The following is a 57671-nucleotide window of genomic DNA, read 5'->3' as shown; positions in this document are numbered from 1 at the left end:
TGCCGACGGGCGGGCGGATCGTGGGCCTGGCAGGGATCCGGGACGCGTACGAGTCGGGCCGCGGGACGTTCAAGATCCGGGCGACGGCGACGGTGGAGGCGGTGACGGCGCGCCGCAAGGGCATCGTCGTGACGGAGCTGCCGTACAACGTCGGCCCGGAGAAGGTCATCTCGAAGATCAAGGACCTGGTCAACGCGAAGAAGCTGCAGGGCGTCGCGGACGTCAAGGACCTGACCGACCGCGTGCACGGGCTGCGGCTGGTGATCGAGGTGAAGAACGGCTTCGTGCCGGAGGCGCTCCTGGAGCAGCTGTACAAGCTGACGCCGATGGAGGAGACGTTCGGCATCAACAACGTGGCGCTGGTGGACGGCCAGCCGCTGACGCTGGGGCTGAAGGAGCTGCTGGAGGTGTACGTCGACCACCGGTTCACGGTGGTGCGGCGGCGCAGCGACTTCCGCCGGCGCAAGCGGCAGGAGCGGCTGCACCTGGTCGAGGGCCTGCTGGTGGCGCTGGTCGACATCGACGAGGTGATCGCGATCATCCGGTCGAGCGACAACGCGGGGCAGGCGAAGGAGCGTCTGATGGAGCGCTTCTCGCTGTCGGAGACGCAGACGGCGTACATCCTGGACACGCCGCTGCGCCGGCTGACGCGTTTCGACCGGGTGGAGCTGGAGCAGGAGCAGGCGAAGCTGCTGTCGGAGATCGCGGACCTGACGGAGATCCTGGAGTCGGACGCGAAGCTGCGCAGCGTGGTGTCGTCCGAACTGGGTGCGGTGGGCAAGCAGTTCGGGACGGAGCGGCGCACCGTGTTGCTGGAGGCGGGCGCGGTGCCGTCGGCGGCGCTGACGGTGCCGTTGGAGGTGGCGGACGATCCGTGCCGGGTGCTGCTGTCGTCGACGGGTCTGCTGGCGCGGACGGCGGACGGGGAGCCGTTCGAGCTGTCGGAGGCGCGGGCGAGGCACGACGTGATCGTGTCGGCGGTGCCGGCGACGGCGCGGGCGGACGTGGGTGTGGTGACGTCGGCGGGCCGGGTGCTGCGGCTGCCGGTGATCGATCTGCCGGCGCTGCCGCCGACGCCGTCGCCGACGCTGGCGGGCGGGGCGGCGGTCGGGGAGTTCCTGCGGCTGGAGGCGGGTGAGCGGGCGCTGGCGCTGACGACGCTGGACGAGTCGTCGCCGGGGCTGGCGCTGGGCACGGTGCAGGGCGTGGTGAAGCGGGTGGTGCCGGAGTGGCCCGCGAACAAGGACGAGTTCGAGGTGATCGCCCTCAAGGAGGGTGACGAGCTGGTGGGTGCGGTGGAGTTGCGCACCGGCGAGGAGGACCTGGTCTTCATCTCGTCGGACGCGCAGTTGCTGCGGTACCCGGCGGGTCAGGTGCGTCCGCAGGGGCGTCCGGCGGGTGGCATGGCGGGGATCAAGCTGGCGGACGGGGCGCGGGTGCTGTCGTTCACGGCGGTGGATCCGGCGGCGGACGCGGTGGTGGTGTCGGTGGCGGGTGCGTCGGGCACGTTGACGGGCGAGGAGCAGTCGACGTGGAAGGTGACGCCGTTCGAGCAGTACCCGCGCAAGGGCCGGGCGACGGGCGGTGTCCGCTGCCAGCGGTTCCTGCGCGGTGAGGACCTGCTGACGTTCGCGTGGGCGGGTGCGGTGCCGGCCCGGGCGGCGACGGCGAAGGGCGCGCCGGTGGAGCTGCCGGAGCGGGATCCGCGCCGGGACGGTTCGGGTACGCCGGTGACGACGCCGATCGCGGTGGTCGCGGGTCCGGCGTGACCGGCGCGGCCGGCGTGATCAGCGCGGCCGGTACGGCCGGGTGAGCGGAGGAGGGGTGCCCGTCGGGTGCCCCTCCTCCGCCGTTGGGGGCCGGTCGGCCGTGCCGCGACGCGAGGGGGCGGCCCGGAGGGCTGAGGGTAGCCTTGCCCGCGTGAGCACCTGTGCGACGCGGTCGCGTGAACTTTCGGAGCCGCTGGCCGCCACGGCGGCGGTGGCGACCACCTGGCTGCTGGTGGAGCAGAACGGGCCGTGGGGCGCGAAGGCGCTGGGCGAGAGCCACCTGGACGCGGAGACGGGGCACGCGCTGGAGGCCGCCGCGGCCGGGACGGGCGTGCGGGTGGCGCTGATCCGCCGGCCGGGCCGGCACGCGGACTGCCTGCCGACGGCGCGGCACGAGGTGATCGTGGCGCACACGGTGCCGGGCCGCGGCTGGGTGCGCCGGGCCGCGGTGGCCGATCCGGCGGAGCTGCTGGGCCTGGACTTCGCGGCGCTGGGCGTTGGCGACCACGCGGGTTTCGGCGCGGAGCACGTGGGCGGCCCGGTGGCGCTGGTGTGCACGAACGGGCGGCGCGACCGCTGCTGCGCGCTGCTGGGCCGGCCGTTGGCGGCGGACCTGGCGGCGGCCGGGCACAGCGAGGTGTGGGAGGTGACGCACCTGGGCGGCCACCGCTTCTCCCCCACGATGCTGGTGCTGCCGTCCGGCTACGCGTACGGGCGGCTGACGGCGGAGACGGCCAAGGAGGTACTGGCGGCGACGGCGGCCGGGCACATGGTGCCGGAGTGGTCGCGGGGCTGCTCGGGCTGGGACCGTCCGGGCCAGGCGGCGGACCACGCGGTGCGGCTGGCGATCGGCGAGACCCGGGTGGACGCGCTGACCGTGCTGCAGCGGCCGGACGGCGAGGGCCGCTGGCTGGTCACGGTGCTGCACGCGGACGGCCGGGCGTGGGAGGCGGACGTGCTGGAGGGCCGGAGCGAGCCGCCGCGTCCGGAGAGCTGCGGGAAGGCGGAGGGCACGCCGTCGCGGATGGACGTGCTGAGCGTCCGGGGCGTCTGAGACCGGGGCGCCCCGAGGCGGCGACCCGGGCAGCCGGAAGCGGCGGCCCCGCGCCCGTGGGGGTGAGCGCGGGACCGCCGGACCGGTCCGGGGTCAGCCGGTGGCCTGTTCGGGGTCAGCCGGTGGCCTTGCCGACGAACTCCGTGGTGTAGGTGCGGGAGAGGTCGATCGAGCCCTCCTTGCCCTTCACGTCCGGGTGGAACGCGGCGAGCACGGCGAGGACGGTCTTCGGCCCGTCGGCCGGCATCACCCCGTCGGTGGTGAACATCGGCAGCGTCGACTTGATCGCGGCCGCGTACTGCTCGGCGCCGCCCTGCGCGTAGTCGGCGGGCATCTGCGCGGCGATCTCCTCGGGGGTGTGCGTGGACATCCACCTGAGGGTCTTGACGAAGGCGTTGGTGAGCTTCTGGGTGGTGTCCTTGTTCTTCTCCACCCAGTCGGTGGCCATGTAGAGCGAGGACGACGGGTAGAGGCCGCCGAGCGCCTGGCGCGAGCCCTCGGGGGTGCGCATGTCGTAGAGGATCTTGCCGAGGCCCTTGTCGAGGACGTTGGCGACGGTCGGGTCGGTGGTCATCCCGGCGTCGATGCTGCCCTGCTGGAGCGCGGCGACGAAGGTCTGGCCGGCGCCGACGGCGATCGGGCTGAACTCGCTGACGGAGGCGCCGTTCTTGACCGCGAGGTACTTGGTGAGGAAGTCGGTCGAGGAGCCGATGCTGGTGACGCCGAGCTTCTTGCCCTTGAAGTCGGCACCGGACTTGATGGCGTCGGCCTGCTTGGCGGAGACGAGCTCGACCTCGCCGGGGGCCTGGGCGAACTGGACGACGGACTCGACGTTCTTGCCCTTGGCCTGGAGGTCGATGGTGTGGTCGTAGAAGCCGACGGCGCCCTGGACGTCGCCGGCGAGCAGGGCGGTGGTGGCGTTGACGCCGGCGGGCTCGGTCAGCAGCTCGACGTTGACGCCGGCGTCGGCGAAGTAGCCGAGCCGCTGGGTGAGCATCGCGGGGAGGTAGATGACCTTGTCCAGGCCGCCGACCATGATCTTGACCTTGGGTCCGTCCACCTGCCGGCCGGCCGGGGCGGCGGCGCCGTGGGCGGACGTGGCGGCGTCGTTGGCGCAGGCGGAGAGCGGGAGGAGGAGGGCGGCGGCGAGGGCGGCGGCAGCGGCTCTGCCGGTCGGGTTCGGGCGCATGGGTGGGGGTGCCTCTCTACTGCGGACGAGGGGGGTTCAGCGGCCGTCGCCCGCGTCTGCGGGCTTCCAGCGGAAGAGCTTCTTCTCGGCGAAGGTCAGCAGGCCTTCGGTCAGCAGCGCGACGACGGCGAGGATCGTCATCGCGGCGTACACACCGGCCGAGTTGAAGGTGCCCTGGGCGGCGGCGACGAGCAGGCCGAGGCCCTTGGTGGCACCGATGTACTCGCCGACGATGGCGCCGATCAGCGCGAAGCCGAAGCTGACGTGGAGGCTGGTGAAGATCCACGTGGTGGCGGCCGGGATGACGACCTGCAGGGTGACCTTGCGGTTGTCCGCGCCGAGGATCCGGGCGTTGTCGACGAGGTTGCGGTCCACCTCGCGGGCGCCCTGGAAGGCGTTGAAGAACACCGGGAAGAACACCAGCACCACGGCGGAGGCGACCTTGGAGGCCGGGCCGAGGCCGAACCAGATCAGGAAGATCGGTGCGAGGACGATGCGCGGGATCGCGTTGAGCACCTTGACGTAGGGTCCGAACACGTCGGCCAGGAAGCGGATCCGGCCGAGCGCGATGCCCAGCAGCACGCCGGCGACGACGCCGATCACCCAGCCGGAGAGGGCCTCGTAGAGGGTGTAGCCGATCTGCTCGCCGAGCGAGCCCTGGGCGGTGCCGTGGGTGATCCACTGCCGGATCTGGTCCCAGATCCGCGACGGCTGGGAGAAGTTGAACGGGTCGATGACCTCCGTCCGGGCGCACACCTCCCACAGGCCCAGGAAGGCGACGAGCACCGCGAACCGGGCGCCGTACACGCCCAGCTTCCGGTTGCGCGCGGCCCGTTCGCGGGCCTCGGTCCTCGTGGTGGGGACGGCCGGTGCACCCGGCACGGCCGACGCGGTCTCAAGCGGCACCACCCGCTCCTCTCTCCCGGGTGATGCGCACCTCTTCGCCGAGCGAGGCCCAGATCTCGCGGTACAGCTCGACGAACCTCGGTTCCAGGCGGACGGCCTCCACGGTGCGCGGTCGCGGCAGGTCGACGGTGAAGATCTCCTTGACGGTCGCCGGACCGGCGGTCATGACGACCACCCGGTCGGCGAGCGCGATGGCCTCGTCGAGGTCGTGGGTCACGAAGACGACGGACGAGCCGGTACCGGCCCACAGCTCCAGCAGCTGGTCGGACATGAGCGCGCGGGTCTGCACGTCCAGCGCCGAGAACGGCTCGTCCATCAGCAGGATGTCCGGGTCGTTGACGAAGGTCTGGGCGAGCGCGACGCGCTTGCGCATGCCGCCGGACAGCTGGTGCGGGTAGCGGTCCTCGAAGGCGCCGAGCCCGACCCGTCCGAGCCAGTCCCGGGCCCGTTCCCTGGCCTCGGCGGCGGGCACGCCCCGGAAGCGGGGGCCGGCCATGACGTTCGACAGGACGGTGCGCCAGGGGAAGACGGCGTCCTGCTGGAAGACGAACCCGACCCGGGGGTGGATCCCGCGGACCGGCTCCCCGTACACCCGGGCCTCGCCCTCGGTGGGCTCCTCCAGGCCGCTGACCAGCGTCAGCGTGGTGGACTTGCCGCAGCCGGTCGGGCCGACGACGGCGACGAACTCGCCCTGGGCGACGGTCAGATCGAGATCGCGGACGGCGGTGTGCAGCGCCCCCGAGGGGGTGCGGAACCGTTTGGTCGCGCCGGACAGCTCGATCGCCGGGGTCTTGCTCATGCCCCCGCCTCGCTTCGCTCGGCAGGTGCTTCGCAGGACCGGCACCTCTTGGTGATTCGCTCGCTGCGCTCGCTCATGTGTGACCTCCCGGGTCAGTGCTTGCCCCGAGAAGGTAGGAGCGGGCCCGGCCCCGGCGGGAGCCTTCTCCGCGTAGTGCGGCTTCTCCGCGTTGAGGGGTGTTCTGCTCGTTTTGCTTCCGCTACAACTGCGGGGACGCGGCTGACAGAAACACGCCGGAAACGTAGGGTGTCCCGACCCCCGTCCGCCCCCGGTACGACCCCACGCCGCCCCCACGCCCCCACGGCCGCCGAGAGGAGGCCCGGATGAAGCTCCCCCGCTGGCCCCGCCGGGTCTTCGCGCAGCTGCTGCTCAGCCAGACCGTCGTCACCGTCGGTGTCACCGCCGTGACCGCCGGGCTGTTCCTCGCCCCGGTCAGCAGCGAGCTCGACCACGACGCGATGCAGCGCGCCCTGTCCATCGCCCAGGCCACCGCCACCGACGAGGTGATCGCCCGGGCCGCCGCCGCCCGGGACTCCGCCACCGCCCAGCGCAACGCCGAGCAGATCCGCCTGGCCACCGGCGCGAGCTTCGTCGTGGTCACCGACCTGGACGGGATCCGGCTCTCGCACACCGACCCGGACCGGATCGGCCACCGGGTCAGCACCGACCCGGAGCCCGCGCTCAGCGGGCTCAGCGTCACCGCGATCCAGCAGGGCACGCTGGGCCGCACCGCGCGCGGCAAGGTGCCGCTGCGGCTCGCGGACGGGCGGATCGTCGGCGAGGTGTCGGTCGGCATCAGCGACGACTCGATCCGCCGCCGGCTGCTGAAGATGCTGACCGGGATCCTGCTGTGCGCGGGCGCCGGCCTGGCCGCGGGCACGGTCGCGACGCTGGTGCTGGCCCGCCGGCTCAAGCGCCGGACGCACAACATCGCGCTGGCCGACATCTCGGCGCTGCTGGTGGAGCGGGAGGCGATGCTGCACGGCATCCGCGAGGGCATGGTGGCGCTGGACGAACACGGCCGGATCCGGCTGGCGAACGACGAGGCGGTGCGGCTGCTGGGCCTGCCGCCGGACTGCACCGGCCGCCGCACCGACGAGGTGCTGCCGCCGGGGCGGCTGGCGGACGTGCTGGCCGGGCGGATCACCGGCCCGGACCTGCCCGCCGTCCGGGACGACCGGGTCCTCGTGGTGAACCGGACGGCGACCGCCGAGGGCGCGGTCGTGACGCTGCGCGACCGCACCGAGCTGGAGTCGCTGGTCCGGGAGCTGGACACGACCCGCAGCCTGACCGAGGCGCTGCGGGCGCAGGACCACGAGCACGCCAACCGGATGCACACACTGCTGGGCCTGCTGGAGCTGGGCCGGCACGAGCAGGCGGTGGCGTTCATCTCGGAGCAGTCCGGTTCGCACGCGGCGGTCGCGGCGCGGATCGCCGAGCAGGTGCAGGACCCGCACGTGGCGGCGTTGCTGGCGGGCAAGTCCGCGGTGGCGGGCGAGCGCGGGGTGCGGCTGGTGCTGGCCCCGGCGGCGCACCTGCCGGACGCGGTGGTGGACGCGCGGGCGCTAGTGACGGTGCTCGGCAACCTGGTCGACAACGCGGTGGACGCGCTGGCACCGGGCGGGGGCGGCCGGGTGGAGGTGACCCTGGCCGCGGCGGGCTCCACGCTGCTGCTCCAGGTCGCGGACAGCGGCCCGGGCGTGCCGGAGGAACTGCGCGAGCAGGTCTTCGAGGAGGGGTGGAGCAGCAAGGACGCGCCCGCGCACCGTCCGCGCGGGCTGGGGCTGGCGATGGTGCGGCGGCTGGTGGAGCGCACCGGCGGCCGGATCGTGCTCGACGCGGGGCCGCTGGGCGGCGCCCGGTTCACGGTCGAGCTGCCGGAGGCCCTGCTCACTGCTCGGCTCGTGGAGGCGTGATGATCGACGTACTCGTGGTGGACGACGACTTCCGGGTCGCGGACGTGCACGCCGCCTACGTGGCGAAGGTGCCGGGCTTCCGGGTGACGGGCACGGCGCACTCGGCCGGGGAGGCGCTGGCGGCGCTGGAGCGCCGTCCGGTGGACCTGCTGCTGCTCGACCACCACCTGCCGGACGAGACGGGCCTGGCCCTGGTGCGCCGGCTGCGGGAGCGGCAGGTGGCGTGCGACGTGATGATGGTGACGGCCGCCCGGGACGTGTCGACGGTGCACGCGGCGATGCAGCACGGGGCGCTGCAGTACCTGGTCAAGCCGTTCACGTTCGCCGGGCTGCGCGAGAAGCTCACGGCGTACGCGCAGCTGCGGCACGCGCTGGCCGGTCCGGCGGCGCGGGAGGCGGGCCAGGACGAGGTGGACCGGCTGTTCGCGACCCTGCGCAGCGCCGCGGCCCCGGCCGGGGCGCTGCCGAAGGGCCACTCGGCGCCGACGACGGACCTGGTGCTCGGGGTGCTGCGCCGGGCGGGCCGGCCGCTGTCCGCGCAGGAGGTCGCCGACGGGACGGGGCTGAGCCGCTCGACGGCGCAGCGCTACCTCAAGCAGCTGGAGCGGGACAGCCGGCTGCGGCTGACGCTGCGCTACGGCGACACCGGGCGGCCTGAGCACCGGTACGGGCTGGCGGCCCGGCCCTGAGCACGGGACCCCCGGCGGCCTCACCGCCGCCGGGGGTCCCAGGGGGTGCGGTTCAGGCCGCGCCGGCGCCGGTGAGGGCGCGCACCTCCAGCTCGGCGAAGCGGTCGGAGTCGGCAGGTTCGGGCGAGGTGAGCGTCCCGATCCAGCCGGCCAGGAAGCCGAGCGGGATGGAGACGATGCCGGGGTTCTCCAGCGGGAACCAGTGGAAGTCGACGCCGGGGAAGAGCGCGACCTTGGTACCGGAGACGACCGGCGAGAAGGTGACGAGCACGATGGCCGGGACGAGGCCGCCGTACACCGACCAGACGGCGCCGCGGGCGGTGAAGCGCCGCCAGAACAGCGTGTAGAGCAGGACCGGCAGGTTGGCGGAGGCGGCGACGGCGAAGGCCAGGCCGACCAGGAAGGCCACGTTGAGCTGCTGGGCGAAGAGGCTGATCGCGATGGCCGCCGCGCCGATCCCGACGGCGGCGATCCGGGCGACGACGATCTCCTGGCGGTCGCTCACGGGCTCCTCCGTGCGCGGCGCCCCGTCGTCCGTCCGCCGGCGCAGCGACCAGCCGCGGAAGGCGCCGGCCCAGATGTCGTGGGCGAAGGCGGCGGAGGAGGCCAGGGTGAGTCCGGCGACGACGGCGAGGATGGTGGCGAAGGCGATCGCGGAGATCACCGCGAACAGGACGACCCCGCCGGTGCTGCCGTTGCCGCCGCCGAGCACCAGGGCGAGCAGCGGAACGGCCGTGTTCCCGGCCGAGTTGGCGTGCCGCACCTCGGCCGAGCCGACCAGGGCGGTGGCCCCGAGGCCGAGCGCGATGGCCATCAGGTAGAAGCCGCCGACCAGGCCGATCGCCCACATCGTGGAGCGGCGGGCGGCCCGGGCGGTGGGCACGGTGTAGAAGCGGGACAGGATGTGCGGCAGGCCGGCGGTGCCGAGCACGAGGGCGAGGCCGAGGCTGAAGAAGTCGAGCCGGCTGGTGGAGGTCGCGCCGTACTTGAGCCCGGGTTCGAGGTAGCGCCGGCCGGCGCCGCTGTGCCGGGCGGCCTGGCGCATCAGCTCGAAGAGGTCGCCGTGGTAGTGGACCATCAGCAGCACGGTGAGCAGCACCGATCCGGCGATCAGCAGGAACGCCTTGACGATCTGGATCCAGGTGGTGGCCCGCATGCCGCCGACCGTCACGTAGACGATCATCAGGCCGCCGACCGCGACGATGGTCCAGGTCCGGGCGGAGGCGCTGTTGGTGCCGAGCAGCAGGGCGACGAGCGAGCCGGCGCCGACCATCTGCGCGACGAGGTACAGCAGGGTGACGACGACGCTGGCGCCGCCGGCCGCGGCCCGTACCTTGCGCCGGCGCAGCCGCAGCGCGAGCACGTCGGCGAGGGTGTAGCGGCCGGCGTTGCGCACGAGTTCGGCGACCAGCATCAGGACGACGAGCCAGGCGACCAGGAAGCCGATGCTGTAGAGCACGCCGTCGTAGCCGTAGAGGGCGATCAGTCCGGCGACGCCGAGGAAGGAGGCGGCGGAGAGGTAGTCGCCGGAGAGCGCGAAGCCGTTCTGCAGCGGGGTGAAGTCCCGTCCGCCGGCGTAGAAGTCCTCGGCCGCGCTGCCGCGGCGCCCGACCCAGAGGGTGATGCCGAGGGTGACCAGGACGATCACGGCGAAGAGCAGGATCGCGAGGTCGTGGTGGTCGCCGGTGGGGGCGACGGGCGGTGGGGTGGCGGTCGACGCCGCGGTGGTCATCGGAGCTGGTCCTGGGTGTCCCAGCGCAGGCCGAGGGCGGCGCGGTCGCGCTTGGTGCCGGCGTTGCGGGCGTAGAGCCAGGTGAGGAGGAAGGTGCTGGCGAACTGCAGCAGGCCGAGCAGCCAGGCGACGTTGAGCGGCCCGGCCACCGGGGTGCGCATCAGCTCGGGCGCGGCGGCCTGGGCGGCGACGTAGGCCAGGTACCAGGCGAGGAAGGCGCTGCTGACCGGGAAGACGAACGACCGGTAGCTGCGCCGGATGTCCTGGAAGGCCTCGCTGGCCTGGACCGTCCGGTACACCTCGGTGCTGTCCGCGCTGCCGGCCGGTGCGGCGGCGGGCACCGCGGCCGGCACGGGCACCGCGGCGGGAACGGCCGGTGCGGCGGGCACGGTCGGCGCGGCGGCCGGGACGGGCGGCACCGGCTGCGCCGGCACCGTGCGGTCCGTCCGGGGGGCGGCCGACCGGGTGCCCTGGTTGGGCCGACCGGCGGCGGGCGCGTTCGCGGTGGCCGGAGCGGCCCACCAGTCGAATCGCTGCCCCTGCCCGGGACTGCTCGTCTGCTGCTGTGGCACTGCTGCTCCTGAACCGGGCGGGCACTCTGACCCGAACCATCATGAGGGCCTCTGAGCAGCGGTTTTGACCATTGCAGATACGTTCACTCGATGAGGTGATCGATGATCCGACAGACACTCATCCGACTACTGATGCGTACCGGTGATTCCGTGCCGAAAGGCGTACGCGACGGCCTGTGCCCGGTCCCGCACGGCGGTCTTCGCGAAGAGGTTGTTGATGTGCGTCTTCACGGTGGCCGGGCTGACGAACAGCCGCTGGGCGATCTCACCGTTGGAGAGGCCTTCGGCGATCAGCGCGAGCACCTCGGCCTCCCGGGTGGTCAGTCCGTCGGGCAGTTCCGCGGCCCGGGCGGCGGGCGCGGGGGCCGGTTCGGGGGTCGCCGGGGAGGCTTTGCGGCCCTCCGATAGCCGCTCCAGCAGCCGGAGTTGGACCTGCGGCGAGAGCCCGGCCGCGCCCGAGCGCACGTCCGCGATGGCCCGGGCGATCTCCTCGCCGCCGGCGTCCTTGGTGAGGTAGCCGCGCGCGCCGGCCTGGAGCGCGGGGAACAGCGAGTCGTCGTCGGCGTAGGTGGTGAGGACGACGACCTCGGTCTCCGGGTGCGCCGCCCGGATCCGCCTGGTCGCCTCGACGCCGTCGACGCGCGGCATCCGCAGGTCCATCAGCACCACGTCCGGGTGATGCCGCTCCACCAGGGCGACGGCTTCCTCCCCGTCCGCCGCCGCGCCGACCACCTCGATCCCGGGCAGCAGGCCGAGCAGCATCACGATGCCCTCGCGCACCACCGTCTGGTCGTCCGCGACCAGGACCCTGGTCGTTCCCGCGCTCACGCCGGCACCCGCAGCAGCACGCGCCACCCTCCGTCCTCCGGGCCCGTCAGCAGGGTGCCGCCGAGCAGTTCCGCGCGTTCGCGCATCCCCAGCAGACCGTACCCGCTGCCGCTGGCGGCCAGTTCCCCCGGCGCCGCGCCGCGCGGGGACGCGGAGTTGCGCACCTCCAGCTCCACCGCGTCCGGCAGGTAGCGCAGTTCGACCTCGCACCGGGCCCCGGGCGCGTGCTTGCGCACGTTGGTCACCGCCTCCTGAGCGGTGCGCCGCACGGCGAGCGCGGCCTCGGCGGCCAGCGGCCGGGGCGTGCCGACGACGCCGAACACCGCCCGTTCGCGTCCGGTCAGTTCGACCAGGAAGTCCCCCACCGGGGTGAGTTCGCCGCGCAGCGCGGACAGCGCCTGCCGGGTCTCGGCCAGCCCGTCCTGCGCCATCCGCCGGGCGGCGACGACGCGTTCGCGGACCTGTTCGCGGTCGGTCCCGGCGTCCAGCATCAGCCGGGCCGCCTCCAGGTGGACGAGTTGGGCGGAGAGGCTGTGGGCGAGCACGTCGTGGATCTCCCGGGCGATCCTGGCCCGTTCGGCGAGCGCCGCGCTCTCGGCCTCGGCGGCCCGGGCGGCCCGCTCCTGCGCGAGCAGGCGGCGGGCGGTGCCGCGCGCCTCGATGTCCAGCCGCAGCAGGAAGCCGAGGAGCCCGAGCCCGCCGACCGACGTCACGACGCTGAGCCAACTCGCCCAGCTGGCCGCGGTGTACGAGCCCAGCGACGCCACCGCGACGAGGACCGCGGGCGCGGGCGGCAGCCGGACCAGCGCCATCACCGCCAGCCCGAGCCAGGTGACGTCCGCCAGCACGATGGCGTGGCCCCAGTTGGCCAGCCACCCGAGGCCGACCAGGGCGCCGGCCGCGGCGAGCGAGGGCACGAGCCGCTGCGCCCGGCTGGCGTTCAGGTAGACCGTGCTCAGCCCGACCATGGCCACCAGCCCGCCGGCCGCGGCCGCCGCCGCCCAGCCGGTGAAGCGGCCGTCGGCGAAGGTCCCCCAGGTGACGCTGACGAGGATCACGATCCGGCCGAGCACGGTGAGGACCCGCCGCGGGCCGCTCTCGGCCTCGCGCTCCAGTCCCTCGCGGGCCGGCCAGCGGGTCCAGTACCCGGTCACGGGGTCCTCCTCGGGGGTGTCGTACACGGCGGCGGCTCGAACGCGGCGGCGGGGCGGCGGCACGGTCAGCCGATCACGGCGGCCTGCCGGGGCAGCTCGGCGGTCCGCGCCCTCCAGTTCACCACGAGCGAGCGGACCAGCAGCATGACCGCGATGCCGAGCATCAGGGCGCTGCCCGCCTGGTGGACGTGCATCGCCGAGCCGATCCCGTACAGGCCGAGCCGGATGGCGATCATGCCCACCCACGCGGCGACCGTGGCCTTGGTGCCCTTGGCCCAGACCGAACCGTCCGCGGCCCGCCAGAGCCGGACGGTCCAGCCCCAGACGGAGCCCATGGCGAGCACCGCGACGAGGGAGGCGCCGAGCAGGACGGCGGAGAGCGCCGCGTGGTCGTGGTCGATCAGCTGCGGGTCGCGCAGCGCGAGCGCCCCGAGGATCAGCGGTAGCAGCCAGAACCGGCGCTCGGCGTCCAGGCGCTGCGCGCGCATCTGCCGCCGGACCACCAGGGCCAGTACCGCGATGATCACGACGATGTTGACGAGGGCGGTCATCGGATTCTCCGTCCCGACGGAAGCTGTGTGCTGACCTCACCGACGCTACGGATCGGGCGCCGCCCGGTGATCGGAGCCCGGGTGGACCGGGGGTGGAAGCACAAGCGCGAGGGCCCTCCACCCGTGGGTGGAGGGCCCTCGCGCGGGCGGTCGGGCAGGTCAGGCGTCGATGCGGGAGCGGTCCAGGGTCGCCGCCGAGTCCACGATGAACTCCTTGCGCGGGGCGACGTCGTTGCCCATCAGCAGGTCGAAGATCTTCTCCGCCTGCTCCAGGTCGCCCAGGTTGATCCGGCGCAGCGTGCGGTGGCGCGGGTCCATGGTGGTCTCGGCCAGCTGGTCGGCGTCCATCTCGCCGAGGCCCTTGTACCGCTGCACCGGCTCCTTCCAGCGCATCCCCTTGCGCTGGAACTCCAGCAGCGTGGAGCGCAGTTCGGCGTCGGAGTAGGTGTAGTGGTACTTCTCCTGGCCGCGCTTGGGGGCGGTGAGCTCGATGCGGTGCAGCGGCGGCACCGCGGCGAACACCCGGCCCTGCTCGACCATCGGCCGCATGTAGCGGTGGAAGAGGGTCAGCAGCAGGGTGCGGATGTGCGAGCCGTCGACGTCGGCGTCGGCCATGAAGATGACGCGGCCGTAGCGGGCCTGGTCGATGTCGAAGGTGCGGCCGGAGCCGGCCCCTATCACCTGGATGATCGCGGCGCACTCGGCGTTCTTGAGCATGTCGCTCACCGAGGCCTTCTGGACGTTGAGGATCTTGCCGCGGATCGGCAGCAGCGCCTGGAACTCGGAGTTGCGGGCGAGCTTGGCGGTGCCGAGCGCGGAGTCGCCCTCGACGATGAACAGCTCGCTGCGCTCGACGTCGTCGCTGCGGCAGTCGGCGAGCTTGGCCGGCAGCGAGCTGGTCTCCAGCGCGGTCTTGCGGCGCTGGGCCTCCTTGTGCTGGCGCGCGGCGACCCGGGTGCGGGCGGCGGCGACGACCTTCTCCAGGACGGCCCTGGCCTGGAGCTTGTCGTCCTTCTTCGCCGAGGTGAGGAAGGCCTTGAGCTCCTTGGCGAGGACGGCGGCGACGATCCGGTTGGCCGCCGAGGTGCCGAGGACCTCCTTGGTCTGGCCCTCGAACTGCGGCTCGGCGAGGCGGACGGTGACGACGGCGGTCAGGCCCTCGGTGGCGTCGTCCTTGGTGATGTCGTCCTCGGCCACGCGCAGCAGCTTGCTCGCGCGCAGCACCTCGTTGACGGTCTTGGCGAGCGAGCGCTCGAAACCGGTGACGTGGGTGCCGCCCTTGGGGGTGGCGATGATGTTGACGAACGAGCGCAGAGTGGTGTCGTAGCCGGCGCCCCAGCGCAGCGCGATGTCCACGCCGAGGTGGCGGGTGACCTCGGTGGGCGTCATGTGGCCGAGGTCGTCCAGGACGGGCACGGTCTCCTTGAAGGTGCCCTCGCCGCGCAGCCGCAGCACGTCGCAGACCGGCTTGTCGGGGGCCAGGAACTCGCAGAACTCGGCGATGCCGCCGTCGTAGCGGAAGACCGTTTCCTCGGCCTTCTCGCTCTCGGTGAGCCGCTCGTCACGCACGACGATGGTCAGGCCGGGGACGAGGAAGGCGGTCTGCCGGGCCCGGTTGTGCAGGTTCTCCAGGGAGAGGCGGGCGTCCTTGAGGAAGATCTGCCGGTCGGCCCAGTAGCGGATCCGGGTGCCGGTGCGGGTCCTGGGCACCTTGCGGGCCTTGGTCATGCCGTTGGCGGCCTCGAAGGGCGCGTCCGGGCCGGCCTCGGTGAAGATGCCGGGGGTGCCGCGGCGGAAGCTCATCGCGTGGGTGTGCCCGCTGCGGTCGACCTCGACGTCCAGGCGGGCCGAGAGGGCGTTGACGACGGAGGCGCCGACGCCGTGCAGACCGCCGGAGGCCGCGTAGGAGCCGCCGCCGAACTTGCCGCCGGCGTGCAGCTTGGTCATGACGACCTCGACGCCGGACAGCCCGGTCTTGGGCTCGACGTCGACCGGGATGCCGCGCCCGTTGTCGCGGACCTCGACCGAGGAGTCGGGGTGCAGGAGGACCTCGATGCGGTCGCAGTGGCCGCCCAGGGCCTCGTCGACCGAGTTGTCGATGATCTCCCACAGGCAGTGCATCAGGCCGCGGCTGTCGGTCGAGCCGATGTACATGCCGGGGCGCTTGCGGACCGCCTCCAGCCCCTCCAGGACGAGCAGGTGCCGAGCGGTGTAGTTGGAGCCGTCGTCACCGGCCAGCAGTGCGGACGGCACGGTCGTTTCGGCACTCACGCGGCACTCTCCTCGGTGAAGTTCTGTCTCATCGGTCACATCCGGAACGCGTCCGGACCGGCCGCCAGTGCAGCACGCCGCACCGACAGCCGTCGCCCGGCGTGTGCGCACCCCTCCGCTGGGTGCCCAGCACGGCGGGCCGGTCCCGCGCAGCTTGTACGCGCTGCGCGAACACGGGCCGGGCCGGAGTCCGGGGCTCCGGGGCGCCATCTCCTCCCGGTACCACCGGTCCTGGCGGTTCGTGGGGTCCGGCGCAGGCTCCGGAACTGCCGTTATGCAGGCTACCGGGGCCTGGGACGGGGCTTATGCTCCAACCCGGCAGAGGATTATGCTACGCGGACCTCGCACCCGGTCCCGATCGGGCGTTCGAGGCACGGGCGGATCCTGGGATCCGGTACGCATGAACCACCGGCCCCCGGGGCACGTCCTCATCAACACAGCAGAATCCTCAGAGAAGAAAAGCCACGAGCGGGAACGTTTTCGGCCTGGTTGGATGTTGACCCTGGTACGACAGCTCGTCGAGCTAGAGAAGAGGCGACGTGACTACTGTTCTGACACCTGCGAGCCCGCTCACCGCGGCTGACCGCTGCGACCGCTGCGGCGCCCAGGCCTACCTGCGCGTCGTACTCGCCAGCGGCGGAGAGCTGCTCTTCTGCGCCCACCACGGCCGGAAGTTCGAGCCGGAGCTCAAGAAGATCGCCGTTGAGATACAGGACGAGAGCGGTCGCCTGAGCGGCACCACCGCTGCGACGGCCACCGACGACGAGCGCTGATCCCGGGCGCCACCCAGCAGCCAGCGTCGAGCTGTGTGTCCGGTCGCGCACTGCGCGCGACCGGTGGGCCGGGCGATCGACCCCTCCGGGGGCCGGTCGCCCGGCTCTGCTGTTCCCCGAGGCACGCCACCCCTCCGACGGAACGTCAGAACGTGACCGTGCGGTCACGTTCCGCCGTCACAGTGCCGAGTGCACCGCGTCCGAGAGGGCGGCGATCCTCGTGTAGACCCCTGGGTGGTGCGCCTCCGCGCAACCCGTCCCCCAGGACACCAGGCCGGCCAGCCGCCCGCCGATGACCAGCGGGCCGCCGCTGTCCCCCTGGCAGGCGTCCTTGCCGCCCCGCTCCTCCTCGCCCGCGCACACCATCGTCCGGGCCTCGAACTTCCCTTCCGGCCCGCCCGGGTAGTCGCGCGCGCACACCTGGTCCGCGACGACCGGCACGTCCACCGTGCGCAGCGGGGCCGAGTAGTCGCCGCGCCCGGTGGTGTCGCCCCAGCCGTACACCTGTGCCCTGGTCCCGGCCGCGTACGGCTCGCTCTCGCCCTGGCCGAGCAGGTCGATCACCGGCCGCGAGCCCTGGGACTCACCGAGCGTGACCACGGCCACGTCGTTCATGTTGGCGGACCAGCTGTAGTCGGGGTGGATCCAGATCTTCTTGACCGGCACCTCGTACCCGGCGGTGCCGCGCATGTCGTCCCGGCCGACGATCACCTTGAGGCCGGGCCGGTCCACCCGGACGCCCTTGGGCTCGTCGAAGAAGCAGTGCGCGGCCGTCACGACCTTGGTCGGGGTGACCAGGGCTCCCCCGCAGAACTGCCCGGAACGCCCGGATCCGAACTGCTGGCGACTGGCCAGCGCCACCATCCACGGGTGGTCCGCGGTGCTCGTCACCCCGCCGCCGACCACCCGGCGCTGGGCCTCGGCGGGCGCGGCGGTGCCGAAGGCCACCAGCGGGACGGGTGCGGCCGCCAGCAGCGCCAGCACGGCGGCGCGCTTTCGGCGGCCCGGCCGGGCGGCGGCCGGGGTCGCCGGGGGCGGGGCGGCGGTCGTCAGGTCCGCGCGGTCCGGGTTGGGCAGCACCGTTTCTCCAGGTGGCTCGGCAGCAGGCAACCGGCACAGCGTAGGTGACCGGCTACACTGTGCGACCGCTTCCCGGCGGACGGCCACCCGGACGAGCGACAAGCGCCACTCGGACGGTGACGAACCCCCTCCGGACGGCCGAGAAGGCCCGGAGCCGTGGGGCTCCGGGCCTTCTCGTGAGTGCTCGCGCAGGCAGGGCCCGCGCGGTGTCGGATCAGTCCAGGTAGTCGCGCAGCACCTGGGACCGCGACGGGTGGCGCAGCTTCGACATGGTCTTCGACTCGATCTGGCGGATGCGCTCACGGGTGACCCCGTACACCTTGCCGATCTCGTCGAGGGTCTTCGGCTGACCGTCCGTCAGGCCGAAGCGCATCGACACGACGCCGGCCTCGCGCTCGGACAGGGTGTCCAGCACCGAGTGCAGCTGCTCCTGGAGCAGGGTGAAGGAGACCGCGTCGGCCGGCACGACCGCCTCGGAGTCCTCGATGAGGTCACCGAACTCGCTGTCGCCGTCCTCGCCGAGCGGGGTGTGCAGCGAGATCGGCTCGCGGCCGTACTTCTGGACCTCGATGACCTTCTCGGGGGTCATGTCGAGTTCCTTGGCCAGCTCCTCCGGGGTGGGCTCGCGGCCCAGGTCCTGGAGCATCTGGCGCTGGACGCGGGCCAGCTTGTTGATGACCTCGACCATGTGCACCGGGATGCGGATGGTGCGGGCCTGGTCGGCCATGGCGCGGGTGATCGCCTGGCGGATCCACCACGTGGCGTAGGTGGAGAACTTGTAGCCCTTGGTGTAGTCGAACTTCTCGACCGCACGGATCAGACCGAGGTTGCCCTCCTGGATCAGGTCCAGGAAGAGCATGCCGCGGCCGGTGTAGCGCTTGGCCAGCGAGACCACGAGGCGGAGGTTGGCCTCCAGCAGGTGGTTCTTGGCGCGGCGGCCGTCCTCGGCGATGATCTCCAGCTCGCGCTTGAGCTTGGGGGCGAGCTTGTCGGCGGCCGAGAGCTTGTCCTCGGCGAACAGGCCGGCCTCGATGCGCTTGGCGAGCTCGACCTCCTGCTCGGCGTTGAGCAGCGGGACCTTGCCGATCTGCTTCAGGTAGTCCTTGACCGGGTCGGCGGTGGCACCGGCGACGGCGACCTGCTGGGCCGGCGCGTCGTCCTCGTCGTCGTCGGAGAGGACGAAGCCCTCCGACTCCTCCTCGGGACCGGTGGCCTCGGCCTCGGCCTTGTCGCCGGGCAGCGCGACGTCCTCGAGCAGCTCCTCCTCGCCGAGCAGCTCCTCCTCGCCGCCCTTGGCGGTCTTGGCGGCGGTGGTCTTCTTGGCGGCGGTCTTCTTGGCCGGCGCGGCGGCCTTCTTGGCCACGGCCTTCTTGGCGACGGCCTTCTTCGCCGGAGCCGCCTTCACCTCGGTGACGACCGTGGTCGTCTCCTCGGCGGTGATCTCGGCGGACACGGTCGGCGCGGGCGCCGTGGCGGCCGCCACGGCCGGGGCCGCGACGGGGGCGCCGGGCGCGATGCGCACGGGCGGCTTGGTCGGGGCCGACGGGGCGGCCGGGGTCCGGGTGGTGACAGCCTTGGTGGCGGTGCGCTTCGTGGGGCTCTTGGCGGCAACGCTCTTGCGCTTGGCACCGGCCGGCTCGGCCGCGCTCACCATGAGGTCCACCCCCTCCTCAATCAGCACCTGATTGAGGCTGCGCATGACGTTCTTCCACTTGGTGACCGGGATCTGGTCCGCCTCGAACGCCTGGCGCACGTCGTCACCGGCGATCTGCCCCTGGGCCTTGCCCCGCTCGATGAGAGCCAGCAGAGCCGCGGACTCGGCGATCTCGGGGGGAAGCGAACGGGATGTGCTGGCCGACACGAACAACCTCTCGGACGATGAGTGGACTCGAACCCGTACCGGCCGCCCGAGCGGGCGGGGAAGGAGATCGCGCGTCGGACGCGCGGTGTCGATTCCGACCGACTCGGGCTTGAGGACTGGGTTTGCAGGACGGCAGCAGCGCCGCGGACCAACACAGCCACGTGGCGTGCTGGAGTATTCCGGAGCTGCTTCCGCTCAGGACACATCGCTGCTACTCGTCAAGTGTTACGCATGGCCTTCGTGTCGCGGGTCACACCGCTCGGGCGCCCGCGGCCCGGGGCCGGACTCCATCATCGCGCACTCGCGCCGGAATCTGCCGCCATGCACATGCCCACCCGGCCCGGAGGCCGTCCCGGCCCCCGCCGGGATGTCCCTCCGCGCCCGGCAGAACGGCCCTCCGGCTGCACCGGGCGGTGCGGCCGGAGGGCCGTGGGCGGGCGGACCGAACCAGACCGTTCAGTGCTCCCGGGGGGCCGGGACGGACGGCTCGATCTCGGGGTGGACGGTGAGCAGCGCCCGCATCGCGGCCTCGCCCGCCGTGCCGTCGCCGGTGCCGAGCGCGTCCACCAGCCGGGAGTGCAGGCTGACCGAGGCCTCGGAGGGGCGCTCGCAGGAGGTCGTCGGGCCGCCCGAGACCTGGAGCGCGCAGGAGATGATCCCCGAGAGGTGCTCCAGCATCCGGTTCCCGGCCATCTGCAGCACGAGGCCGTGCAGCTCGGCGTCGGCCCGGGTGTAGGTCGAGAGGTCGGCCTGGGCGGCGGCGTGGCCCATGATCTCGACCAGCTCGACCAGGCGCTGCTGGACGTCCTCGCGGCCGTGACCGGCGGCCAGCCGGGCGGCCAGGGGATCGATGGCCCAGCGCAGCTCGAAGAGCTCCCGGCGCTGCTCGTCCCGCTGGGGACCGAAGGCGCGCCACTCGATGATGTCCGGGTCGAGCAGGTTCCAGTCGCCGACCGGACGGACCCGGGTGCCGACGTTCGGCCGGGCGCTGACCAGACCCTTGGCCTCCAGCACGCGCAGCGACTCGCGGACGACCGTGCGGGAGACCTCGAAGCGCTGACCGATCTCCTCGGGCACCAGCGGGCGGTCGGCGCCGAGGTCACCGGAGACGATCATCTGGCCGAGCTGCTGGACCAGCTGGCCGTGCAGACCGCGGCCGCGGCTGCTGGTGGTCTTGCGGCCGACCCTGGCGAGCTCGGACTCGGCGCCCTCCCAGCGGGGCGCCGGCGGGGTCGGCCGGTCGGCGTACGAGAAGCGGTCCAGATCGCCGGGGCCGTGGATGGGCCCATCGGCGGAACGGGCGGGGGTCATGGTGGGGTGCGCAAGGGTACTCACAGGTCCTTTGTCGGCGATCGGCAGGCGCAGCTTGAGAATTCTCGTGAAAAGCACACGAAAGGGTGATCGGCCGTGACTGGATAATTGACTTCTTATCAGGAAGAACCGCGCATTACGGTCACTGCTGGTCGATCTTGGTGCTTCGGGTCGGCGGCCCGGGAATCAGAGCGCGCGGCGCCGGGTCTGGATCACCAGGGCCGCCACCAGCAGGACGGCCGCCGGGGCGGCCACCGCCGCGAGGAGCGCCGGGTCCGTCAGCGCGGTGCCTCCGGGTGCCACTCGCCGGTCTCCGCCGTAAACCCACCCGTACGCCCATTCGACGCCCGACTGGAACGGCAGCAGTTCGGCCGCCCGGGTGGGCCACGGCGTGCCGGTCTGCCGCAGCAGCAGGGCCACGCCCGACTCCAGCAGCGGCGGCAGCGCGCACAGCACGAGCACGCCGGCGACGGCGCTGCGGGTGAGCGAGGCCGTCAGGACGCCGGTCCAGCCCGCCACGACCGTCAGGAGGACGAAGGCCAGCAGGGCGCCCGGAACCCCGTGCCCGGCGACCAGGGCCACCGGCCCGAACGCTCCCGGCAGGTCGGCGAGCCCGGACAGCCCGGCCGAGGTCAGCGCCCCGGACACCCGCCCGGACAACGCGGACGGGTCCGCCCAGGCCGCCACCGTCACCCCGGCGGGCAGCGCGAGGTGCACGGCCACCGTGTCCACCACCAGGGTGGCCAGCGCCAGCAGCCCCGCCACCGGGCCGATCACCAGCAGCTTGGCCACCAGCAGCCGGACCCGGCGCGGATACGACACGCACGAGGCCGGCAGCCCCGGGAAGCGGACCTCGTGCCCGTACGCGAGGGCGCCCAGCAGTCCGGCCCCGAGCGCCGCGAAGGGCAGCGGGAGCAGCGGGAAGGCCGCGGTCAGCAGCCGCACCCCGGCCGGGCCGGGCAGCGGGCCCTCCGGCCGCTGGCCCGCCAGGACGGCGGCCACGACGGCGTCGCAGAGCAGCACGGCGGCGAGGAGCAGCCAGGTGGAACGGAGGCCGCGCAGCCGGCGCAGCTCGTAGGCCAGGACGCGCACGGTTCACTCGCTCCGGGGGTCGACGGGGGTGGCGGAGGTGGTCGTGGAGGTGGTGGGGGCGGTGGTGGAGGTGGTGGGGGTGACGGGAGCGGCCGGGGATGCCGCAGGCGTCACGCGGCCGAGCCGGACGGTGTCGTCCGACAGCAGGGCGGCGGCCGGAGCCGTGGGCCCGGCTCTGAAGAGGCGGTCCACCGCCACGGTCGTCGCGGCGCTGTCGGCGGAACGGAGATCGGGCTTGGGCACCCGGACGGGGCGGAGCACGGGCTCCGGTGCGGGCTCGGACTCGGCCCCGGACTCATCCGAGGCGTCGTGCGCGCGCGGGGGCTCGGCCGGCCGCTCGCGGGTGGCCCCGGTGACGGCGAGGGCGGAGAGGGCGGTCGCGACGGAGGCGCCGGAGGCGACCGGCAGGGCCCGGGTGGGCAAGGCGGCGTCGCCGTGGGGCCTCGGGGCGATCGGCTCGGCCGGTTCGGCCGGTTCTGGCGTTCCGGCCGGTTCTGGCGTTCCGGCCGGTCCGGCCGACGGCTGCGGCTGCGGCTGCGGCTGTGCGACGGGCTTGCGCTCATCGGCGGACTTCGGCTGGACGTGGATCTGGCCGGAGCGGCCGGAGGCGGTCGGCAGGACGGCCCTCGGGGCGGGCTGCTCGACCACGCGGTCCGCCAGTTCGTGCAGCAGGATGCCGTGCCGGTAGGCCAGTTCGCCGATCTCGGTGCGCCCGATGCCCGCCACGGCGAGACCGGCGCCGCCGTCCCGGCGCACCTGGGCGCCCTGGCCCACCAGGAGGTCGGCCAGCCGCGCCATCTGCGGTCCGCGGACGGCCACTTCGGGGCTGAGCCGGGTGCGGCGGAACTCGACCACCGGCTGGTCGGCCACCAGCCGGCCCCGGTCCAGCGTGATCACGCGGTCGGCCAGCCGGGACGCCTCCTGCGGGGTGCGGGTGGTCACCAGGACCGTCCCGCCCGCGACCGCGAACGAGCGCAGGAAGGAGTGGAACCACTCCACGTTGCGCGGGGACAGGCCCTCGGTCGGCGCGTCCAGGAGCAGCGCGCCGGGGTCGCCCAGCAGCGCGGCCGCGAGCGCCAGCCGCCGGTGCATGCCGGGCGAGAAGGTGCGCAGCCGCTGCCCGGCGACGGTGGCCAGCCGGGTCTGCTCCAGCAGTTCGTCGGCTCTGCGGGCGGGCACGCCGACGGCCGCGGCGAGCATCCGCAGCTGACCGCGCGCCGTGCGGCCCGGGTGCCCGGCCACGGCCGTGCTCCCCTCCCCCGGCCCCTGCAGCAGCACGCCGACCTCGCGCTCGGGGCGGCGCAGGCGGCGGTAGGTGCGGCCGTGGAAGAGCGTGACGCCCTGCCCGCGGTCGAGTTCGACCATCAGCCGCAGCGCGGTGGACTTGCCGGCGCCCTCGGGGCCGAGCAGCGTCGTCACGAGGCCGGGTCTGGCGTCGAAGGTCAGGTCCAGCAAGACCGGCGGAGCGCCCTTGCCGCGGACCTTGGTCAGTCCGGTGATCTGGATCATCGCTGCCTGCTCCCATGCCCTCGACCGGCCCCGCGCCAGCACATTAGGGGTCGGCGGAGGAGATTCCGGGCATTACGGGAGCGGCGCGGGCCCGCGGGCCACCCACCTCACCCGATCAGGGGACAATCCGATCCTGCGATTCCCCGGCCGACGGGCCGGGCGGGCTGGGACCGGACCGAGGCGGGCCGACGTACGGGGGCGCGCGACCTCAGGACTCCGGGCGGAGCATGGGCGGGTTGAGCACCGTCGCACCGCCCGCGGTGAACAGCTGCGCCGGGCGCCCACCCTGACGGGTCGTGGTGCCGCCGGAGGGCAGCAGGAAGCCGGGGGTGCCGGTGACCTTGCGGTGGAAGTTCCGCGGGTCCAGGACCACGCCCCAGACGGCCTCGTAGACCCTCCGCAGCTCGCCGACGGTGAACTCGGCCGGGCAGAAGGCGGTGGCGAGCGAGGAGTACTCGATCTTGGAGCGGGCGCGCTCGACCCCGTCGGCCAGGATCAGCCCGTGGTCGAAGGCGAGCGGCACCCCGTCGGCCGGGCTCTGCCCGAGCAGCTCGGCGACCGGCGCCCAGCGGGCGCTGCTGGCGTCCCCGCCGGCCCGCGGCGTCGGTAGGTCGGGAGCGAGGACGAGGTACGCGACGCTGACCACCCGCATGCGGGGGTCGCGCTGCGGGTGGCCGTAGGTGGCCAGCTGTTCCAGGTGGGCGCCGGCCGCGCCCGGGCCGACGGCGTCGTGTCCGGGCGCGGAGTGCGCCCGCAGCCCGGTCTCCTCGGCCAGCTCGCGGGAGGCCGCCTCGGCCAGGCCCTCGTCCGGCCGCACGAAGCCGCCGGGCAGCGCCCAGTACCCCTGGAACGGGGGCTCGCCCCGTCTCACCAGCAGGGCACACAGCTCATGGTCGCGCACCGTCAGCACCACCAGGTCAACGGTGACTGCGAACGGGGGGAAGGCCGACGGGTCATAGCGCGACATGGCGACGATCATAGTCGTCTCTCTGACGATAAGCACAGGCCCGTGTACAACCCGTGCCCATGGCCCGCGGGGCAGGCCCGGGCGGGGGTCAGCGCGCCACGAGCTGGAGGTCCGCGGGCGCCTCCTCGACCATGGCCACGCCGATGCGGCTCACCCGGACGGAGAAGCGCTCCCCGGACACCCGCAGGTTGGTCAGCTCCAGCTCGCCGAGCGGGGCCGTGCTCGCCGGGCGGACCTTGACCCGGCCGCCGGGGACGTCCGGGCGGACCCCGGCGAGGGCGAAGACCGCGTGGGCGGCCCCGGCGGCCGAGACCGCCGCCGGACGGCACGCGGCCGGGTGCGGGACGGGCGGGCAGCCGGGGATCCGCTGCTCGCCGGCGTACATCTCGGGCACACGGCCCTCGAAGTGGGTGGCCGCGGCGAGCAGGCCCTCCAGCAGGGTGCCGGCCTCGTTCTCGTGGCCGGCCCCGGCGAGCCCGGCGATCGCGAGGGCGGTCTCGTGCACCCGCACGGCGCCGCCCCGGTGGCCCAGCGGGTTGAAGCGCGGCGACTTGGCACTCAGGGTGCGCAGACCCCAGCCGCTGTCCAGTTCCGGGGCCACGAGGCGCTGGGCGAGCAGCCGCGTCTGCTCGCGGTCCAGCAGGCTCTCGTGGCGGCCGCCGTCGACCGCGAGGCCGGTGTCGAGCAGGTGGACGAAGGAGGAGGCGACGGCCGGGAGCGGCTGCCCGCCCGGGGCCAGGCCCGCGGCGGGGCGCCCGCCGGAGAGGTCGTCGATCCAGAACCGCTCGCGGAAGCGCCCGCGCAGCCCGGCGGCCCAGCCGCGCCACTCCTCGGCGCCGGGGCGGCCGAAGGCCTCCAGGAGCTCGGCGCCGTGCAGGGCGGCGCGGTGCGCCTGGGCCTGGACCTCGGCGCGGGCGGCCACCGGGTGGGCGGCGCGGTCCTCGGCCGGACGGCTCAGGTCGGTGACGAAGCCGTCGACCAGGCCGTCCCGGAGGGCGCCGAGGGCCCGTTCGGCGGCCGGGAGCAGGTCCGCGACCTCGGCCCTCGGCAGGCCCCAGCGCCAGGCCTCGGCCAGCACCGTGACGAACAGCAGGGTGGCCTCGGTCGCGGTGCAGGTGGGCGGGAGCTCGGGACCGCCGTGCCGCAGGGCACCGGGCAGCAGCCCCTCGGTGCGGCCGGGCGCCGGGGCGAGCTGCTGGCGCCGGGCCAGCGCCCGCAGGGTGCCGGCGGCGAGCCGGGTGCCGAGCGGGAGGGTCAGCCGGGCGGCCCACAGCGCGTCGGCCGGGGCGAGGCCGAAGCGCCAGGGCGCCCCGGAGGCCGGGTAGAGGTCGGTCGGTCGGTCCGGGTCGGCGAAGAGCAGGCCGCCGAGGGCGTCGAGGGAGCGGGTGACCAGCAGCGCCGCCCGGCCGTCGTCGGCGCGGACCTCCGGTTCGGACCAGGGCAGCGGGACGCCCGTGCCGCGACCGCCCGGCGGACGCGCACCGGGCACGGTGCTCTCCAGCTCGGCACGCAGCTCGACCGACCAGCGGGCGCCCGGCTGCACCTCCAGGTCCCAGCGGAGCACCCCGGCACCGGCGAGGACGGCGTGCGGGGACGGCTTCGCGGACACCACCGCGCTGTGCGCCGGGCCGGCCCAGCGCAGGCCCGCGGACTGCACCTGGCCCGGCAGGTCCGGTGAGCGGTGCCCGGCGGCGATCTCGCCGACCGGGCCGAGGTCGGTGCCGAGCGCGATCTCCAGCGGGAGCCGGGCGGGCCGGGCCCCGGTGTTGCGCACGATCACCGTCTCCACGCCGTCCGCCTGGCGCAGCCGCTCCACGGTGAGCGCCGGGTCCGGGTCGAGGTCGCCGGGAAGGCGGACGGCACCGAGGAACCGGGCCTCGGCGGCGCTCGTCTGGGTGCCCTGGAGGGGCAGCGGCTCCATGCCGCCGAGGCGCAGCTCCATCCGCGCGACGACCCGGACGCCGTTGCGGTAGAAGCCGTGGAGCCCGTGCCCGCGCAGCTGGCCGTCCGGCCCGGAGGCGGCCATCCCGGGGGCCTTGACGCAGAGCACCGCGTGGTGGACGGCGGCGGGCTGCGGCCGGGGCGGGCCGGCCGGGACCTGGTCGGGGCGGCCGACCGGTCGCGGCGCGCCGACCACGGTCTCGGCCGGCGCGGCCTGGGGCGGCCTCATGGCGGTCACCGGACTCTCCTCCCCTCGGCGGTCCGGTGGCCGGGTCAGGCCGGTGGGCCGCGAGCATGCTCGATCGCGTGCTGATGGTGCCGGGCCGGCGGGGTGTCCCGTCGGCGGTTCTGCCGTGTCTGGCCGTACCCGGTGGCGGGTCGTGCCATGCGGTGCGCGGTACCGGGCCGGTACCCGCGCTCCGGGTCGCCGCGCCGGGCACGTCGGTGTGCCCGGCCCGCCGTCGGGCCTCGCGCACCGGCAGGCCGGTGGCGCCCTCTCCCCGTGGCCCGTCGCCCCGGTCGGCCGCTCGCGCGCGGCGGCCGGTCGCGGTGCCGTGTGCGGCCGCTCGCGAGTCCGGCGTTCGGGACGCCGGTACGGCGCGGTTCCCGCCGCGGTGCGCGCACAGGGCCCCCGGAGTCAACGCCGCACACCGGCCCCAGGTCACGCTCGGCCGGAGCCTCCGGGCTCGGGCGCTCCTGCCGCGCCGCACCCGGACGGTCGGTGGCGGGCCGTCACCGCGGGCCCGGCAGCGGACCGCGCGACCCCGGCGGCGGCCGGTCCCGGGCGCGCCCCGGGGAGGAGCACGGCCGTCGAACCGGCGCCCGACGGCGGCCAGGATACGGTGCGGGTGTCGCGGCGCCCGCACCCGGTGACACCGTGAACGGCGACGTGACCGCTGTGACCTGCAGAGACCGAGGAGTTGTATGTCCACCGCCAGCCGGCTGCCCGGGATTGTCACGACCGACCACGTCTTCCAGCTCCCGCTGGACCACGCCGCCCCCGAGGGCGAGCGGATCTCGGTGTACGCCCGCGAGGTGGTGGCCGCCGGCCGCGAGCGGGACGACCTGCCGTGGCTGCTCTTCCTCCAGGGCGGCCCGGGTGGCAAGGCGGCCCGCCCGCTCGGCCGGGACGCGTGGCTGGACCGGGCCCTGGACGACTACCGGGTGCTCCTGCTCGACCAGCGCGGCACCGGGCGCTCGACGCCCGCGACCCGCCGGACCCTCGCCCGGCGCGGCGGCGCCCGGGAGCAGGCGGACTACCTGGCGCACTTCCGTGCGGACTCGATCGTGCGCGACGCCGAGCTGATCCGCCGCCACCTGCTCGGCGCGGACCGGCGCTGGAGCGTGCTCGGCCAGAGCTTCGGCGGCTTCTGCACCCTCACCTACCTCTCGATCGCCCCCGAGGGCCTGACGGAGGCCTTCGTCACCGGCGGCCTCGCGGGCCTGCGGAGCTCGGCGGACGACGTCTACCGGGCCGCCTACCCGCGGGTGGTCCGCAAGAACGAAGGGCACTACGAGCGGTTCCCGCAGGACGTCGAAGCGGTGCGGCGGATCGCCGCGCACCTCGCCGCCGCCCCGGCCACGCTGCCCGACGGCGGCCTGCTCACCGTCGAGGCCTTCCAGTCGCTCGGGATGATGCTGGGCGGCGGCAGCGGCTCCGGCGCCCTGCACTACCTGCTGGAGGAGGCCTGGGTGGAGGGCCCGGACGGGCCCGAGCTCTCCGACACCTTCCTGTACGGCGTCCAGGCCAGGATCTCCTTCGCCGAGGGCCCGCTGTACGCCGTGCTGCACGAGTCGATCTACGGCCAGCGGTCGGTGGACGCGGGCGGCACCGCGTGGTCGGCCGAGCGGCTCCGCAAGGAGTTCCCCGGGTTCGACGCCCGGGCCGCGCTGGAGACGGAGGCCCCGGTGCTGTTCACCGGGGAGATGATCTACCCCTGGATGTTCGACACCGACCCGGCGCTGCGGCCGCTGAAGGAGGCCGCCGAGCTGCTGGCCGCCCGGGCCGACTGGCCCGACCTCTACGACCCGCAGCGGCTCGCCGCCAACGAGGTGCCCGTCGTGGCGGCCGTGTACCACGACGACATGTACGTGGACACCGCCGACTCGCTGGAGACCGCCCGCGCGGTGCGCGGCCTGCGGACCTGGATCACCAACGAGTGGGAGCACGACGGCCTGCGGGTGAGCGGCGGCAAGGTGCTGGACCGCCTGATCAAGATGGCGCACGGCGAGCTGTAGCCCGGCCCGGCCCCGGGGAGCCCGGAGCGGGCGGAGAAGGACGTCAGCGCCCATGACGGGCTCCCCGGGCCGACCTCCCGATGCAGCGGTGCGCCCCGCTCCCGAGCGGCACCGCCGCCCCGCTGCACGCCCGGCCGCGGCCCAGCCTCAGGGTCGCGTCGGGGCGCTCCCCCCGGCCGCGGCCCGGCTCCGCGAGCAGGGCGACCGGCCCGAGGCCGTCCGCCTCCGGCAGGGCCGGGGCGGGCCCACCGGGAACACCGCCCGGCGTCCCCGGAGCAGCGGCGCCCGCCCGACGGCCGCCCCGGCGCCTGCGCCTGGCCTTCCCCCGCCCGGGCGCCCCTTCCCGGGGGCCGCCCGACGGCTCGTCCGGCGTCCCATCCGGCGTCCCTTCCGGTGCTCCGCCCGGATCGGCGGCCGGGCCGCCGCTCACCTCGTCGGTCGGCTCCGGCACCGTCGTCTCCTCCTTCACCCCGTTCTCCTCCTTCGCCTCCCCCGCCCGCTTCGCCTCCCCCGCCCGCTTCGCCTCCCGGCGGAGCCGCTGGCCCTCGACGGCCGCGAGCAGCGCCTCCGGGGTCATCCCGTCGTTGAGCGACTCGTGCAGCAGATCGGCCAGCAGGTAGGACGGGTCGAGGTCGAGGGCGCGGCCGAGCACCACCCGGGCCGTCGCCGTGTCCCCCGCGACCCAGGACGCCCAGGCCAGCAAGGTCAGCGGGGCGACCGCGCAGCCCTCGTACGGCGGCACCGCGCGCCGGGCGAGGAAGCGCCAGAGCCGCTCGGCGGACGCCAGCTCGGCGGGCCGGACGTACTCGGCGCCGCGGTCCCGGGTGTGCCGGTCCCGCAGGGCGAGCAGCAGCCGTGCCGTCCGGTCCTCGTCGAGCTCGCGGGCACCGGCCGCGAACTCGACGAAGGCCTGGTCGAGCAGGGCGATCCCCGGCGCCGACGGATCGGCCGTCCCGACCCGTGCGAGGGCCGTCCGCTGGGCCTCGGCACCGGGCGGGCCGATCGGGGCCAGCCCCGCGATGATCGCCTTCCGGCTGCCTCGCGGGGCGAGGCCCGCGAACGTCGCCGCGGCGGCGGCCGGCCCCGGGCCGGGGGCGGGGCGGATCGGGTTCCCCGCCGGATCGCAGCAGCCCTCCCGGCGGCAGAGGAAGGACCACCAGCGACCGTCCGAGACGCACAGCGACTCCTTGACCGGCACGCCCCGGCGGGCGAACGCGGCCCGGAGGCCGTCGGCCAGCGGCCGCAGGCCGTCCACCACCGGCGGCCCGTGCCCGGGGACGGGATCCTGGCAGAGGTAGAGGAGCACCTGGATCGGGCGGCTGCCGCGCTGTTCCGAGACGTCGACCAGCAGGGCGGCCGTCTCCTCCGCCGCGGCCGGCCACTGCGCGCGGGACGCGGGGATGTCCGCCCGGAGCACCCCGCCCTGGTGGAGGTCGGGACCGTTCAGGCCGACGGCGACGATGCTGTCGTCGGGGAAGAAGCCCAGGAGGTAGGGCAGCAGCTCGGCCATGTCGGCCGGGCCGCGCATCGTCACCGGCCGGTGGCCGGAGGCGGGGCCCAGGGAGAGCGTCACGTTGTCCCCGTTCGTCGTGGTGTCGTCGTTCATGCCGTTGTCGTTGTCCATGCCGTTGTCGCTGTTCATGGCGCTGTCGCTGTTCATGGCGTTCATGACGGGAAGAGTGCCGCGCCCCGAAATCCGCGGCTGACTTTTGTTTTTTCCTGTGGACAACTCCGGGCCGGAATTCCGCTTCCCTCGTTCGGAGCACGTCATCGCCACTCTCCCGAGTGATATTTGACTGCCGTTCAGCCGACGATCGGATGACATACACCCCGGCTCCACCCTTCTCGCCCGCCCCGGCATTCGCCCGTTGTCGGCGCCTCGGGGTTACATGGACGCCATGCAGCCGCACGAGATCCACACCACCGCCACCGCCGCCGACCGCGCCGAGGTCAGGGCGCGGGCCGAGGCCGTCCTGCGCGAGCTGGCCGGCCCCGGTGCCGCCCTGCGCGACGACCAGTGGACGGCCATCGAGGCCCTGGTGGTCGACCACCGCCGGGCCCTGGTCGTGCAACGCACCGGCTGGGGCAAGTCCGCCGTCTACTTCATCGCCACCGCCCTGCTGCGTGCCCGGGGCGCCGGGCCCACGGTGATCGTCTCGCCGCTGCTCGCCCTGATGCGCAACCAGGTCGACTCCGCGGCCCGGGCCGGCATCCACGCCCGCACCATCAACTCGGCCAACACCGAGGAGTGGGACGCGATCCAGGCCGAGGTCGCGGCCGGGCAGGTAGACGTCCTGCTGGTCAGCCCGGAGCGACTGAACAACCCCGACTTCCGCGACCAGGTGCTCCCCAAGCTCGCCGCCTCCACTGGCCTGCTCGTGGTCGACGAGGCGCACTGCATCTCCGACTGGGGCCACGACTTCCGCCCCGACTACCGCCGGCTGCGCACCATGCTCGCCGACCTCCCGCCCCGGGTCCCGGTGCTGGCCACCACCGCCACGGCCAACGCCCGGGTCACCGCCGACGTCGCCGAGCAACTGGGCACCGGCACCGCCGACGAGCACGCCCTGGTGCTGCGCGGCCCGCTCGACCGGGAGAGCCTCACCCTCGGCGTGCTCGCCCTGCCCGACCCGGCGCACCGGCTCGCCTGGCTGGCCGACCACCTCGACCGCCTGCCGGGCTCGGGCATCGTCTACTCGCTGACGGTGGCTGCCGCCGAGGAGGTCACCGCCTTCCTGCGCGAGCGCGGCTTCGCCGTGGCCTCCTACTCCGGCCGCACCGAAGACGCCGAGCGCCGCACCGCCGAGGCCGACCTGCTGGCCAACCGGGTCAAGGCGCTGGTCGCCACCTCCGCGCTCGGCATGGGCTTCGACAAGCCCGACCTCGGCTTCGTGGTGCACCTGGGCTCGCCCAGCTCCCCGATCGCCTACTACCAGCAGGTCGGCCGGGCCGGGCGCGGCGTCGACCGGGCCGAGGTACTGCTCCTGCCCGGTCGCGAGGACGAGGCGATCTGGCGCTACTTCGCCTCGCTGGCCTTCCCGCCCGAGGAGCAGGTGCGCCGCACGATCGACGCGCTCGCCGAGGCCGGCCGCCCGCTGTCCACGGCAGCCCTGGAGCCCCGGGTGGACCTGCGCCGCACCCGGCTGGAGACCATGCTCAAGGTGCTCGACGTGGACGGCGCCGTCCGCCGGGTCAAGGGCGGCTGGACGGCCACCGGGCAGAGCTGGGAGTACGACACCGCCCGCTACGCCAAGGTCGCGGCCTCCCGCGAGGCCGAGCAGCGCGCGATGCGCGAGTACGCGGCGGCCACCGGCTGCCGGATGGAGTTCCTGCGGCGGCAGCTGGACGACGAGCAGGCCGCGCCGTGCGGGCGGTGCGACAACTGCGCCGGGCCGCTGCACACCCCGGAGGTGTCGGCCGCCACGCTGGAGGCCGCCCGCGCCGCGCTCGGCCGCCCCGGGGTCGGCTTCGAGCCGCGCCGGCTCTGGCCCACCGGTATGGAGGCCGTCGGCGTGCCGCTCAAGGGGCGCATCCCGGCCGGGGAGCAGGCCGAGACTGGCCGGGCGCTCGGCCGGCTGTCCGACATCGGCTGGGGCACCCGGCTGCGCGGCCTGCTCGCCGAGCAGGCACCGGACGTGCCCGTCCCGGGCGAGGCGGTGGACGCCCTCGTGACGGTGCTCGCCGACTGGGCGCGCGGGCCGGGCGGCTGGGCCGGGCCGGCCTCGGCCGACGGCGCCCGGCTGGAGCGGCCGGCCGGCGTGGTGACCATGGCCTCCTCGGCCCGCCCCCAGCTGGTCGGCACGCTCGGCGCGCGGATCGCCGAGATCGGGCGGCTGCCGCTGCTCGGGCGGATCGAGTACGCGGACGGGCGGCCCCCGCACGGCGCCCGCAGCAACAGCGCGCAGCGGCTGCGCTCGGTGACCGAAGCGCTGGTCCTGCCGCCCGAGTTGGCGCAGGCGGTGGCCGCCGCGGGCGGTCCGGTGCTGCTGGTGGACGACCTCGTCGACTCGGGCTGGACGGTCACCGTCGCCGCGCGCCTGCTGCGCCGGGCCGGGGCGAGCGCGGTGCTGCCCCTGGTGCTGGCCGTGCAGGCCTGATCCGCGCGGCCCGGGCGGCGGGCCGCGCACCCGGGCCGCACACCCGAACGGAGGCGGGCCGTCCGTTCGGACGGACTCACTCGAATGGCCTAAAGGAGGGAGAGATCACATCGGCGGGGCGCCCGCGCGGCACCGACGACGGGAGAGGGGCGATGACATTGCGGAACCCAGTTCACGGGCCGTTCACCCTGGCCCTCGCCGGGCTGCGGAGATGCCTGAGTACCGCTTGCGCCAGAGGGGAATATATCCGGCAGAACGTGGGCTTTCGGGCGGCGTTCATCATTTCATCGTTGCCGCTCCGCCCCCGATGCCACGAGAATTGGCGGGTACCCGAAACCCGGTCCGGTGGACCCTGCCTTCGGCGTACGCAGGTACCCGCGTGCCCGTGGGTCGGGAAGGAGGATCGTGATCAACGGTATCGGCCGAGGTCAGTCTCCCCTCGCCCGGAGTTCGGCGCCCAGACGGCTGCTGGACCTGGAGACCTGGACCGCCTCGGGGATCCCGTTGCTGCGCGATCCGCGCGACTTCGTCCTGGAGCTGCACCAGCGCCACCTGCCCCAGCCGGGCACGGTCGTGGTCGCCGTCCTCGACGCGGTGCACCACCTCAGCGCCTCGGCCTCGTTCACGCCCTGGCCGCACGACACGGACGGCTGGCAGCACCGGAACGCCCTGCTCGCGCACCTGCGCCAGATCACCCCGCACGACCTGCGCCAGCCCGTGCCGACCCGCACCGCGGTGCTGCTGCGCTGCCGCGAGGGCGCCCCGGGCTGGACCGAGCAGGACGGGGCCTGGATGTGGGCTCTGCGGGACGCGGCCGTCCTGCACGGACTGCGCTGCGGCTCCTACATCGGGCTGACCCCGGCCGGCTGGCAGATCCTCGGGGACGGGCGACAGGGCCGCAATCCGCACGCGGGTTCGTGGGCGGACGGACCGGTCCACACCGTGACGGAGCTGCCCCCGCGCACGGCCCTGGACGCTCCGGGCGGCCGGCGCGCGCTGCGCCAGACGTCCGAGCGGCCCTGGACGCCCGCCAGGCTCTCCGCGGTCCACCCGGCCCGCCGCACCGGGACCCGCTGAGCCCCGAGTCCTCCACGGGCTCCACTGGCTCCACTGGCTCCACTGGCTCCGCGAGTTCCACGGGCTCCATGAGCTTCACAGGCTTCCAAGCAGCCGCCATGGGCTCCCAGGACCCCGCCGTCCCCACGGCCTCCCAGGCCGGCTGCGGCCGGCTGCGGGGTACGACGGCCCGCGGGCCCGGCACCGTTCGGCACCGGGCCCGGGCGGGGCCGCTCGGCTCAGGCGCTGACCGGACGACCGGGCGCCGCTCCGGCGGCACCCTTGGCAGCCGGGCCGGCGTCGCCGCAGACCACGAGCAGCACGGACGCGTGGCCGAGCGCCGCGGCGTACGCCTCCGCGGCACGGGCGGCCGGTCCGCCGTTGGCGACCAGGACGACCACCTCGCGGCGGGCCGGGCGGGTCGGCACGGCGTCCGCGTAGAACACGTCCCCGCCCTCGGCGAGTTGCGCCCAGTAGCGCTCCTCGCCGAAGGAGAGTTCGTGCTGCTGCCACGGGTGCGCCTCGCCGACCGTCAGCACCAGGATCTCGCCCGGGCTGCGCCCGGCGTCGAGCAACTGGTCGACCACCTCGTCGGCGCGCTCCAGCGCCTCGGCCGGGGTGGCCGCGACCCGCCGGACCTCGATCTGGGGTGCGGTCGGGGCCGGACGGCGCGGTGCCGGGCCGGGCTTGGGCACCGGACGCGGCTGCGGACCGGGCCGGCCGGCGCTCGGCGGTGCCAGGCGCGGCGGCGCTGGGCGCGGGCCGGGCACCGGGGCGGGCGCGGCGACGGTGGTGGGTGCGGTGGCGGGCGCACTGCCGGTGGCAGGCGCGCGGAGGGCTTGTGCGTCCGACTCTCGGGGGAAGGGAACGCCGGGGCCCGGGAGGCTCTCGTGAATCTCCGGCTCCTCGGGGAAGACAGGCATACCCGGATATCTATCAAATGCCGGTCGAACGCGCACGGGCGCCCCACCCATTGGGCACCAAGACGTTGCCGGACCCACCCGGGGCAATTCCAGACGGACCGTCAGAAACCGAGCGTCAACTGTTCGTCGGCGGAGCCTTCGGCCGCCTCCAGACCCGGCCGGATCCGCTTCAGGTGGCGCCACTTCGGCAGTGCGTCCAAGTACGCCCAGGAGAGCCGGTGGTGTTCGGTGGGCCCGAACTCCTCCAGCGCCGCGCGGTGCACCGGGGACGGGTAGCCGGCGTTGTCGGCGAAGCCGTACGCGGAGTGCTGCTCGCCGAGTTCGGCCATCATCCCGTCGCGGTGGACCTTCGCGAGGACGGAGGCGGCGGAGACGCAGATGCAGGACTGGTCACCCTTGATCACCGTGCGCACCCGCCAGGGGCCGCCGAGGTAGTCGTGCTTGCCGTCGAGGATCACCGCGTCGGGCTCGACCGGCAGCGCCTCCAAGGCGCGGACGGCGGCCAGGCGCAGGGCGGCAGTCATGCCGAGCTCGTCGCACTCCTGCGGCGAGGCGTGGCCGAGCGCGTACGCGGTGACCCAGTCGGCGAGGACCGGTGCGAGCGCGCGGCGGCGCAGCTCGGTGAGCAGCTTGGAGTCGGTGAGCCCCTCCGGCGGCCGGCGCAGTCCGGTGACGGCCGCGCCGACGGTGACCGGTCCGGCCCAGGCGCCGCGCCCGACCTCGTCCAGCCCGACGACGACCTTGGCGCCGGCCCGGCGGAGCGAGCGCTCGACGGAGTGCGTCGGCGGGACGATGGGCATCACAGGCTCCGTTCGGCTGGGCGGCCCGTTCAGCTGGGGCTGTTCCAGCCTAAGCCCGTCGCCGAGGTGCCCCGCGCCACGCCGGAGGGGCGACCACGGAGCCACCACCGGCTACCGGGGAACCACCGCGGAGTCACCGCGGGTCACCGGCGCGCCTCAGGCCCCGATCATCGGCATCAGCACGTCGTCGACCAGGCGGACGGCGTAGTCGGGCGGGGTGTTCTCGCGCCCGCAGATCTTGACCTGGTAGAGCAGCATCGCCGGGGCGACGTCCGCGACCATCGGCGTGACGGCCCCGGGGCGGACCTCTCCGCGCTCCGCTCCGCGGCGGAGGATGTCGAGGATCGTCCCGGTGGTCGGCGCGACGACCCGCTGCACGATGAAGTCCTTGAACAGCTGTGCCTGTTCGTGGTCGAGCTCCCCCATCAACGCCTGCAGGGCGCTGCCCGCGCGCGAGTTCATCGCACCCGCGAACACCTCGATGAGCTGCAGGAGTTCATCGCGGGTGGACCCGAGGTCGGGGACGCCGTTCGGCCGTGGGAGAGTGGAGTCCAGGGCGTCCACGACGAGTTCGACCTTGGAGGCCCAGCGCCGGTAGAGCGCGGCCTTGCCGGTCCGCGCCGCAGCGGCGACGCCCTCCATCGTCAGCCGCGCGAACCCGCCGGAGGTGAGCTGGTCGAGCGCGGCCGCGAAGATCGCGTTCTCCAGTTCCTTCCCGCGGCGCCGCACCGGCCGGGTGAGGACCTCGGTGGCCACCCGCACCCGGCACAGCACCGGCGGGCCGGACGCCGACCGCGCCGCCGCTCCCTCCGGGGCCGGGCCGGCCGACCGGTCCGTCACCTGGCGTCGCACCGAATGATCCATTGCCACCAACCTTAAGGAACGCTTGCGTTCACAAACTGGCCCAGGATATCGTCCAGATTAGTGAACGATCCCGTTCCTTCCTAGCCTGCAGCACGGCGCAGGTTCTCCGCCGGGCCCACGGTCCGCAGCACATCACGCACATAGCCAGCCAGGGGGCACTTTCGTGGCTATTTCCGACACTCTCAGCAAGAACTCACCACCGCGCGGCGGCCCGAGCCGGGGCAAGGGCATCACCCTGGCGGTCATCGCGGCGACGCAGCTCATGGTGGTGCTCGACGCGACCATCGTGAACATCGCGCTGCCGGGCATCAAGGACGCGCTCAACTTCTCGACCACCGACCTGTCATGGGTCATCAACGCCTACACGCTGACCTTCGGCGGGCTGCTCCTGCTCGGCGGTCGCGCGGGTGACATCCTCGGCCGCCGCCGGGTGTTCATCTTCGGCACCCTGCTGTTCGGCCTGGCCTCGCTACTGGGCGGGTTCGCCCAGGACAGCACCCTGCTGCTGGCCGCCCGCGCGCTCCAGGGCATCGGCGGCGCGATCTGTTCACCGACGGCGTTCGCGCTGATCGCCACCAACTTCGAGGAAGGGCCCGAACGCAACAAGGCGTTCGGCGTGTTCTCGGCGGTGGCGGGATCGGGCGCAGCGATCGGCCTGCTGGCCGGCGGTCTGCTCACCGAGTACCTGGACTGGCGCTGGGTCTTCTTCGTCAACGTGCCGATCGCGGTGCTGATCGCGATCGCCGCGCCGCGCTACATCGCCGAGTCCGAGCGCACCGACGGCCGCTTCGACCTGCCCGGCGCGTTCACCTCGACGCTGGGCCTGGTCGGCCTCGTCTACGGGTTCATCCGCGCGGCCAACCCGGACTACGGCTGGACGGACGGGCTCACGATCGGCTCCTTCGCGGCCGGCGTGATCCTGCTCGCCGCGTTCGTCGTGATCGAGCGGCGGACGGCCCAGCCGATCACCCCGCTGCACCTGTTCGCCAACCGCAACCGCACCGGCGGCCTGGTGATGATGCTCTGCCTGGCCGCGGCCATGTTCGGCATCTTCTTCTACGTCGTGCTCTTCGTGCAGGGCCCGCTCGGCTACAGCCCGCTGAAGGCCGGCGTGTCGTTCCTGCCGATCAGCGTGGCGATCATCATCGCCGCGCAGGTCGCGTCCACCCTCCAAGCCAAGTACGGCCCGAAGCCGTTCATGGCCGGCGGCGCACTGCTGGTCACCATCGGCCTGACCTGGCTGACCCAGATGGACAAGGACAGCGGCTACCTCGACGGGGTGCTCGGCCCCACGGTGGTGTTCGGCTTCGGCATGGGCCTGATCTTCGTCCCGGTCATGCTGCTCGCCGTCGCCGGCGTCCCCGGCGAGGAGAGCGGCGCAGCGTCCGGCCTGCTCAACTCGATGCAGCAGATCGGCGGCTCGCTCGGCCTGTCGATCCTCACCACGGTCTTCGCCCACTACGCCACGGCCGAGGCCAAGCTGCAGCTGCCGAAGTTCATGGAGACGGCCACGCCGGAGCAGCTGGGCTACCTCAAGGAGCACCACGACTTCCCCGCGGGCACCGACGCGGCCAACTCCGTCCTCATCCAGGGCACTTCGCACGGCTTCATCGTGGGTGCCGCCCTCGCGGCGGTCGCGCTGCTGGTCGCGGTCTTCGCGATCAAGGCCAAGGCGAGCGACCTGCCGTCGGAGACCTCCGGCGTCGCGATGCACTGAACCACCGGGGCGCCATCCGATGGAACAGACGGGCCGGCCGGGAGCACCACGCTCCCGGCCGGCCCGTCCGCCGTTCCGCGGGCCCCCAAACCCCCGGACCCCGAGCCCCCCAAACCCCTGCGGGTCAGAAGTACGCGTCGATCTTCAGCCCCGCCTGCTCGCACGCGCTCCGCCCGCCGCGGCCGTCGTCCGCCAGGGGCCGCGCGGCGAGGATCTCCCGGGCACGGGCCGAGGAGAGGCTGGCGGCGTACCAGGGCCGGGCCCGGTTCTCCAGGTCGGTGCGGATCAGCTGCAGCGCGCACGTCCGCTTGGCGCCGGGCAGCCGGTCGAGGGCGGGGACGGCGTCCGGAGAGAGGTCCCGGACGTTGCGCAGGTCGATCCGGCCGGTCCGCTCGTAGCGGGCGACGTTCTGCTCGGCGACGATCGCGTCCGGCCCCATCAGCCCGTAGACCACGGCGGCGAGTGCGCCGCTGAGCACGACGGCGCGCGGCAGCCAGCCCGCGGAACGGGTGGACCCGGCGGCGATGAGCAGGGCGAACACGCCGCCCAGCCAGATCTCCACCACCAGCACCCAGAGCCGGAGCCGGGTGAGGCCCGAGGCGTCGACGTAGAACCACATCCGCCCGAGCGCCGACGCGACGACGGTCAGGGCGAGCACGCAGAGCAGGCCGAGCAGGATCCGCGCCAGGCGGCGGTCGGCGGGCGTGGTGCGCGGGGCCCAGCGCTTGGCGACGGCGACGACCACGAGCGTGAGCACCGTGATGACGGACAGCTGCCAGAAGCCCTGCCGCGCGTACTCGGAGCGGCTCATCCCGGTGTTCCGCAGGACGGCGTCGGCGCCCCCGAGCACCATCACGGCCTGGATGACCGCGAAGACGCCGAACATCAGGTCGAGCGCGACGAGCGGCAGCGCCCACTCCAGCCGCCCGCGGGCCCGGCCGGGCCGGACCACCGTGCGGTCCCAGCGGCGCGGGCCGGCCGCGATGTGCGCGAAGCCGAGCGCGGTGAGCAGCCCGACCGCGAACAGCACGGCGCGCACCGGGAGCCGGTCGAGGTCGATCCTCGGGCTGAGGCTGTCCAGGACGTCCGCCATGGCGGCATCGGCCCCGGCGAACAGCCAGCCGAAGACGACGAGGAGCACGGCGGCGACCGCGAGCGCCTTGAGTACCGGGACGATCCGGCCCCGGCTGCGCAGGCGGTGCCCGGCCAGGCCGTCGGCGGCCCAGCGCACGCCCGGCCCCACCTGCCAGAGGACGCCCGGCAGGGCGAGCAGCACGCCCGGCCAGCGGCGGCCGCCGTGCAGCGCGAGCGAGGCCAGCGCCAGCGCGCCGACCACCGCGATCACCACCGGCCAGCCGGCCTCCCACAGGGCCGGGACGGCGAGCAGGGCGAGCGCGAGCGCACTCCAGGCGACCGTCCAGGGCCGGGCCCGGCGGCCCGCCCCACGGGCGGCGAGCCCGGCGCCGACCGCCGCGGCGACCCCGCAGACCGTCAGCCCGACGCCGATGCCGTCGCCCAGCAGCCAGGCCGTCAGGAGACCGGTGAGCAGCGCCGCGACGAGCACCCGCGGTGTGGCGGCGGCCTTGCCGTCGGGGTCGCTGGGCCGCAGCCACGAGAACGTCTTCGGGGCGGGCCGGCCCGGCCCCCAGGCGGCCCCGGCGGGCGGCGGATCGGCCGGGGCGGGGCTGGACAGCGCGGACATGAGTCCCCCTCAAGTGGTCGGTGGGCAGGCGGGAGCCGCCCTCCGGGCAGCCCGCCGGCAGACGCGCTCGGCGTTGCCGCCGCAGCCGACTGTAGAGCATTCTGAACAAGTTCAAAAGTTTGATCTGAACGTGTTCAGTTCACCCTGACCTGCCCCGACCAGCCCCGGCCGGTCCCAGCCGGTCCCGACCACCCGACCACCCGGCCTCCCCCGACCACCCCGACCACTCCGACCACTCCGACCACCCCGACCACTCCCCGGCTACCCCTTCACCGACCCCGCCAGCAGCCCTCGGACGAAGTACCGCTGGAGGCTGAAGAAGACGATCAGCGGGACGACGATCGACAGGAACGCCCCCGCCGTCAGCAGCTCCCAGCGCCCGCCGAACGACCCGGACAACTGCGCCAGCCGCACGGTCATCGGCGCCACCTCCGGCGTGCCGCCCGCGAACGTCAGCGCCACCAGCAGGTCGTTCCAGACCCACAGGAACTGGAAGATCGCGAACGAGGCCAGCGCCGGCGTGCACAGCGGCAGCACGATCGACCGGAAGATCTTGAAGTGCGAGGCGCCGTCCACCACCGCCGCCTCCATCAGGTCCCGCGGCAACTGCGCGATGAAGTTGTGCAGCAGGAACACCGCCAGCGGCAGCGCGAACATGGTGTGCGCCAGCCAGACCGGCGCGTAGCTACCCTTCAGGTCCACCGCCGGGATCAGCGTCAGCGAGCCCAGGTGCGCGCCGCCCGAGAACAGCCGCAGCAGCGGGATCAGCGCCATCTGGATCGGCACCACCTGAAGCGCGAACACCACGAAGAACACCACGTCGCTGCCCCGGAACCGCACCCACGCCAGCCCGTACGCCGCCATGGCCGCCAGCACCAGCGGGAAGACCGTCGCCGGGACGCTGATCGCCAGCGAGTTGACCAGGAACGGCATCAGGCCGGTCGAGACGCCGGAACCGCCCTCGAACAGCACGGTGTGGTAGTTGCCGAGGCCGAGGTCCGGGTGCAGGAGGGCGTTCCACCAGCCGTCCGCCGTGACGTCCTGTTTGGGCCGCAGCGACGTCACCAGCAGGCCCAGCGTGGGGATCGTCCACAGCACCGTCACCGCGATGACGAACACCGAGGCGAGCGGACTGCTGAACGCCTTGCGCACCGGGCCCCGGGGACCACCGTTCATCGCACCCCACGCTCCTTCCGCAGCTGGACGATGTTGTAGGCCACCAGCGGCAGCACCGCGAGGAAGAGGATCACCGCGAGCGCGCTGCCCCGGCCGGTGTCAAACTGCACGAAGGACTGCGAGTACATCTCGTTCGCGAGCACCTGGGTGCCGAAGTTGCCGCCCGTCATGGTGCGGACGATGTCGAAGGCCTTCAGCGTGGTGATCATGACGGTGGTCAGCACGACCACGACCGTCGTGCGGATCATCGGCACGGTGACGTACCAGAACAGCCGCAGCCCGCCGGCACCGTCCAGCCGGGCCGCCTCGGTGATCTCGTCCGGGATCGCCTTGATCGCCGCCGACAGCACCACCATCGCGAAGCCCGTCTGCACCCAGACCATGACCACCATCAGCAGGAAGGTGTTCAGCGGCTGGTCGAGCATCCAGTTCGGCGGGTCGTGCCAGCCGAGCGCCACGGCCAGTTGGCTGAGCAGGCCGATCTGCGACTGGCCGGGGCCGCGCGACTCGTAGACGAACTTGAAGATGATCGACGCGCCGACCAGCGAGATCGCCATCGGCATGAAGATCAGCGACTTGTAGACCGCCTGACCGCGCATCCGGTCCACCAGCAGCGCCAGCACCAGACCGAGGCCGGTCGCCGCCAGCGGCGCGATCACCAGCCACAGCGCGGTGTTGACCAGCACGTGCCGGACGGAGTCGGTGGTGAACGCCCAGCCGAAGTTCTCGCCGCCGACGAAGTGGGAGCTGTCGTCGCCGAAGAAGCTCAGGTAGACCGTGCGCAGCAGCGGTGCGACCAGGCCAACCAGGAGCAGCAGCACGGCCGGGCCGAGGAACACCGCGACGGCCAGCGGCCGGGCCAGGCGGCCCCGGGCCCGGCCCGCCGCGAGGAAGACCAGCAGCAGGATCCCGAGGAAGCCCGCGACCGCGCCGAAGGTGTTGCCGAACTTGATCGCCGCGTCGCCCCACGCGCCGCCGGCGAGCGCGGCGGACGGGGGCGGGGTACCGGGTACGGACATGGCTGTGCGTCCCTCCTGGTGCCGGTGGGAAGGGGGCGGGCGGTGCGGGTGGGTGGCCCCGCACCGCCCTCGACAGGTGGTCCCGTGACGGCGCCGGGCGTGGGGCCCCGGAGCGGCGCCCGCCGTCGCGGCGCCGCGAGGCGTGCCCGGCCGCGGGCTACTGCGGCCAGGCGGCGTCGATGTCGCCCGCGACCTTCTGGATCGTCTGGCCCTCGGCAAACCAGGAGGTCAGCGACTTCCACTCCTGTCCGGAGCCGATCGCGGCCGGCATCATGTCGGAGGCGTCGAAGCGGAAGGTCGCGCCCGGGTCGGTCAGCGCGTCCGCCGACAACCGGTCGACCGGGTCGGTGTACAGGCTCTTGTCGACGCCCTGGTTGGCCGAGACCCAGCCGGTGGCCGTCCTCACCCGGCTGCTCGCCCAGTCCGAGCTGGACAGGTAGTTCTGCACCGCCTGCGCCTCGGGCCGGTTCGAGAACGCGGTCAGGAACTCGCCGCCGCCCTCGACCGGGCTGGGGACGCCGGGGTTCACCGCGGGCAGGTGGAAGGCGAACACGTCGCCGTCCGGAGCGATCTTCGTGTCCTTGGGCCACTGCGCCTTGTAGAAGGACGCCTGCTGGAGCATGAAGCACTTGCCGCTCAGGATCGGCGTGCCCGCGTCCTGGAACGTCGTCGTGGCGATCGACTTCACGTCGCCGAAGCCGCCGTTGACCCAGGCCGGGTTCTGCATCCAGCCGGCGACCGTCTTCATGGCAGTGGTGATCTTCTCGTCGGAGAACTTCACCTGGTGGCCCACCCACTGGTCGTACACGTCACCGCCGTACGTGCCCAGCACCACCTCCTCCAGCCAGTCGGTGGCCGGCCAGCCGGTGGCCGTGCCGGAGGCGATGCCGCCGCACCACGGCTTGCCACCGCCCGCCTTGGCGATCCTGTCGCTGAGCGCCATCAGGTCGGCCCAGGTCTTCGGCACCTCGTAGCCGGCCGCCTTGAAGGCCTTCGGCGAGTACCAGACCAGCGACTTCATGTTGGCGCTCATCGGGGCCGCGTAGAACGTGCCGTTGACCGAGCCGTACGTCCGCCAGACCGGGCTCCACCGGTCCTGGTTGGTGACCGTCTGGGCGGGCGGCTTCACCACCTTGCCGCTCTTCACCATCTGCGCCAGCAGGCCGGGCTGCGGGATGATCGCGAAGTCCGGGGCGTTCCCGCCGGCCACGCGGACCGGCAGCTGGGACTCGAAGTCGTTCGACCCCTCGTAACTGATCCTGATCCCGGTGCACTTGGAGAACTCCGCCCAGGACTTCTCCAGGTTGTCCGACTCCGGGCTGAGGATCGAGGCGAACATCGTCACCGTGGTGCCCGAATGCCCGGCGTACGGCTGGTACTTGGCGCAGTCGCCGGACAGCGACTGGGCCGCTCCCCCGCCGTCGCCCGAACCGCCGGAGCTGTTGGAGCAGGCGGCGGTCAGCGCCAGCGCCGCGAGCAGCGCGGGCGCGGCGACCAGACGGCGGCGGGAACTCGGGGACGGTGCGGTCGGGTTGAGGGTCAATGCGGTTCTCCTCGCCAGGGCGTGCTGCCGGCTGTGGACCGAACGACATTGCGCTGTACCGGAGATAGTCGGCTGATCGGATCGTCGGATTGGACGTGCGGCCGATCCGACGACGTTAACCCAGCCGCCGGTCGCCGCCAAGGTCCGCGATCGACCTTCATCGCGCGGTGTCCCGGTCGTGACCCGACCGCGTCCCGACAAGCCGCCGCCCGTCTCCCCACGGGCTCCCGCCCCGCCAGGCCACGCCGGCGGCCCCGCCCCGGAAGAGGACAGGGCCGCCGGACGGCCGTCCGTCAGAAGAGCCGGACCGGCAGCTCCAGCAGGCTGTTGACCACCAGCGACGGGCTCGGCCGCAGCTCCCCGTCCGGCACCCCGAGCGACAGCCCCGGGAACCGCTCGAACAGCGCCGGCAGCGCGACCCCCGCCTCCAGCCTGGCCAGCGGCGACCCCGGGCAGACGTGCGGACCGTGGCCGAAGGACAGGTGCCGGGACGCGTCCCGGGTAACGTCGAACACCTCCGCCGTGATGCCGTGCTGCGCCGGGTCCCGGCCGATCGCGTTGTACGAGATCAGCACCGGCTCGCCCGCCGGGATCACCGTGTCGCCGACCGGGATGTCCTCGGCGGCGAAGCGGAACAGGAAGTTGCTGGTCGGCGGCGTCCAGCGGAGCGACTCCTCCACCACCGCGTCCCACGGCACCCGCCCCGACCGCACCAGCGCCAGCTGCTCCGGGTGGGCCAGCAGCGCCCGGACGGCGTTGCCGATCAGGTTCACCGTGGTCTCGTGACCGGCCGCGATGATCACCCGCAGGGTCGCCGCCGCCTCCGCGTCGGTCAGCGCGCCGCCCTCGGTGTCCGCCGCCAGCAACACGCTCGCCAGGTCGTCGCCGGGGGCCGAACGGCGCTGCGCCACCAGGTCGTTGACGAAGGCGTTCAGCCCGGCGATGGTCGCCTGGATACCCGCCGGGTCCGGCTTGATGCCGAAGAACCGCTCGTACAGGTCGCGCAGCACGCCGTGGTCCGACTCCGGCACGCCCAGCAGCGAGCAGATCACCGTCATCGGCAGCGGGAACGCGAACGCCGACTTCAGGTCCACCTCCGACCCGCCCGCGGCCAGCGCGTCCAGCAGCCGGTGCGTGATCTCCTCGACGCGCGGGCGCATCAGCTCCACCCGACGCGGGGTGAACGCCTGCGCCACCAGCGCCCGCAGCCGGCGGTGCTCGGCGCCGTCCGTGGTCACCATGCTCGGACCGGGCACCGCGAGGCCGATCAGCGGCCAGGTCTTCGGGACCTCTCCGCGCTGGAAGGCGGCCCAGTGCGCGGCGTCCTTCACCAGCCGGGAATCGGTCAGCAGGTCGCGCGCCGCGGCGTGCCGGGTCACCGCCCACGCGGCGACCCCGCCGGGCAGCTCGACCGGCACCGCCGGACCGGCGGCGCGCAGCAGGGCGCCCTCGGCGGCGCTGTCGCGGGCCAGCGGGTCGAGGACGAACGGGGCCGGGGCCACGGACATCGGCAACTCTCCTTCGGACTAAGGGGCTTCGGGGCTGACGAGAGGACGGAACTTCGAACGGTTCGAGCGGTTCGAGCGGTTCGAGCGTGGAAAGCCCGAGGACAGACCGGTCAGGCCGCGTGCCCCGGGGTGAACGAGACCGGCAGCGCCACCAGCCCCCGCACCCACGCCGACGGCCGCCACACCAGCGCGTGCTCGGCCACCGCGAGCCGCAGGTCCGGCAGCCGGTCCAGCAGCACCTCGATCGCCGTCGTGGCGATCACCTCGGCCGCCTCCTGCGCGGGGAACGGGCAGCCGTGCTCGCCGTACGAGTAGCTCATGTGCGCCCGGTTGCCCTCGGCGGGCCGGCCGTCCGGCCGGCGCACCGACGGGTCGGAATTCGCCCCGGCGAAGCCCAGCAGGAGCATGTCCCCCTCGGCGATCCGCTGGCCGCCGAGGTGGGTGTCCCGCACGGCCCACCGGCCGGCGAAGATCTGCGTCGGGGTGTCCTCCCAGAGCGCCTCGTTGAGGGCCTGGCTGATGCTGCGCCGGCCGCCCGCGAGCGAGGCCGCGAACCGCTCGTCGGTGAGCATCAGGCGCAGCGCGTTGGAGATCCAGTACGAGGACGGCTGGTGGCCGGCGATCAGCAGCACCCGCAGGTCGCGCATCACCTCGTCCTCCGTCAGTCCGGCCGGGTGCTCCAGCATGCGCGAGGCGACGTCGGCACCCGGGTGCTCGGACTTCTCCCGCACCAGGGCGAGCATCAGCTCCAGCAGCCGCTGCGCGCCGGCCGGGGCGTCCGGGCCGCCGTCCAGCATGGTCAGCAGCGCCGTGATCAGCTCCGGAGCCTGCTCCTCGTCCAGGCCGAGCACCCGGCACAGCACCAGCAGCGGCATCCGGTGCGCGTACTCGGCGACCAGGTCCGCCTCGCCGCGGCCGGCGAAGTCGTCGATCAGCCGGTCGGCGATCTCCTCGGCGTGCTTGCGCAGCTCGTACGGGTCGGCCGCGGCCAGCGCGTCGGTGACCGCCCGGGAGCGGCGCACGTGCTCCTCGCCCTCGGCGTAGAGGATCGACGGCACCGGCGCCATCATCGGCTTCAGCGGCCAGTCGGCGGGCAGGGTGTCCCAGGCGTGCCAGCGGCTGGAGTCGCGGCCGAACAACTGGGGCTGCCCGGTCACCAGTTGGAGCTCGCGGTAGCCGATGACCAGCCAGGCGGGGACGCCGCCGGCCAGTTCGACCGGGGCCACCGGGCCGTGCTGGGCGCGCAGCTCGCGGTAGAGCTGGGCCGGGTCGGTCTGGAAGCGCGGCCCGTACAGCGGCGTGGCGCCGGCGTGCGCGGGGCAGCCCGGGGGCGGGGTGACGGCGGGCTCGGTCACGGGGTGCTCTCCTCGTACTGGTGCGCCTCGTACTGCTGCGCGGGGGATTCGGCGTGGCGGGAGGCGGCCGGCTGCACGGGGAGCCCGGCCTCGGCCTCCGCGAGCGCGGCCAGGTGGCCGACCAGCTCGATCAGCACCCGCTTGCCGGACTCCCGGTCCCGGGCGTCGCAGTCCACCAGCGGCACTTCCGGGGGCAGGTCGAGCGCCTCGCGGACCTGCTCCAGGGTGTGGGCCGGCTCGCCGAAGTTGTTGCGGGCCACGATGAACGGGGTGCCGTGGTGCTCCAGCCGGTCGATGGCGTACCAGGACTCCTCCAGGCGCCGGGTGTCCACCAGGACGACCGCGCCGAGCGCGCCGCTGAACAGGCGGTCCCACAGGAACCAGAAACGTTCCTGCCCCGGCGCGCCGAACAGGTAGAGCACCTGGCTCTCGGAGAGCGTGATCCGGCCGAAGTCGAAGGCGACCGTCGTGGAGCGCTTGCCCCACGCGCCGGCCGGGTCGATGCCCTCGCCCGCCCGCGTCATGACCTCCTCGGTGTTCAGCGGACGGATCTCGCTGACCGAGCCGACCAGCGTCGTCTTGCCGACGCCGAAGCCGCCGACCACGACGATCTTCAGCGCGTTGTCGGCGGTCGCGCGCAGCGGGGTGCGGCCGGTGACCGGGGCCGTCGCCGGGGCCTCCGTCGAAGCCGTCGAAACCGCCGGAGCCGCCGTCGTGGAGGGGTCAGAGCCGTTGGAGGCCATGCAGCACCTGCTTCAGCGTGTCGAGATCGGGCAGCCGCGCCTTGTTCGGCGCGAACCGGGGGTGCCGGGCGGTGACGGCCCCGGACTCCAGCAGGTCACCGAGCAGGATCTTCACCACCGAGACCGGCAGCGCCAGCTCCGCCGCGACCTCCACGACGGCGGTCGGGGCCTCGCACATCCGCAGGATGCGCGCGTGCTCCGACTGCATGCCCGGCGCCGGCTCCCGCTCGGCGACGATCAGCGTGACCAGGTCGAAGGCGTTCTCCGGGGAGCGGCTGCGGCCCCGGGTGATCGTGTAGAGGCGGTCCGGGTCGTCGTCCCGACCCGGCAGGACCGGCCCGGCGTTCATGCCCGGGCGCTCTCGTGCGTCCCGGTCTCCTCCACCGACCTGGCCGGCGCGCTCAGGTGGACGCCGATCTGCTCGATCAGGCCGTGCATGTTGTGGCCGACCACGCCCACGTCCGCCTCGTCGTCCGTGACGACGGCCAGGTGCGCGCCTTCGCCGGCCGCCACGATGCACAGGATGCCGCCGTGGAACTCGGTCATCGACTGCCGGACGCCGCCGGTGCCGTCGCCGAACTCGATCGAGGCGCCGTGCGCCAGGCTCTGCAGGCCGGAGGCGATCGCGGCCAACTGGTCGGCCCGGTCGGCGTCGAGGCCGGAGGTGTGGCAGAGCTTGAGGCCGTCGGCGGAGAGCACCAGGGCGTGCCGGGCGCCGGGGGTGACGCTCAGCAGGTTTTCCAACAGCCAGTCGAGGTCACGGTCGGTCGCGCTGCTCATCAGGAGTCCTTCTCGGTGACGGGGGAAGGGTCGGGCGTGGTGTCGGTGTCCGTGGTCGGGGCGTCCGTGGTCGCGGTGGCCAGGGTCGGGGCGTCCATGGTCGCGGTGTCCTCCGCGGCGCGCTGGGCGGCCCGGCGGAAGGCGCCGAACCGGGCGGCGGCCGTCGAGGCGTCCGCGCGGACGGGTTTCGCGGACGGGGCCGCCGCCGCGGGCGCGGTGGCGGCGAGGGTCTGGCCGCGGCGGCGCTGCGGCAGGCCGCTGTCGGTGATCGGGGTGGGCGCGGGCGGCAGCGGGGCCGGGGCGGCCGGTGCGGGGACCACCGGGGCGGTGGGCGCGGGCGGCAGCGGAGCGGGCACCGGGCGTGCAGGGGTGAGCGCGGGGCGCACCGTCTCAGCGACCGGCGGCTGGACCGGGGCGGGCGCCGGAGCGCCGTGCGTGAGCAGCTGCTGCGGGACCAGCACCACCACGCCCGTACCGCCGCGCGCCGACGGCCGGAACGAGATCTGCAGGCCGTGCTTGCGGGCCAGCACGCCGACCACCGCGAGGCCCAGCCGGGTACCGGCGGAGAGCGTGGCGAGGTCCAACGGCTCGGCGGAGACGGCCCGTTCGGCCCGGCGCAGCCAGCTGTCGCTCAGACCGAGACCGCTGTCCTCGACGGTGATCGCCAGCCCGGCCGACACCTCCTCGACGTAGACGTGCACCTCGGCCGGCGGGGCGGAGAAGTTGGTGGCGTTGTCGAGGAGTTCGGCCAGCGCGTGCATCACGCCCTCGGCCGCGTACCCGGCGACGGCCGCGGTGCTGGCGTTGTGCAGCCGCACCCGCTGGTAGGCGCCGATCCGGCCGAGCGCACCGCGCAACACCGACTCCACCGCGATCGGCTTGGCCCAGCGGCGGCCCGAGCGCGCACCGGTGAGCACCGCGATGCTGTCGGCCATGCGGCCGGCCTGGGCGGTCGAGTGGTCCAGTCGCAGGAGGTCGCCGAGGACCTCCTCGTCGTGCCGGTGCTGCATCTCGCGCAGCTCCGCGTGCATGCTCGTGGCCAGCGCCTGGACGCGCCCGGCGGCCGTCGCGCACACCGCGAGCGCGGCGGCCCGCAGCCGTTCGCCCCGGCCGACCTCGTCCGCGACGACGCGCAGCAGCGCGTGCTGGGGGTGCGCACGGTGGGCGGTCAGCGCGCTGTCGACGGACGCGCCGTTCCGGAGCTTCTTCACGACCTCGGGCAGGACGCCGTCGGCGAGCCGGTCGAGGTCCACGCGCTCGGCCTCGGCGGCCGCCCGGGCCTCCTCGGTCCGCGCCCGCGCCTCGTCGAGCTCGGCACCCAGCCGGGCCAGCTCGGCGTGCGCGGCGACGACGTCCGCCGCGATCCGGGCCTGCTCGGCCCGGGCGGCGTCCCGCTCGGCGCGGGCGGAGGCCGCGTCGTCGTGCGCGGCGGTCTCGGCCTGCCGGGCGGAGCCGGCGAGGACGAGGGCGGCGGTGGTCTCCTGGTGCTGGACGGCGAGGTCCTCGGCCAGCCGCCGGGAGCGCTCGGTCCCGCTCGCGGCCACGCCGACGGCGATCAGCCACAGGACGCTGACGGCCCCGACGGCGAGCGCCGTCAGCGGCTGGTGGGCGCCCAGTGCCCGGCCGATCCCGACCGGCGCGGCGACCAGGGCGAGCAGGACGGCCGCGGCGGTCAGCGCGACGGTCCGTGGCGCGGGCGGTCGGCGCGGGCCGCCGTCGGAGCTGGTGGCTTCTCTCATCAGTGCGGTCCTCGACAACGGCGGCGGCTCGGGCGGCGGATCGGCGACACTGGTGGCACTAGTGGCACCGACGGTGGTTCGAGCGCATACGAGGCCGCCCGGCGGCGTCGCGAAACGTCTCCGGGCGGCTGATCGATTCACGCTTTCGGCCGATCATATCGATTCAGACATTGCCCTCAAGCAGCCAGTTGACGGTCAATCTCGTTCATTCACGTCGCCTACACCGATTCGCGACGTCCGACGGATGCCCACGGCACGCCCACCGCACGCCCGACCGAGCCGAAAGCAGGCGCCGAGCGGGCGCCCGACCGAACCGCACCCGCCCTCAGGCCAGCTTCGCCTCCACCGCCTGCCGGACGGCCCCCAGGTCCAGCCCGTGATCGACGATCACCCGCGCCCCGAGCCCGTCCCCCTCCCGGATCACCCCGAGCAGCAGGTGCCCCACCGCGATCTGACCGGACTTCAGCCGCAGCGACTCCCGCAGCGACAGCTCCAGCGCCTTCTTCGCCCCGGAGCCGAACCGACTGCGGGCCGGTTTCGCGTCCGCCTGCCTGAACCAGCCGCGCCGCTTCGGCCCCTCCTCGGCCGGCGCGTCCAGCGCCCCCTCGCCGAAGGCCGCCTCCACGGCCGACCGGACGGCGTCCAGGTCCACCCCGATCGAGGCCAGCGCCTCGGCGTCGTCGCGCGGCCCGATCAGCCGGGCCACCGCCTGCCGCGCCGTCTCCCGGTCCAGGCCGGCGTCGATCAGGACCGCGGCCCCGGGGTCCGCCTCCTGCGCCAGGATCCCCAGCAGCAGGTGCTCCGTGCCGACACCGGCCTGCCGCAGCAGCCGGGCCTCGTCCTGGGCCACGAACACCACGCTCCGCGCCCCGTCGGTGAATCGCTCGAACATCGCTCAGTCTCCGTCCTGTTCCGGGCCGGCCCCCCGCCGGGCGTACTTCTTGTGCACGGCCTGCCGGGTCACCCCGAGGCAGACCGCGATGTCCTGCCAGGACCAGCCCTGCGCACGGGCGTTGCCCACCTGGAGCTTCTCCAGGCGGTCCGCCAGGTCGCGCAGGGCCCGGACCGACCGGAGCCCCACGGCGGGGTCCCGGCTGCTCGCGGCTGCCGCGAGCTCTCCGCTCTCGCTCATGGTGTCAACTTTGGTTGACGCGAGCGCATGTGTCAACCCTGGTTGACATCAGCGATGGCCGAAGCGCTCCGCCAGGGTCTCCTCAAAGGTGCCCCGGCCCACCGCGCGCTCCGGGGTGAGGAGGCCGCCCGCCCGCAGCTCGCGGACGGCCGAGCCCGGGAGGCTCAGGGGGAGCAGCAGCCAGCGGCGGCCGGTGGCGCGGAGGTAGACCCCGGCCAGGTCCCGGTACGTCCGCGCCTGCGGGCCGCCGACCTCGGGCGCGTAGCCGGACGGCCCCTCCCCCACCAGCTCCACGACGTGCGCGGCGGCCTCCCGGACGTCCACCGGCTGGCACCGCACCCCGGTGAGCACCGGGAACACCGGCAGCTTCGCCGAGGCGCCGAAGAACCTCAGCAGCAGGTCGTGGAACTGCGTCGCCCGCAGCACCGTCCAGCCCAGCCGGGACTCCCGCACGACCCGCTCGCACGCGTACTTCGTCCGGTAGTACGGGATCGGCACCCGGTCGACGCCGACGATCGACACGTACACGAGGTGCCGCACCCCGGCTCGTTCGGCCGCCGCGACCAGGTGCCGCACGGCGTCCAGGTCCTCCTTGCCCTGGGAGGTCGCGCAGTCGATCACCGTCTCCACCCCGGCCACCGCCGCAGCGACCCCGTCCCCCGTCACCAGGTCGCCGGCCACCCACTCGACCCCGTCCGCCCCGCCGCCCCGGACCCGCCGGCTCAACCCACGCACCGCCACCCCACGCGCGACCAGCAGCCGCACCACCTCCCGCCCCAACGTCCCCGTCGCCCCGGTCACCAGCACCGTCATGACTCACCCGCTCCTCTCCGAAAGCCCTTCACCCCCTACCGACAGTCCACCGGCCCCATCCGTGACATCGGCGTCCCGAGGCGGAGGGACACACCGATACGGGCGGACATTCATGCGGACGGGCATGAAAAAGCGGGGCGAGGACCGTGAAGTCCTCGCCCCGCTTCAGTGGTTCACCTCAGGCGAGGTGACACCGGGGTCGGGCGTGATCAGCTGCAGCCGCTGGTGGAGCCGCAGCCCTCGCAGAGGTAGCAGCTGCCGGCGCGGCGCATCTTGGTGCCGCAGGAGAAGCACAGCGGGGCGTCGGCGTTGAGGCCGAGCTGGATCTCCATCAGCTCCGTGGAGTTGTGGGCCTGCTTCGCCGGGGCCTTGGGCGCCGGCGCGGCCGGGGCCGGGGCGGCCGGGGCCGGGGCGGGCTTGGCGGCCACCGGGGCCACCGGGGCGAACTGGGCGAGGGACTCGGTGTCGAGCTCCTCGGCCTCCAGCGGCTCGTACGAACCCGTCTCCAGGTGGCGCTGGCGCTCCTCGACGGAGTGGATGCCGAGCGCCGAGCGGGTCTCGAAGGGCAGGAAGTCCAGCGCCAGGCGGCGGAAGATGTAGTCGACGATCGACTGCGCCATCCGCACGTCCGGGTCGTCGGTCAGGCCGGCCGGCTCGAAGCGCATGTTGGTGAACTTCGAGACGTAGGTCTCCAGCGGCACGCCGTACTGGAGGCCGACCGAGACGGCGATGGAGAAGGCGTCCATCATGCCCGCGAGGGTCGAGCCCTGCTTGGACATCTTCAGGAAGACCTCGCCGAGGCCGTCGTCCGGGTAGGAGTTGGCCGTCATGTAGCCCTCGGCGCCACCGACCGTGAAGGAGGTGGTGATGCCCGGGCGGCCCTTGGGCAGGCGCTTGCGGACCGGGCGGTACTCGACGACCTTCTCGACCGCGGCGGGGGCCTGGGCCTCCTCGGCCTTGGTCTCGGAGTCCTTCTTCTTGGCCGAGAGCGGCTGGCCGACCTTGCAGTTGTCGCGGTAGATGGCGAGCGCCTTGACGCCCATCTTCCACGCCTCGAAGTAGATCTCCTCGATCTCCTCGACGGTGGCGCTCTCGGGCATGTTCACGGTCTTGGAGATGGCGCCGGAGATCCACGGCTGGATCGCGGCCATCATCCGCACGTGGCCCATGGCCGAGATGACGCGCTCGCCCATCGCGCAGTCGAACACCTCGTAGTGCTCGGCCTTGAGGCCCGGCGCGTCGACGACGTTGCCGTGCTCGCCGATGTGGGCGACGACCGCCTCGATCTGCTCGTCCTGGTAGCCGAGGCGCTTGAGGGCGCGCGGGACGGTGCCGTTGACGATCTGCATCGAGCCGCCGCCGACGAGCTTCTTGAACTTGACCAGGGCGAGGTCGGGCTCGACGCCGGTGGTGTCGCAGTCCATCATCAGGCCGATGGTGCCGGTCGGGGCGAGGACCGAGGCCTGGGCGTTGCGGAAGCCGTTCTGCGCGCCGAGGCGCAGCACGTCCTGCCAGGTCTTGTTGGCCGCGAGCCAGACCGGGGCGTCCAGGTCGTCGAGGGAGACGGCGTCCAGCGAGGCGTCCGCGTGCTGCTTCATGACCCGCTGGTGCGGGGCGGCGTTGCGGGCGTAGCCGTCGTACGGGCCGACGACGCCGGCGAGCTCGGCGCCGCGACGGTAGGCGGTGCCGGTCATCAGCGAGGTGATGGCGCCGGCCAGGGCGCGGCCGCCCTCGCTGTCGTAGGCGTGGCCGGTGGCCATCAGCAGGGCGCCGAGGTTGGCGTAGCCGATGCCGAGCTGGCGGTAGGCGCGGGTGGTCTCGCCGATCTTCTCGGTCGGGAAGTCGGCGAAGCAGATGGAGATGTCCATCGCGGTGATGACCAGCTCGACAACCTTGGCGAAGGTGACGGCGTCGAACCCCTGCCCACCGTTGGACGCAGTGTCGTCGCGCAGGAACTTCATCAGGTTGAGCGAGGCGAGGTTGCAGCTGGAGTTGTCCAGGTGCATGTACTCGGAGCAGGGGTTGGACGCGTTGATGCGGCCGGACTCCGGGCAGGTGTGCCAGTGGTTGATGACGGAGTCGTACTGGATGCCGGGGTCGGCGCAGGCCCAGGCGGCCTCGGCCATCTTGCGGAACAGCTTCTTCGCGTCGACGGTCTCGATGACCTCGCCGGTGAGGCGGGCACGCAGGCCGAATTCGGTGCCGTTCTCGACGGCGGTCATGAATTCGTCGGAGACGCGGACCGAGTTGTTGGCGTTCTGGTACTGGACGGAGGCGATGTCGTCGCCGCCGAGGTCCATGTCGAAGCCCGCGTCGCGCAGGGCGCGGATCTTCTCCTCCTCCTTCACCTTGGTCTCGATGAAGGCCTCGACGTCCGGGTGGTCGACGTCGAGCACGACCATCTTGGCGGCCCGGCGGGTGGCGCCGCCGGACTTGATGGTGCCGGCGGAGGCGTCGGCGCCGCGCATGAAGGAGACCGGGCCGGAGGCGTTGCCGCCGGAGGTGAGGAGCTCCTTGGAGGAGCGGATGCGGGAGAGGTTGAGGCCGGCGCCGGAGCCGCCCTTGAAGATCATGCCCTCTTCCTTGTACCAGTCGAGGATCGACTCCATGGAGTCGTCGACGGCCAGGATGAAGCAGGCGCTGACCTGCTGGGGCTGCTTGGTGCCGACGTTGAACCAGACCGGCGAGTTGAAGCTGAACACCTGGTGGAGGAGGGCGTGGGTCAGCTCGTGCTCGAAGATCTCGGCGTCGTCCTTGGCGGCGAAGTAGCCGTGCTTCTCGCCGGCGGCGCGGTAGGTGAGCACCACGCGGTCGATGATCTGCTTGAGGCTCCACTCGCGCTGCGGGGTGCCGACGGCGCCGCGGAAGTACTTGGACGTGACGATGTTGACCGCGTTGACCGACCAGAAGTCGGGGAACTCGACGCCGCGCTGCTCGAAGTTGACCGACCCGTCGCGCCAGTTGGTCATGACGACGTCGCGCCGCTCCCAGCGGACCTCGTCGTACGGGTGGACGCCAGGGGTGGTGTAGATGCGCTCCATCCGGAGACCGCCCTTGGGCGCCTTGCCGGCACCCTTCGCCGCGGCCTTGTCGGACTTCGACCCGCGTGCGGAACCGCTCGTGGTGTCTGTCACTTCTCGCTCCTCCTCCTGGGCAAACGCCCGACTCCTGGGCAAACGCCCGTGGTGCCCCGAAAAGTCCGGGCACCGCTGGTTCGTTCTTCCGGTGTGCGGGCAGGCGAGAGCCTCGCCCGCTTGCGCACGGTTTGTGATGTTCTGTGCCCGGATTCCGGGCACGCGTGGGCCCCGGAGGGCCGTCGTGGCACGGCCCGGCCCCGTGGGGCCGGGTGGGGGGCGCCTCCTAGGGCGCGGCGGCGGCAACGGGCACGCAGGCGCCCTCCGCCTCGGCGGGCCGTCCGGCGCGGATCTCCGCGATGGCGGCCTCGAAGTCTTCCAGTCCGTCGTACGCCTGGTACACGCTGGCGAAGCGCAGGTAGGCGACCACGTCGAGTTCCTTGAGCGGGCCGAGTATGGCCAGCCCGACGTCGTGGGTGGTCAGCTCGGCGTTGCCGGTGGCGCGCACGCACTCCTCGACCCGCTGGCCGAGCAGGGCGAGGGCGTCCTCGGTGACCGGGCGGCCCTGGCAGGCCTTGCGGACGCCGGAGATGACCTTCTCCCGGGAGAACGGCTCGGTGACCCCACTGCGCTTGATGACCATCAGCGCGGCCGTCTCCACGGTGGTGAAGCGGCGGCCGCAGTCCGGGCACTGCCGGCGACGGCGGATCGAGCTGCCGTCCTCGGTGGTCCGGCTGTCGACGACGCGGCTGTCGGAGTGCCGGCAGAAGGGGCAGTGCACCTGAAGGATCCCTCCCTGGCAGGACGTGCGGACTGGGTCGAGTCTATGCGATGTGCCCCGGGCCTCGGCAAGCTGATCATGCGCCGTGACCACTACCACTGGGCACGGAGAGGACTGTAGCCACTAGATGTAGGCCTCGGGGGGAAGCGACACCCCTGGCGTGTCGACGCCGATTAGACTGCGGAAGTCGAGTTCTTGTCGAACATTCGATCGATGTACAACAAAGCCTTGATCGAGTCAGCCAACTCTCGAATAATTCACTCGAACGTGTGTTTGGCGCAACCTTTCGATACGGGGTGCGTTGGGCTGGAAAAGGGAGAGGACAGCCGTCGAGAGGGGCCGCCGTGAACACCATCGAAAGCAACACCATCCCGGTGCAGGAACACTCCCAGTTCAAGGTGGGGCAGCGCACCACGAATCAGCAGAGTGTGGACGTCAGCATGGACCGTAGCGAAGACCACCGCCTCTCCGGCCCGGCCGTTTCCAGCGCGAGCCGCGTCCCCGATCAGCCGATCGAACACTCCCCCGTCCTGGACGAGGCCCACCCCGCGCCCGCGCGGGCGATGCCCGGCCGCCCCCCCGGGATCCGCACCGACGAGGCCGGGCTCACCGAGCGCCAGCGCCGCGTCATCGAGGTCATCCGGGATTCCGTCCAGCGCCGGGGCTACCCGCCGTCCATGCGCGAGATCGGCCAGGCCGTCGGCCTGTCCAGCACCTCCTCGGTCGCCCACCAGCTGATGGCCCTGGAGCGCAAGGGCTTCCTGCGCCGGGACCCGCACCGCCCGCGCGCCTACGAGGTCCGCGGCGTGGAGGTGGCCCGCCCGAACACCGCCGAGACGGCCGGCCGGCCGTCGACCTCGTACGTCCCGCTGGTCGGCCGGATCGCCGCCGGCGGTCCGATCCTGGCCGAGCAGACGGTCGAGGACGTCTTCCCGCTGCCGCGCCAACTGGTCGGCGAGGGCGAGCTGTTCGCGCTCACCGTGCGCGGCGACTCGATGATCGAGGCGGCCATCTGCGACGGCGACTGGGTCACCGTGCGCCGCCAGCCGGTCGCCGAGAACGGCGACATCGTGGCCGCGATGATCGACGGCGAGGCCACCGTCAAGCGGCTCAAGCGCGAGGACGGCCGGATCTGGCTGATGCCGCACAACCCCGCCTACGAGCCGATCAACGGCGACAACGCGACCATCCTGGGCAAGGTGGTGGCGGTCCTGCGCCGCCTCTGAGCGGGTCCGCCCGCACGCACCGGGAAGGGGCTCCACCGCGTTCGCGCGGGGAGCCCCTCCGGCGTTCCCCGAATCCTGCAAGGGGCCCGCGAGCGGCCTACGAGCCGCGCTTCACCACCGGCCTGACCGGCGCCGCCGAGGCGTCGATCGCCGCCAGCGAGCGGCGCACCTGGTTGCGGTCCGTCGTGTACCAGAACTCCGGCATCGAGGAGCGGAAGAAGCCCCCGTAGCGCTTGGTCGCCACCCGCGGGTCGAGCACCGCCACGATGCCGCGGTCGTCGGCCGCGCGGACCAGCCGGCCCGCGCCCTGCGCCATCAGCAGCGCCGCGTGCGTCGCCGCGACCGCCATGAAGCCGTTCCCGCCGCGCTGTTCGACGTCCTTCTGGCGGGCGCTCATCAACGGGTCGTCCGGCCGGGGGAACGGGATGCGGTCCATCACCACCAGCTGGCAGGCCGAGCCGGGCACGTCGACGCCCTGCCAGAGCGAGAGCGTGCCGAACAGGCAGGTGGTCGCGTCCGAGGCGAACTCGCGGATCAACTCGCCCAGGGTGTCCTCGCCCTGGAGCAGGATCCGGTTGTCCAGCCGCTCGCGCATCGCCTCGGCGGCGGCCTGCGCGCCGCGCATCGAGGAGAAGAGGCCCAGCGTCCGGCCGCCGGCCGCGCCGATCAGCTCCGCCAACTCGTCGAGCATGTCCGGCCGTTCGGGGTCGCGGCCGGGCTCGGAGAGGTGCTTGGCGACGTACAGGATGCCCTGCTTGGGGTACTTGAACGGCGAACCGACGTCGATGCCGCGCCAGTGCGGCACCGCGTCCTCGCCGAAGCCGGCGCCGGCGTCCGGGTTGTCCCCGGGCGTGCGCTCGTCCGGCAGCCGGGCCTCCGAGGGCAGGCCGACCGAGCCGGCCACGCCGTTGAAGTCCCCGCCGAGCTTGAGCGTGGCCGAGGTCAGGACGACCGAGCGCTCCTTGTAGAGGCCCTCGCGCAGCAGCCCGGAGACGCTCAGCGGCGCGACCCGCAGCGAGGCCGTGCCCATCCCGAAGCGGTCGTTGCGCTCGATCCAGACCACGTCGTACTCGGAGTCCTCCAGCAGCCGCTCGGCGGTCTCGTGGACCGTCTCCACCGAGGCCATGGCCTGCTTGCGGACCGCGTCCTCGTCGGTGAGCCCCTTGTCCCTGGTCTCGCCGAGCGAGGTGATCACCTGCCGGGCGGAGTCCCGGATGGCCGTGACGGCGTACGCCAGGTACTCGGGCAGTTCCTCGACCCGGCCGGGCTGGGCGGTCTCCATCAGGCCGTGGTAGTTCTCGGCCGCGGCCTGGAGCGCGTCGACGGCCTTCTCGTTGGCGAGCCGCGCGGCCCGCTTGACCGCCCGGTTGACGGCGCCGACGGTCAGCTCGGCGGTGGCCGCGCCGGTGACCCGGTTGACC

General features: G+C 73.7%; 46 protein-coding genes (2 of these 46 cut by a window edge). 10 read left to right on the top strand and 36 right to left on the bottom strand.

Annotation, left to right across the window (positions count from 1 at the left end):
* On the top strand, positions 1-1769 hold the 3' portion of the coding sequence (locus tag ACFVSN_RS35435; RefSeq protein ID WP_380497510.1) for a DNA topoisomerase (ATP-hydrolyzing) subunit A. It extends 682 nt beyond the left edge of the window; 1769 of the gene's 2451 nt are visible here — the last part of the coding sequence; its start codon lies off the left edge, out of view; the stop codon is at positions 1767-1769.
* Positions 1770-1920: 151 nt separating this feature from the next.
* Positions 1921-2823 carry a sucrase ferredoxin gene (locus ACFVSN_RS35430; RefSeq protein ID WP_380439538.1) on the top strand — a complete coding sequence of 301 codons (903 nt, stop codon included), beginning with the start codon at positions 1921-1923 and terminating at the stop codon, positions 2821-2823.
* Positions 2824-2938: 115 nt separating this feature from the next.
* Here the strand turns inward: ACFVSN_RS35430 and ACFVSN_RS35425 are convergent, their stop codons facing one another.
* The 3 genes from ACFVSN_RS35425 to ACFVSN_RS35415 are packed head-to-tail and all read right to left on the bottom strand — an operon-like array spanning position 2939 to position 5717.
* Positions 2939-4012: an ABC transporter substrate-binding protein gene (locus tag ACFVSN_RS35425; protein ID WP_387957577.1), complete on the bottom strand. Its 1074-nt coding sequence runs from the start codon at positions 4010-4012 to the stop codon at positions 2939-2941.
* A gap of 36 nt (positions 4013-4048) precedes the next feature.
* Positions 4049-4918 (bottom strand): ABC transporter permease, encoded by an 870-nt coding sequence (locus ACFVSN_RS35420; RefSeq protein ID WP_380439534.1) that lies wholly within the window; start codon positions 4916-4918, stop codon positions 4049-4051.
* On the bottom strand, positions 4908-5717 hold the full coding sequence (locus tag ACFVSN_RS35415) for an ABC transporter ATP-binding protein (protein WP_387957576.1): 810 nt from the start codon (positions 5715-5717) through the stop codon (positions 4908-4910). Before ACFVSN_RS35415 ends, ACFVSN_RS35420 begins: the two co-directional genes overlap by 11 nt.
* A 323-nt stretch (positions 5718-6040) precedes the next feature.
* Between ACFVSN_RS35415 and ACFVSN_RS35410 the strand changes: the two genes are divergently transcribed.
* Both ACFVSN_RS35410 and ACFVSN_RS35405 read left to right on the top strand, forming a co-directional pair.
* Positions 6041-7633, top strand: a complete 1593-nt coding sequence (locus ACFVSN_RS35410; RefSeq protein ID WP_380439530.1) for an ATP-binding protein — start codon at positions 6041-6043, stop codon at positions 7631-7633.
* Positions 7633-8322 carry a response regulator gene (locus tag ACFVSN_RS35405; RefSeq protein ID WP_380497505.1) on the top strand — a complete coding sequence of 230 codons (690 nt, stop codon included), beginning with the start codon at positions 7633-7635 and terminating at the stop codon, positions 8320-8322. The genes ACFVSN_RS35410 and ACFVSN_RS35405 overlap by 1 nt, the downstream gene beginning before the upstream one ends.
* Before the next feature lie 52 nt (positions 8323-8374).
* Here the strand turns inward: ACFVSN_RS35405 and ACFVSN_RS35400 are convergent, their stop codons facing one another.
* The 6 genes from ACFVSN_RS35400 to ACFVSN_RS35375 form a co-directional block, all read right to left on the bottom strand.
* Positions 8375-10054, bottom strand: coding sequence for a cation acetate symporter (locus ACFVSN_RS35400; RefSeq protein WP_380439527.1), 1680 nt, complete (start codon positions 10052-10054; stop codon positions 8375-8377).
* Positions 10051-10626, bottom strand: coding sequence for a DUF485 domain-containing protein (locus ACFVSN_RS35395; RefSeq protein WP_387957575.1), 576 nt, complete (start codon positions 10624-10626; stop codon positions 10051-10053). Before ACFVSN_RS35395 ends, ACFVSN_RS35400 begins: the two co-directional genes overlap by 4 nt.
* A 126-nt stretch (positions 10627-10752) precedes the next feature.
* On the bottom strand, positions 10753-11454 hold the full coding sequence (locus tag ACFVSN_RS35390; protein WP_380439524.1) for a response regulator: 702 nt from the start codon (positions 11452-11454) through the stop codon (positions 10753-10755).
* Entirely contained in the window at positions 11451-12608 is a 1158-nt protein-coding gene (locus tag ACFVSN_RS35385) for a sensor histidine kinase (RefSeq protein WP_387957574.1), read from the bottom strand. The genes ACFVSN_RS35390 and ACFVSN_RS35385 overlap by 4 nt, the downstream gene beginning before the upstream one ends.
* A 65-nt stretch (positions 12609-12673) precedes the next feature.
* Positions 12674-13159 (bottom strand): DUF1453 domain-containing protein, encoded by a 486-nt coding sequence (locus ACFVSN_RS35380; RefSeq protein ID WP_387957571.1) that lies wholly within the window; start codon positions 13157-13159, stop codon positions 12674-12676.
* 159 nt (positions 13160-13318) lie between these two features.
* Positions 13319-15430, bottom strand: coding sequence for a type IIA DNA topoisomerase subunit B (locus ACFVSN_RS35375; protein ID WP_380439518.1), 2112 nt, complete (start codon positions 15428-15430; stop codon positions 13319-13321).
* Positions 15431-15969: 539 nt separating this feature from the next.
* Between ACFVSN_RS35375 and ACFVSN_RS35370 the strand changes: the two genes are divergently transcribed.
* Positions 15970-16203 carry a hypothetical protein gene (locus ACFVSN_RS35370; RefSeq protein WP_380439516.1) on the top strand — a complete coding sequence of 78 codons (234 nt, stop codon included), beginning with the start codon at positions 15970-15972 and terminating at the stop codon, positions 16201-16203.
* Between the two features lie 177 nt (positions 16204-16380).
* On the opposite strand, the gene ACFVSN_RS35365 is transcribed toward ACFVSN_RS35370, so the two are convergent.
* From ACFVSN_RS35365 to ACFVSN_RS35335, 7 genes are all read right to left on the bottom strand, one after another.
* Positions 16381-17184, bottom strand: coding sequence for a S1 family peptidase (locus tag ACFVSN_RS35365; RefSeq protein WP_387957596.1), 804 nt, complete (start codon positions 17182-17184; stop codon positions 16381-16383).
* A gap of 313 nt (positions 17185-17497) precedes the next feature.
* A complete protein-coding gene (locus ACFVSN_RS35360) occupies positions 17498-19150 on the bottom strand; it encodes an RNA polymerase sigma factor (RefSeq protein WP_380497499.1) in 1653 nt (550 codons plus the stop codon).
* Between the two features lie 450 nt (positions 19151-19600).
* A complete protein-coding gene (locus ACFVSN_RS35355) occupies positions 19601-20479 on the bottom strand; it encodes a FadR/GntR family transcriptional regulator (RefSeq protein ID WP_380439512.1) in 879 nt (292 codons plus the stop codon).
* A 162-nt stretch (positions 20480-20641) separates the two neighbouring features.
* Entirely contained in the window at positions 20642-21547 is a 906-nt protein-coding gene (locus ACFVSN_RS35350) for a hypothetical protein (protein WP_380439510.1), read from the bottom strand.
* Positions 21548-21550: 3 nt separating this feature from the next.
* Complete coding sequence (locus tag ACFVSN_RS35345) at positions 21551-23056, bottom strand: ATP-binding cassette domain-containing protein (protein ID WP_387957569.1); 1506 nt, start codon at positions 23054-23056, stop codon at positions 21551-21553.
* A 208-nt stretch (positions 23057-23264) separates the two neighbouring features.
* Entirely contained in the window at positions 23265-24023 is a 759-nt protein-coding gene (locus ACFVSN_RS35340; RefSeq protein WP_359964826.1) for an NUDIX domain-containing protein, read from the bottom strand.
* Between the two features lie 88 nt (positions 24024-24111).
* Positions 24112-26193: a glycogen debranching N-terminal domain-containing protein gene (locus tag ACFVSN_RS35335; RefSeq protein WP_380439580.1), complete on the bottom strand. Its 2082-nt coding sequence runs from the start codon at positions 26191-26193 to the stop codon at positions 24112-24114.
* Between the two features lie 695 nt (positions 26194-26888).
* On the opposite strand from ACFVSN_RS35335, the gene ACFVSN_RS35330 reads away from it, so the two are divergent.
* On the top strand, positions 26889-28202 hold the full coding sequence (locus tag ACFVSN_RS35330) for an alpha/beta fold hydrolase (protein WP_387957567.1): 1314 nt from the start codon (positions 26889-26891) through the stop codon (positions 28200-28202).
* Positions 28203-28245: 43 nt separating this feature from the next.
* Here ACFVSN_RS35330 and ACFVSN_RS35325 read toward each other — a convergent pair whose 3' ends face one another.
* Positions 28246-29871 (bottom strand): DUF4192 family protein, encoded by a 1626-nt coding sequence (locus ACFVSN_RS35325; protein ID WP_387957565.1) that lies wholly within the window; start codon positions 29869-29871, stop codon positions 28246-28248.
* Positions 29872-30100: 229 nt separating this feature from the next.
* On the opposite strand from ACFVSN_RS35325, the gene ACFVSN_RS35320 reads away from it, so the two are divergent.
* Both ACFVSN_RS35320 and ACFVSN_RS35315 read left to right on the top strand, forming a co-directional pair.
* Positions 30101-32299 carry a RecQ family ATP-dependent DNA helicase gene (locus tag ACFVSN_RS35320; RefSeq protein WP_387957594.1) on the top strand — a complete coding sequence of 733 codons (2199 nt, stop codon included), beginning with the start codon at positions 30101-30103 and terminating at the stop codon, positions 32297-32299.
* Positions 32300-32704: 405 nt separating this feature from the next.
* On the top strand, positions 32705-33376 hold the full coding sequence (locus ACFVSN_RS35315) for a hypothetical protein (protein ID WP_387957563.1): 672 nt from the start codon (positions 32705-32707) through the stop codon (positions 33374-33376).
* A 218-nt stretch (positions 33377-33594) separates the two neighbouring features.
* On the opposite strand, the gene ACFVSN_RS35310 is transcribed toward ACFVSN_RS35315, so the two are convergent.
* The 3 genes from ACFVSN_RS35310 to ACFVSN_RS35300 form a co-directional block, all read right to left on the bottom strand.
* Positions 33595-34278: a hypothetical protein gene (locus tag ACFVSN_RS35310; protein WP_387957561.1), complete on the bottom strand. Its 684-nt coding sequence runs from the start codon at positions 34276-34278 to the stop codon at positions 33595-33597.
* Between the two features lie 101 nt (positions 34279-34379).
* A complete protein-coding gene (locus ACFVSN_RS35305; RefSeq protein WP_380439498.1) occupies positions 34380-35078 on the bottom strand; it encodes a ribonuclease HII in 699 nt (232 codons plus the stop codon).
* 156 nt (positions 35079-35234) lie between these two features.
* Positions 35235-35930 carry a TetR-like C-terminal domain-containing protein gene (locus ACFVSN_RS35300; RefSeq protein WP_387957559.1) on the bottom strand — a complete coding sequence of 232 codons (696 nt, stop codon included), beginning with the start codon at positions 35928-35930 and terminating at the stop codon, positions 35235-35237.
* A 181-nt stretch (positions 35931-36111) separates the two neighbouring features.
* Between ACFVSN_RS35300 and ACFVSN_RS35295 the strand changes: the two genes are divergently transcribed.
* Positions 36112-37659 carry an MFS transporter gene (locus tag ACFVSN_RS35295; RefSeq protein WP_380439577.1) on the top strand — a complete coding sequence of 516 codons (1548 nt, stop codon included), beginning with the start codon at positions 36112-36114 and terminating at the stop codon, positions 37657-37659.
* A gap of 124 nt (positions 37660-37783) precedes the next feature.
* Here ACFVSN_RS35295 and ACFVSN_RS35290 read toward each other — a convergent pair whose 3' ends face one another.
* The 15 genes from ACFVSN_RS35290 to nrdR form a co-directional block, all read right to left on the bottom strand.
* Positions 37784-39361: a DUF4153 domain-containing protein gene (locus ACFVSN_RS35290; protein WP_387957557.1), complete on the bottom strand. Its 1578-nt coding sequence runs from the start codon at positions 39359-39361 to the stop codon at positions 37784-37786.
* 261 nt (positions 39362-39622) lie between these two features.
* Positions 39623-40537, bottom strand: a complete 915-nt coding sequence (locus ACFVSN_RS35285) for a carbohydrate ABC transporter permease (RefSeq protein WP_387591362.1) — start codon at positions 40535-40537, stop codon at positions 39623-39625.
* Positions 40534-41556 carry a carbohydrate ABC transporter permease gene (locus ACFVSN_RS35280; RefSeq protein WP_387957555.1) on the bottom strand — a complete coding sequence of 341 codons (1023 nt, stop codon included), beginning with the start codon at positions 41554-41556 and terminating at the stop codon, positions 40534-40536. Before ACFVSN_RS35280 ends, ACFVSN_RS35285 begins: the two co-directional genes overlap by 4 nt.
* A gap of 157 nt (positions 41557-41713) precedes the next feature.
* On the bottom strand, positions 41714-43099 hold the full coding sequence (locus ACFVSN_RS35275; RefSeq protein WP_387957553.1) for an ABC transporter substrate-binding protein: 1386 nt from the start codon (positions 43097-43099) through the stop codon (positions 41714-41716).
* A 293-nt stretch (positions 43100-43392) separates the two neighbouring features.
* On the bottom strand, positions 43393-44607 hold the full coding sequence (locus ACFVSN_RS35270) for a cytochrome P450 (protein WP_387957551.1): 1215 nt from the start codon (positions 44605-44607) through the stop codon (positions 43393-43395).
* 110 nt (positions 44608-44717) lie between these two features.
* The gene (locus ACFVSN_RS35265) at positions 44718-45962 is read right to left on the bottom strand and encodes a cytochrome P450 (protein WP_380439484.1); all 1245 of its coding nucleotides are present in this window, start codon (positions 45960-45962) and stop codon (positions 44718-44720) included.
* A complete protein-coding gene (locus ACFVSN_RS35260; RefSeq protein ID WP_380439482.1) occupies positions 45959-46705 on the bottom strand; it encodes an ATP/GTP-binding protein in 747 nt (248 codons plus the stop codon). Before ACFVSN_RS35260 ends, ACFVSN_RS35265 begins: the two co-directional genes overlap by 4 nt.
* On the bottom strand, positions 46686-47054 hold the full coding sequence (locus ACFVSN_RS35255; protein ID WP_329924666.1) for a DUF742 domain-containing protein: 369 nt from the start codon (positions 47052-47054) through the stop codon (positions 46686-46688). Before ACFVSN_RS35255 ends, ACFVSN_RS35260 begins: the two co-directional genes overlap by 20 nt.
* Positions 47051-47485 (bottom strand): roadblock/LC7 domain-containing protein, encoded by a 435-nt coding sequence (locus ACFVSN_RS35250; RefSeq protein ID WP_329924667.1) that lies wholly within the window; start codon positions 47483-47485, stop codon positions 47051-47053. Before ACFVSN_RS35250 ends, ACFVSN_RS35255 begins: the two co-directional genes overlap by 4 nt.
* Positions 47485-49224, bottom strand: a complete 1740-nt coding sequence (locus ACFVSN_RS35245) for a sensor histidine kinase (RefSeq protein WP_387957548.1) — start codon at positions 49222-49224, stop codon at positions 47485-47487. Before ACFVSN_RS35245 ends, ACFVSN_RS35250 begins: the two co-directional genes overlap by 1 nt.
* Before the next feature lie 325 nt (positions 49225-49549).
* Complete coding sequence (locus tag ACFVSN_RS35240) at positions 49550-50116, bottom strand: Clp protease N-terminal domain-containing protein (RefSeq protein WP_380439478.1); 567 nt, start codon at positions 50114-50116, stop codon at positions 49550-49552.
* A 3-nt stretch (positions 50117-50119) separates the two neighbouring features.
* Complete coding sequence (locus ACFVSN_RS35235; protein WP_359964858.1) at positions 50120-50356, bottom strand: helix-turn-helix domain-containing protein; 237 nt, start codon at positions 50354-50356, stop codon at positions 50120-50122.
* Positions 50357-50404: 48 nt separating this feature from the next.
* A complete protein-coding gene (locus ACFVSN_RS35230; RefSeq protein ID WP_387957546.1) occupies positions 50405-51169 on the bottom strand; it encodes an SDR family oxidoreductase in 765 nt (254 codons plus the stop codon).
* A gap of 209 nt (positions 51170-51378) precedes the next feature.
* Positions 51379-54303, bottom strand: a complete 2925-nt coding sequence (locus ACFVSN_RS35225) for a vitamin B12-dependent ribonucleotide reductase (RefSeq protein WP_387957544.1) — start codon at positions 54301-54303, stop codon at positions 51379-51381.
* Positions 54304-54529: 226 nt separating this feature from the next.
* Entirely contained in the window at positions 54530-55024 is a 495-nt protein-coding gene (gene nrdR, locus ACFVSN_RS35220; protein ID WP_363651086.1) for a transcriptional regulator NrdR, read from the bottom strand.
* A 563-nt stretch (positions 55025-55587) separates the two neighbouring features.
* On the opposite strand from nrdR, the gene lexA reads away from it, so the two are divergent.
* Positions 55588-56250 carry a transcriptional repressor LexA gene (gene lexA / locus ACFVSN_RS35215; RefSeq protein WP_224281048.1) on the top strand — a complete coding sequence of 221 codons (663 nt, stop codon included), beginning with the start codon at positions 55588-55590 and terminating at the stop codon, positions 56248-56250.
* Positions 56251-56347: 97 nt separating this feature from the next.
* On the opposite strand, the gene ACFVSN_RS35210 is transcribed toward lexA, so the two are convergent.
* Positions 56348-57671 carry the 3' portion of an ATP-dependent DNA helicase gene (locus tag ACFVSN_RS35210; protein ID WP_380439468.1) on the bottom strand. The gene runs 803 nt beyond the window's last position, so the window shows 1324 of its 2127 coding nt (coding positions 804-2127); its start codon lies off the right edge, out of view — the gene reads right to left on this strand; its stop codon occupies positions 56348-56350.

The sequence above is a fragment of the Kitasatospora sp. NPDC057904 genome, assembly GCF_042887925.1.
Classification (GTDB): domain Bacteria; phylum Actinomycetota; class Actinomycetes; order Streptomycetales; family Streptomycetaceae; genus Kitasatospora.
The sequence above is the reverse complement of the archived record's forward strand: the minus strand, read 5'-3'. Positions and strand labels throughout refer to the sequence as shown.

What these genes read in the sequence shown, in the direction of transcription:
- ACFVSN_RS35425 (WP_387957577.1), bottom strand. Translation starts at nt 4,012, where the DNA reads ATGCGCCCGAACCCGACCGGCAGAGCCGCTGCCGCCGCCCTCGCCGCC.
- ACFVSN_RS35415 (WP_387957576.1), bottom strand. Translation starts at nt 5,717, where the DNA reads ATGAGCAAGACCCCGGCGATCGAGCTGTCCGGCGCGACCAAACGGTTC.
- ACFVSN_RS35410 (WP_380439530.1), top strand. Translation starts at nt 6,041, where the DNA reads ATGAAGCTCCCCCGCTGGCCCCGCCGGGTCTTCGCGCAGCTGCTGCTC.
- ACFVSN_RS35405 (WP_380497505.1), top strand. Translation starts at nt 7,633, where the DNA reads ATGATCGACGTACTCGTGGTGGACGACGACTTCCGGGTCGCGGACGTG.
- ACFVSN_RS35400 (WP_380439527.1), bottom strand. Translation starts at nt 10,054, where the DNA reads ATGACCACCGCGGCGTCGACCGCCACCCCACCGCCCGTCGCCCCCACC.
- ACFVSN_RS35380 (WP_387957571.1), bottom strand. Translation starts at nt 13,159, where the DNA reads ATGACCGCCCTCGTCAACATCGTCGTGATCATCGCGGTACTGGCCCTG.
- ACFVSN_RS35345 (WP_387957569.1), bottom strand. Translation starts at nt 23,056, where the DNA reads ATGATCCAGATCACCGGACTGACCAAGGTCCGCGGCAAGGGCGCTCCG.
- ACFVSN_RS35340 (WP_359964826.1), bottom strand. Translation starts at nt 24,023, where the DNA reads ATGTCGCGCTATGACCCGTCGGCCTTCCCCCCGTTCGCAGTCACCGTT.
- ACFVSN_RS35335 (WP_380439580.1), bottom strand. Translation starts at nt 26,193, where the DNA reads ATGAGGCCGCCCCAGGCCGCGCCGGCCGAGACCGTGGTCGGCGCGCCG.
- ACFVSN_RS35330 (WP_387957567.1), top strand. Translation starts at nt 26,889, where the DNA reads ATGTCCACCGCCAGCCGGCTGCCCGGGATTGTCACGACCGACCACGTC.
- ACFVSN_RS35325 (WP_387957565.1), bottom strand. Translation starts at nt 29,871, where the DNA reads ATGAACGCCATGAACAGCGACAGCGCCATGAACAGCGACAACGGCATG.
- ACFVSN_RS35320 (WP_387957594.1), top strand. Translation starts at nt 30,101, where the DNA reads ATGCAGCCGCACGAGATCCACACCACCGCCACCGCCGCCGACCGCGCC.
- ACFVSN_RS35310 (WP_387957561.1), bottom strand. Translation starts at nt 34,278, where the DNA reads ATGCCTGTCTTCCCCGAGGAGCCGGAGATTCACGAGAGCCTCCCGGGC.
- ACFVSN_RS35305 (WP_380439498.1), bottom strand. Translation starts at nt 35,078, where the DNA reads ATGCCCATCGTCCCGCCGACGCACTCCGTCGAGCGCTCGCTCCGCCGG.
- ACFVSN_RS35290 (WP_387957557.1), bottom strand. Translation starts at nt 39,361, where the DNA reads ATGTCCGCGCTGTCCAGCCCCGCCCCGGCCGATCCGCCGCCCGCCGGG.
- ACFVSN_RS35285 (WP_387591362.1), bottom strand. Translation starts at nt 40,537, where the DNA reads ATGAACGGTGGTCCCCGGGGCCCGGTGCGCAAGGCGTTCAGCAGTCCG.
- ACFVSN_RS35280 (WP_387957555.1), bottom strand. Translation starts at nt 41,556, where the DNA reads ATGTCCGTACCCGGTACCCCGCCCCCGTCCGCCGCGCTCGCCGGCGGC.
- ACFVSN_RS35270 (WP_387957551.1), bottom strand. Translation starts at nt 44,607, where the DNA reads ATGTCCGTGGCCCCGGCCCCGTTCGTCCTCGACCCGCTGGCCCGCGAC.
- ACFVSN_RS35260 (WP_380439482.1), bottom strand. Translation starts at nt 46,705, where the DNA reads ATGGCCTCCAACGGCTCTGACCCCTCCACGACGGCGGCTCCGGCGGTT.
- ACFVSN_RS35255 (WP_329924666.1), bottom strand. Translation starts at nt 47,054, where the DNA reads ATGAACGCCGGGCCGGTCCTGCCGGGTCGGGACGACGACCCGGACCGC.
- ACFVSN_RS35250 (WP_329924667.1), bottom strand. Translation starts at nt 47,485, where the DNA reads ATGAGCAGCGCGACCGACCGTGACCTCGACTGGCTGTTGGAAAACCTG.
- ACFVSN_RS35245 (WP_387957548.1), bottom strand. Translation starts at nt 49,224, where the DNA reads ATGAGAGAAGCCACCAGCTCCGACGGCGGCCCGCGCCGACCGCCCGCG.
- ACFVSN_RS35240 (WP_380439478.1), bottom strand. Translation starts at nt 50,116, where the DNA reads ATGTTCGAGCGATTCACCGACGGGGCGCGGAGCGTGGTGTTCGTGGCC.
- ACFVSN_RS35235 (WP_359964858.1), bottom strand. Translation starts at nt 50,356, where the DNA reads ATGAGCGAGAGCGGAGAGCTCGCGGCAGCCGCGAGCAGCCGGGACCCC.
- ACFVSN_RS35230 (WP_387957546.1), bottom strand. Translation starts at nt 51,169, where the DNA reads ATGACGGTGCTGGTGACCGGGGCGACGGGGACGTTGGGGCGGGAGGTG.
- lexA (WP_224281048.1), top strand. Translation starts at nt 55,588, where the DNA reads ATGCCCGGCCGCCCCCCCGGGATCCGCACCGACGAGGCCGGGCTCACC.